General features: G+C 44.7%; 28 protein-coding genes and 1 tRNA gene. 14 read left to right on the forward strand and 15 right to left on the reverse strand.

Going from position 1 to position 46,737, the window contains the following annotated elements:
• Window positions 1-43: 43 nt before the first annotated feature.
• From ACJ751_RS21355 to ACJ751_RS21365, 3 genes are all read right to left on the reverse strand, one after another.
• On the reverse strand, window positions 44-5,530 hold the full coding sequence (locus ACJ751_RS21355) for an AAA domain-containing protein (protein WP_407747550.1): 5,487 nt from the start codon (window positions 5,528-5,530) through the stop codon (window positions 44-46).
• Between the two features lie 41 nt (window positions 5,531-5,571).
• On the reverse strand, window positions 5,572-6,801 hold the full coding sequence (locus ACJ751_RS21360) for a M48 family metalloprotease (protein ID WP_407747551.1): 1,230 nt from the start codon (window positions 6,799-6,801) through the stop codon (window positions 5,572-5,574).
• 351 nt (window positions 6,802-7,152) lie between these two features.
• A complete protein-coding gene (locus ACJ751_RS21365) occupies window positions 7,153-7,539 on the reverse strand; it encodes a response regulator transcription factor (protein WP_407747552.1) in 387 nt (128 codons plus the stop codon).
• Window positions 7,540-7,942: 403 nt separating this feature from the next.
• Between ACJ751_RS21365 and ACJ751_RS21370 the strand changes: the two genes are divergently transcribed.
• The 5 genes from ACJ751_RS21370 to ACJ751_RS21390 all read left to right on the forward strand — a co-directional run bounded on the left by ACJ751_RS21370 (window position 7,943) and on the right by ACJ751_RS21390 (window position 13,123).
• Window positions 7,943-8,965, forward strand: a complete 1,023-nt coding sequence (locus tag ACJ751_RS21370; RefSeq protein WP_407747553.1) for a histidine kinase — start codon at window positions 7,943-7,945, stop codon at window positions 8,963-8,965.
• A 12-nt stretch (window positions 8,966-8,977) separates the two neighbouring features.
• On the forward strand, window positions 8,978-9,604 hold the full coding sequence (locus ACJ751_RS21375; RefSeq protein ID WP_407747554.1) for a response regulator: 627 nt from the start codon (window positions 8,978-8,980) through the stop codon (window positions 9,602-9,604).
• A gap of 125 nt (window positions 9,605-9,729) precedes the next feature.
• Window positions 9,730-10,128, forward strand: coding sequence for a response regulator transcription factor (locus ACJ751_RS21380; protein WP_407747555.1), 399 nt, complete (start codon window positions 9,730-9,732; stop codon window positions 10,126-10,128).
• Window positions 10,129-10,170: 42 nt separating this feature from the next.
• Window positions 10,171-12,291: a PAS domain-containing protein gene (locus ACJ751_RS21385; protein ID WP_407747556.1), complete on the forward strand. Its 2,121-nt coding sequence runs from the start codon at window positions 10,171-10,173 to the stop codon at window positions 12,289-12,291.
• Window positions 12,292-12,373: 82 nt separating this feature from the next.
• Window positions 12,374-13,123, forward strand: a complete 750-nt coding sequence (locus ACJ751_RS21390; protein ID WP_407747557.1) for a GNAT family N-acetyltransferase — start codon at window positions 12,374-12,376, stop codon at window positions 13,121-13,123.
• Here ACJ751_RS21390 and ACJ751_RS21395 read toward each other — a convergent pair.
• Window positions 13,120-13,557: an SRPBCC domain-containing protein gene (locus tag ACJ751_RS21395; protein ID WP_407747558.1), complete on the reverse strand. Its 438-nt coding sequence runs from the start codon at window positions 13,555-13,557 to the stop codon at window positions 13,120-13,122. The two genes, ACJ751_RS21390 and ACJ751_RS21395, sit on opposite strands and share 4 nt — an antisense overlap.
• A 222-nt stretch (window positions 13,558-13,779) precedes the next feature.
• Between ACJ751_RS21395 and ACJ751_RS21400 the strand changes: the two genes are divergently transcribed.
• The 3 genes from ACJ751_RS21400 (at window position 13,780) to ACJ751_RS21410 (ending at window position 17,679) form a co-directional block, all read left to right on the forward strand.
• On the forward strand, window positions 13,780-14,547 hold the full coding sequence (locus tag ACJ751_RS21400) for a helix-turn-helix domain-containing protein (protein WP_407747559.1): 768 nt from the start codon (window positions 13,780-13,782) through the stop codon (window positions 14,545-14,547).
• A gap of 98 nt (window positions 14,548-14,645) precedes the next feature.
• Window positions 14,646-16,661, forward strand: coding sequence for a gliding motility-associated C-terminal domain-containing protein (locus tag ACJ751_RS21405; protein ID WP_407747560.1), 2,016 nt, complete (start codon window positions 14,646-14,648; stop codon window positions 16,659-16,661).
• A gap of 268 nt (window positions 16,662-16,929) precedes the next feature.
• Complete coding sequence (locus ACJ751_RS21410) at window positions 16,930-17,679, forward strand: lipocalin family protein (RefSeq protein ID WP_407747561.1); 750 nt, start codon at window positions 16,930-16,932, stop codon at window positions 17,677-17,679.
• 77 nt (window positions 17,680-17,756) lie between these two features.
• Here the strand turns inward: ACJ751_RS21410 and ACJ751_RS21415 are convergent, their stop codons facing one another.
• Both ACJ751_RS21415 and ACJ751_RS21420 read right to left on the reverse strand, forming a co-directional pair.
• On the reverse strand, window positions 17,757-18,788 hold the full coding sequence (locus tag ACJ751_RS21415; RefSeq protein WP_407747562.1) for a PorP/SprF family type IX secretion system membrane protein: 1,032 nt from the start codon (window positions 18,786-18,788) through the stop codon (window positions 17,757-17,759).
• A gap of 21 nt (window positions 18,789-18,809) precedes the next feature.
• Window positions 18,810-20,735, reverse strand: coding sequence for a gliding motility-associated C-terminal domain-containing protein (locus ACJ751_RS21420; protein ID WP_407747563.1), 1,926 nt, complete (start codon window positions 20,733-20,735; stop codon window positions 18,810-18,812).
• A gap of 347 nt (window positions 20,736-21,082) precedes the next feature.
• Between ACJ751_RS21420 and ACJ751_RS21425 the strand changes: the two genes are divergently transcribed.
• Both ACJ751_RS21425 and ACJ751_RS21430 read left to right on the forward strand, forming a co-directional pair.
• Complete coding sequence (locus ACJ751_RS21425) at window positions 21,083-23,617, forward strand: phosphocholine-specific phospholipase C (protein WP_407747564.1); 2,535 nt, start codon at window positions 21,083-21,085, stop codon at window positions 23,615-23,617.
• Window positions 23,618-23,724: 107 nt separating this feature from the next.
• Window positions 23,725-26,112 (forward strand): hypothetical protein, encoded by a 2,388-nt coding sequence (locus ACJ751_RS21430; RefSeq protein ID WP_407747565.1) that lies wholly within the window; start codon window positions 23,725-23,727, stop codon window positions 26,110-26,112.
• 4 nt (window positions 26,113-26,116) lie between these two features.
• On the opposite strand, the gene dusB is transcribed toward ACJ751_RS21430, so the two are convergent.
• Complete coding sequence (dusB, locus tag ACJ751_RS21435) at window positions 26,117-27,154, reverse strand: tRNA dihydrouridine synthase DusB (protein ID WP_407747566.1); 1,038 nt, start codon at window positions 27,152-27,154, stop codon at window positions 26,117-26,119.
• A gap of 277 nt (window positions 27,155-27,431) precedes the next feature.
• Here dusB and ACJ751_RS21440 point away from each other — a divergent pair, with 277 nt between their 5' ends.
• On the forward strand, window positions 27,432-27,980 hold the full coding sequence (locus ACJ751_RS21440) for a DNA-3-methyladenine glycosylase I (protein WP_407747567.1): 549 nt from the start codon (window positions 27,432-27,434) through the stop codon (window positions 27,978-27,980).
• Window positions 27,981-28,049: 69 nt separating this feature from the next.
• Here ACJ751_RS21440 and ACJ751_RS21445 read toward each other — a convergent pair whose 3' ends face one another.
• The 4 genes from ACJ751_RS21445 to ACJ751_RS21460 form a co-directional block, all read right to left on the reverse strand.
• Window positions 28,050-29,912 (reverse strand): RagB/SusD family nutrient uptake outer membrane protein, encoded by a 1,863-nt coding sequence (locus tag ACJ751_RS21445; RefSeq protein ID WP_407747568.1) that lies wholly within the window; start codon window positions 29,910-29,912, stop codon window positions 28,050-28,052.
• 21 nt (window positions 29,913-29,933) lie between these two features.
• Window positions 29,934-33,131: a SusC/RagA family TonB-linked outer membrane protein gene (locus tag ACJ751_RS21450; RefSeq protein ID WP_407747569.1), complete on the reverse strand. Its 3,198-nt coding sequence runs from the start codon at window positions 33,129-33,131 to the stop codon at window positions 29,934-29,936.
• A 159-nt stretch (window positions 33,132-33,290) separates the two neighbouring features.
• Window positions 33,291-37,400: a two-component regulator propeller domain-containing protein gene (locus ACJ751_RS21455; RefSeq protein WP_407747570.1), complete on the reverse strand. Its 4,110-nt coding sequence runs from the start codon at window positions 37,398-37,400 to the stop codon at window positions 33,291-33,293.
• Between the two features lie 150 nt (window positions 37,401-37,550).
• Window positions 37,551-38,963 (reverse strand): glycosyl hydrolase family 28 protein, encoded by a 1,413-nt coding sequence (locus tag ACJ751_RS21460; protein ID WP_407747571.1) that lies wholly within the window; start codon window positions 38,961-38,963, stop codon window positions 37,551-37,553.
• A 161-nt stretch (window positions 38,964-39,124) separates the two neighbouring features.
• Here ACJ751_RS21460 and ACJ751_RS21465 point away from each other — a divergent pair, with 161 nt between their 5' ends.
• Complete coding sequence (locus ACJ751_RS21465; protein WP_407747572.1) at window positions 39,125-40,225, forward strand: aldo/keto reductase; 1,101 nt, start codon at window positions 39,125-39,127, stop codon at window positions 40,223-40,225.
• A 272-nt stretch (window positions 40,226-40,497) separates the two neighbouring features.
• A complete protein-coding gene (locus tag ACJ751_RS21470) occupies window positions 40,498-41,844 on the forward strand; it encodes a vanadium-dependent haloperoxidase (RefSeq protein WP_407747573.1) in 1,347 nt (448 codons plus the stop codon).
• A gap of 48 nt (window positions 41,845-41,892) precedes the next feature.
• Here the strand turns inward: ACJ751_RS21470 and ACJ751_RS21475 are convergent, their stop codons facing one another.
• The gene (locus ACJ751_RS21475) at window positions 41,893-42,405 is read right to left on the reverse strand and encodes a hypothetical protein (protein ID WP_407747574.1); all 513 of its coding nucleotides are present in this window, start codon (window positions 42,403-42,405) and stop codon (window positions 41,893-41,895) included.
• Window positions 42,406-42,481: 76 nt separating this feature from the next.
• Between ACJ751_RS21475 and ACJ751_RS21480 the strand changes: the two genes are divergently transcribed.
• Window positions 42,482-42,568: transfer RNA gene (locus tag ACJ751_RS21480), tRNA-Ser, on the forward strand.
• 123 nt (window positions 42,569-42,691) lie between these two features.
• On the opposite strand, the gene ACJ751_RS21485 is transcribed toward ACJ751_RS21480, so the two are convergent.
• From ACJ751_RS21485 to ACJ751_RS21495, 3 genes are all read right to left on the reverse strand, one after another.
• Window positions 42,692-44,173 carry an FAD-binding oxidoreductase gene (locus ACJ751_RS21485; protein ID WP_407747575.1) on the reverse strand — a complete coding sequence of 494 codons (1,482 nt, stop codon included), beginning with the start codon at window positions 44,171-44,173 and terminating at the stop codon, window positions 42,692-42,694.
• Window positions 44,174-44,288: 115 nt separating this feature from the next.
• Window positions 44,289-44,876 (reverse strand): hypothetical protein, encoded by a 588-nt coding sequence (locus ACJ751_RS21490; protein ID WP_407747576.1) that lies wholly within the window; start codon window positions 44,874-44,876, stop codon window positions 44,289-44,291.
• A 115-nt stretch (window positions 44,877-44,991) separates the two neighbouring features.
• On the reverse strand, window positions 44,992-46,737 hold a 1,746-nt coding region (locus ACJ751_RS21495), incomplete at its 5' end, for an excinuclease ABC subunit A (RefSeq protein WP_407747577.1).

Consider the following 46,737-nt stretch of genomic DNA (forward strand, 5'->3'; position numbering starts at 1 on the left):
AGGATTGACGTAGCTATTCCATTAAAAAATATAGACTGAGGAATTAAAGCCAGGTTGCTTTATATCCTTTATTCGCTTTTTCTTTGATCTGCTTATCCTTTTCCAGTTGCGCGGTGGTTTCCTTGGCAAATGTTTTTACATGCACCTGCCCCTTAGTGCCCACTCTTCCATAACGAACGATCAGCTTACAACCATCCAGGGCAGCTTCCCAGAAACGACTGTTCTCACCCTCTGAATTTACAAGCCGGTGAAATGTTAAATGGTCGTACGGTGTTGCGGGCGCTGCCGGGTCAGTAATAACCGGCGCAATGGGCGTTGTCTCTTCGGCTGTTTCATTGGTTGTTTCTCCCTCAGCAACTCCAGTTACGTCGGCTGATTTTTCTTCCTCCTGCCCTGCTTCCTGGTGCAGACGTTTTATTATCAGCTCCAGTACTTTATCGGGCTGGTTTAACCAGTCTTTCGCAAACACGTTAATCGTTCGCCAGTTGAATGTTTGCAGAATGGCTGGCCGCTGATAGTATTGTTCCAGCAGGTTTTCATTCTTATAATGCCGGTCATCATCCAACAGAATACTAAGACTATAAGTGGTGTCTGTAGGTTTGGCTTTTACCGCCAGGGAACATTTGAAATCTGACTGACCAACCTGTTCTGCTACCTCATATCCTTTCTTCTCCAGCTGCTCCTTTATTTGTTGCAGAATGATATTATCAGCTTTTACTTTTGATCTTTCTTTTTTATGCAACACGAGGCTATCCAGAATGGTACGGGCCGAACGCATATCACCACAGCTCACCAATTCTGAATATTGCAAAAAGCGTTTAAAGTAATTGGCGCCTTCATTATATTCATTGGTGATATTATGGTGCCTGATACTGCTCACCACGGCCATATGTTTTTTGGCCCGGCTGAAGATCACATTCAACCGCTTTTCGCCACCCTTCTTATTAATAGGTCCGAAATTCATGATCATCTTTTTGCGGGAATCAAAACCATAACAAACGCTCATGATAATGATGTCGCGCTCATCGCCCTGCACATTCTCCAGGTTCTTTACAAACAACCCGATAAACTGGTCCTCTTCCGTACGCCCCCAGGCATCTTCCAGCGCCTGTTCAAAGGCTTTGTCTTTCGATGCCAGGTTCGTCAAAGCGTTTTCAATGGCTTCCTGTTGTTCCTGGCTGAAGGCTACTATGCCTATGCTTTCCTTCACTTTCTTAAGCAGCAGGGTTTTCACCATATAGGCTATATAATCTGCCTCATCGGTATTAATGCGTTTTTCATATACACTATTCGGCAGAAAATGGAAGCTGATACTGCGGTCAAATAAAGCATCTACATGTTGGGTCGCTTCCTGAGGCCTGGTTATTTCTATAGATTTCTTTTCGGTATGATGAATGGTCTTATCAGGAATTGTCAGCAGGTTCGCTTCATAAAAAGCGTGGTTGCTAAAACTGATCAATGTCTCAAACCGGCTTCTGTAGTGCCAGCCCAGCATTACATTGCCCAGCTTTCTGGCACCCTGTACCAACAGGCTGTCGGCATCATTGCTTAACAATTCATCATCCTCATTATCAGTAAACACTTCCAGGTCGTCAGGATCTTCGGTACGCACCGCAAAGAAGTTGGTAGGGGGCATTTGTTTGTCGTCGCCCACAATAATGGTTTGTTTGGCGCGATACAAAGCCGGGATCCCTTCTTCCAACGTGATCTGACTGGCTTCATCAAAGATCACCACATCAAAGAAATCAATATCTACCGGCAGGCTATCGCTTACACTCAACGGACTCATCAGCCATACCGATTTAAGGTCTTTTAACACCAGGCCGCTTTCTTTACCCGAAAGTTCCCTGATACTCTTGAACCGGATGCTTTTATTGAATTCGTTTTCCAGAATTTTACGGCCTTCGGTATAATTCTTTTTAAACTCCCGCTGCTCCGGTGTCAACTGGCTGCTGGCGATATTGCTTAATTCAACATTATGCAGAAAGCGTTGCCGTACAGTGGCCCTGATATAATCGGCATTTACCTTCAGCAATTGCTTGTAACAATGTTGTATTTGACGCACCGCCTTTTCAATGGCGTGCATATCGGTATTGGCAAATACTTTATTCTGGTGATAAATGTGCGACAGCGTTTTATTGGCCATACCTGCTTCTGCCTGTAATGGCGTAACCGATATGTTCCTGAGCACTTCTTTTACCGAATCGGGCAGCTCTGCATACTCGCGCAACGCTGGCAACAGATCACGCAGGCTTTCAGCATTCATACTAATGCTTTCCAGCTCGTCGTAAATGTCACTTACCGGTTTGGTATCATACTCATTTAAACATTGCTGTAACTGGGTTTGCAGTTTTTGCATGCTGTTATTGAGCTTGCTCAACTTTGTTACCAGTTGGTTGGCCTCTGCATGGTGCAGTAAATAATCTATTTCTTTATCGCCCTTTCTGGCCCTGATGCGTTCAATGCTTAAATGGGTGAGGTCAACATTGTCAACTTTATATTGCTGTTGCAGAAAATGCCGTTCCATGGCCACCATATTGGCGGCATCATATTCTTCTTTGAGTTGTTGCAATACGGTACCATAACCCGGGTGTACTGCATGCTGGCTGAAATCGTAACATTCATCGATCTTGTTCTTCAGCCGGTTCCATTTGCTGTTCAGGAATTTTAAAAACGATTCTTCGTATTTGGCTGCTAATGGTATCGCGGCCAGCATATCCTGCTCGCTCAGCCTTTCTTTCCAGTTCTTATTCCGCGCCTTGATCTGTTCATAATGCTGTTGCTGCTGTTTGTACAAATGAACGCCCTTATCAAATTTGCGGGCCTGCTCATTACCTTCATCAACCAGCGCCAGGCTATCTGTTTCTGCCAAGGGATTCAAAACAATAGCCACACTTACCAAGTTCTTTATCTGCTCCAGGCGGTTGGTATGTTCGGGGGGAATATTATTATCCTTTACAACAGCCGTAATATCTGTGAGCAGGTTGCGGGAATGCAACAACAGGTTTTCCAACACCGTTTGCGGGTTCTCATTGCTGAAGATGTTTTCATTTATCTTACTGAATGGATGTTCCGCAAATGTGGGCTCTGCACCTGTTTCTTCCAGGGCATTGCTCAATTGCTGAATAACGCTGCCAAATTCCAGCCATTCTTTATAATGCGGTAAGGCATCTGCTTCTTTTGCCGGCCGGGTAATCAGGTGTTCCTTTAACTCCACTACCCTTTCCAGTAATTTTCTGAATTCAATACCGGCCTGCTCAGGAATGGCAGTATGCGTAGCATGGAATTGTTTCAACAGTTCCAGCTGTTCATTGGTTTGTTTTAATAAGGCATCCCGGCTCAACTGGATCCTTTCAAGGTCCATTTTATTTTTGGTAAAATCTTCGTACGTTTCTTTCAGGTTGCGGATAAACTCTTTTTTATCACCCAGGCTGTCGTGAATATAACAGCACAATTCATCAAGCCCCTGTTGTTTCAGGCGATGGTATACGACATCCAATGCAGCGCGCTTTTCGCACACAAACAAAATGCTATGGCCACGGGCGGCAAAATCGGCGATCAGGTTGGTGATCGTTTGGCTTTTACCGGTTCCGGGCGGGCCCTGAATGATGTAGCTTTCTTTTTCCCTGCTTTTTAAGATGGCTCTCGTTTGCGTAGGGTCGGCAGTAATTACATGGTACCAGTCGTCTGTACTGTTCCAGTTTTGCGTGGTATCACTGGTAGGCTTGGGTTTGCTGCTGAACAGTTGTTCAAACACTTCATTGGGCACCTGGTTATCGATCACAAAATTGTAATCGCGCACCAGGCTCATTTTTTTATAGTTGAAATTACCCAGCACAATGTTACACATATCAAAATCCCAGCTGTAGGGATTGCCTTCACTTTCTGACAATTCAAATGACGGGCGACGCTTGTCGGCCATACTTTCAGTTAATTGTGAAGGCACAATGGGGGCATCTTCATGTCCCAGCGATTCCAGGAAACCTTGTTTAGGTTCCACTCGTTGCCGGAATATTTCCAGTCCCAGCGGTTTATATTGTTCCTGCTGATAGCTGTACCCAACATCTTTATAACTGTTCAACTGCTTGCCCGAACGTTGCAACCGCTTTTTAAAATTGGTGACCGTTTGCTTGGCTACATTATGCACCAGGCGAATGCGTGGCTTTTGGATATAATTCAGCACAATGCCCTGGTTGGCGGCATCTATCTGACCTTTTAATAATTGATAGAATTGTTCCGGCGTCATTTCATCCAGATCTACATAATCCGGCAATTCAATGCCGTATAGCTCTTTCAGGTAACTGGCCAGCACCGGGTTTACCTCCGCCACATTATCGGTGATCTTTAATACATAATGGTCTTCCTTTAATTTCTTGTTCTTCTTCACTTCGGCAGGTACCAATAACAAGGGGCTTTGTATTCTTTCTTCTGCATCTTCCTTTAGGTTGTGCCAGTTCAAATACACTATTACCAGCTTTAACTGACTGAACCCATATTCCTGGATGTCGCGCTGGGCTTCTATGCGGATCTTATCGAGTGAAGAAGGTAAATACAGGTGGTCTTCGAACCGGAGGTATTTGTTCAACACAATTTCTTTCATGCCGGTTATGCGGTCGGCAATGTCTTTGTTCCAGGTAAATAACAATTCCGGACGAATGCTTTGATAATGCAGCACCATGGGCACGCTGCTTACTGTAAGGTTTACAAACCGCATATTCGGTTTGTAATACAATAACCGGTTCCGCCTGCTGGTGTCGAATAAACGATTGCGAAGCTTGTTTAAGATAAGCTGGTTGCGGTTGGTCAATGATTTATTGATCCAGCCGGCAATATTACTTAAATCGGTTTCTTTTTCAGGATCATAATCCCGGTAATGTTGCAACCTGTTTACTATATCATACAGGTCCTGCACGCGTTTCTGGCGGCTAAGTTCCGTCATCTCAGCAATGAGCGCGCTGATGGTGGGGTGTATACGATGATTGTACAGGATGGGATTGCTGCGGTATTTTGCAAACAGCGCCAGGTCTTTTTCTTCATATAGGTTCAATCCCAGGGCCATGCTACCCAGTACACAACCCAAACAAAAAATATCGGTCAGTTCATCGTGATGGCCCAGGTTCATTTCAAAACAACGGTAACCGGGTATAAAGGCCGGGAACGACAGCGTTTCATTACCATTCAGGTGGATCTTTACATTTTCCACCGATACGGCACTGTCATCGATCTCTATTTCCGGTTTTGCAGCGCCGCCTGGTTCAAAATGGCGGGATTTATGTCTTTCAAATAAGGCTATTACTTTCCCTATTGCATTCATTGGCTTGTGCGCAGCCCGTTCATCGATATCCATGCGGTTATCGGTAATAAACAGGGCATTTTCATTTTCAAATGGCGCAACAAGGCCGGCTTCATGAAAGCCGATCACCTCTTTACAGAGCGGTAGTACGAATGCAATCACATCGTCTGTTGCATAGTCACCATTATCGAATGCTGTTTTCAGAAATTGTCTGAATGATTGAACCTGTATTGACATAATCAATAAATTGAGATCTAAATGGTATTAATGGGATTTGATTAAGCGGTAGCGTCGTCTTCAAGCACTACCTGCTCCTTCTCGCCTTCTTTTAATTTATACCAGGCGGCCATTGTTTTTTGTTTGTGCTGTTGCATTTTCTTATCGCTCAGTTGTAACTCCTTTTTAACAATAGCGTCAAAAATGGCTGCCAACTGAATGGTTTCTGCAAACTGAAAGGCCCAGCCAAAGGGTATTTGTTCCAGGGCGCCATCAACCAGGGCAAAATCAAGCATAATGTAACCCAGGTAATCTTTTATACTGGTATACGAGCCACTGATCGTTTCTACAAACTGTTCATCTAACGTTACATCCTCATCATAAGAGAAATCAGCAAAATATTGTTTGGCCAGGTTGGTAACAAGCGTACTGCGGAACCAGTTAGGTTTTAATAATAATTGCATGAACTTCCTGGTGAACTGTAACAATTCTTTTTGTTTAAATACATCCAGTTGGTCCAGGTCGGTACTGCCCTCTATCATTTTTATAATTTCTTCTTCGGCCGCTTCTTTTTTCTCATGCCAAAGCTGAATGGCCCGGGCCCTGATGAAATTTTCGGGGTGAGTAACGGTGGCTGCTTTCACCCCACTGGCAGTGGAGAATATTTCTTCCGCCTGCTTCGCGTAGCTTTCTGCACTTACCTTATCCAACCCCGTTGCTATTTTAACTAACGAAGTAATTACGGGCGCGGTATCACCTACAACCGTATAAGCACCACGGTCGCAATATATTTCAGTATATAGTCTGTATAAACGGGCCGTTTCATAATAGGCAGGCTCACTGTGATAGTTACCGGCAATGGCCATTATAATACGCTCGGCAGTTTCCAACTCACCCTGTAGCGTACTGTATAATTTTACATGGGTCAATTCATGCGCCAGTATAGCCAGTAGTTCGTTCTCATCCAGTAACTGGGTGATACGACCACTGAAAACAATATGCGCTTCATTGTTCAGGTAAACAATACTCGCATTCATTTCATCGGTGTATTGCGCCTGGTAAACTGTAACGGGTAATTGTTCAAGCCCTAATAATGTTTTAGCCTTTTCAACCTTTTCATAAATAGCCGCATCTGCCTTAACATCAAATTTGTAAGTATTCTTTAACAATTCAGTTTTATATTGGGCCAGTTGCTCTTCTTTTGTCTTAACTGCAGCAAAAAAATTCCAGGTCTTCGTTTGCAGAGCAAAATGATCCCGAACTTTCAAGTGATATGGAAGCGCTTGTAGCATATATTGATATATATAGTATAAAAGAATAAATATCTTGGGACGATGTACCTAACTGGCACAGGATATTAGAAAGGGAAGAGAGGCGAACCCGTAATGATTTCAAATACTATGCCCTTTTTACCGAAACGCATTGCCGGATGATTTATTTGCCTCCCAACTGACATTAAGAATATTTTGGGAAATCACTTTTCATTAAAAGAAAAAAACCGGCCGCTACTTGTAACAATAGCATGCGCGTGTTAAACCTTGTACAGGTTCAAACAGGGATAAACGTAATAGAAGGTTTGTTTTTGTGAAAGTTTAAAACAGACAACTCCCTCAGAAGAAGATATTTTCCCACATTTTATTTAATCAGATACCGGCTGGTTGCTGCATATCCTGCAAAACCTTTTGCAATTCGATAATGGAGTCTGTTTTTGATACAAAAGCATGGGCGCCTACCTGCAGGGCCCGTATTTCTTCGCAAGGATTGTTGGTCATAGAAAAAGCAATGATCTTAATGCCGGGCCATTTTTCCTTTAGGGCGGCAATGGTTTCAAAGCCGTTCATTACCGGCATATTCAGGTCGGTAATGCAAATGTCGGGTGCGTTGACTGTAGTTAATTGTCGCAGCAGGTCTTTGCCATTAATGGCAGTCAGCACGATTTTGTATCCCCACAATTCGAGTATTTCCTGTATCCCGTTCCTGATAACCGGGGAATCATCTACCAGTGCTACCTTAGTTCCTAAACTGTTCATAATTACATAAATTAGATTGGTTCTTAGGGGCATACCCATATTACATACAGGCGCCAGGTTTAACAGGGTTTATCAAGGCAATCGAAGGAAGGAGGTCCTAATTAGGATCAATGGTAGGATTGTTTGTATGGCAAATGTATATACATTTATAAACCGGCAAAAACATACAGCAGGCTTAAACCGGTAAACCAATACAATCACTCCGTCAAAATACATGTTTTCATTTACCCAGGGCCATTAATGTCATGATTACATTTGTATTTTATTCAGGAACGGGGGGCTGATTATCCACAATCGCATTACTAAATATTGCTATTTAAAAATTATGCGCTAATCTTGTATTGAATCGTTTTCTATGAAAAAGTAATTGTGTGAACTGAGTGTTTATGCACCCTATAAGCATATGGAAAACGATTTCCCGAACCAATCAACCAATCAGCTGCTGATTCAGCATATCAGTGAAGCTGCTTTATTTACTGATCCCTGCTTTACCATAACTGCCTGCAACCCGGCAGCATCGGTATTGTTCCTTTACAATCAACAGGATATACTGGGGCATTCCATCTCTTTCCTTGTTCCTGCTTCTTCAACAACAAACAGCCGGCCTTCTATTGTAAATACCACATTCAGGGAGGGTATTATTGAGTACATAGATAGCACTGGTAAAATCATACTCCTGCATACTACCCGGCAAGCCATTGCACCCGGTTTACCAACCGGTGGTTACTTATTCATTTACAAGCCACTTGATGCAGATCATACTTCAACTGGTTCATTTGCCCAGCTGCGCGAACTGAGCGAACATCTTTTAAACATCCGGGAAACCGAACGCACCAGGATTGCCCGCGAAATTCATGATGAGCTTGGGCAACAGCTCACTATTCTGAAAATGGATCTCTCCTGGCTCAATCAAAAACTTAAGAACAGCGGGGACGCCAGTGTTTTACAAAAAACAGGTGATGCATTGATAGTGCTGAATGAGACCATAAGAGCTGTGCGCCGCATTGCCACTGAGTTACGTCCCAGTATGTTAGATGATCTGGGTCTTATTGAAGCCATGGAGTGGCAAAGCAGGGAGTTTGAGAAAAGATCGGGTATCAAAATAATTTTTGAATCAGGTATCTCGCATTTGCCGGTTGATAATGATGTTGCCACATCCCTGTTCAGAATTTATCAGGAGGCCCTGACTAATATCGCCCGCCATGCCAATGCTAAAACTGTTCTTAGCAAATTGCAGGTAATGAATGATCAGGTGATACTGACCATAGCAGATGATGGTGTGGGCTTTGATATGCAAACGCTTGCAATAAAAAAAACATTGGGATTATTAGGTATGAAAGAACGCGCGCTTATGATGGGCGGACGTTTTAATATAAACAGCAAACCAGGTGAAGGCACTACGATCATAGTGACTACTTCCCTTTAAATAATCTGAACCATGAAAGTACTGGTTGCCGATGATCATGCTATAGTTCGCAAAGGACTAAAACAGATCTTATTGGATGAATACCCGTTTGGAGAAATTGAAGAATGTGCCAATGCTGAAGAATTAGTACAGAAAGCTAATGAAGGCCAATGGGATGTAATTATCAGCGATATTTCAATGCCCGGACGCAGCGGTTTGGAGGCATTGCATCAGATCCGGCTATCACACCCCCGTCTGCCGGTGCTTATTTTAAGCATGCATCCCGAAGAACAATATGCCATTCGCGCATTGAAAGCCGGCGCTTCTGGTTACTGCAGTAAAGACCTTGCTCATGAAGAACTGGTAAATGCAGTAAGAAGGGTATTGACCGGTAAAAAATATATTACGCCCTCACTGGCTGAAACCCTGGCTACACAATTGGAAGAAGAAAACCTGCCGGAACCTTATAAACGTCTTTCTGACAGAGAATTTGATGTATTTAAATTACTGGCTGCCGGTAAATCAATTTCTGATATTGCAGACTATTTTTCTTTAAGTACTACTACCATCAGTACATACAGGGCGCGTATTCTGGTGAAAATGAACTTTAAAACAAATGCGGATCTGATCCGGTATGCGCTGGAGAAGAAACTTATTTAATCAATCGTTTGTGTAATTGTAGTTATTATACTACAAATCAATTTAAGCAACGATTACAAAACAAAGACAAAACACACTATTAATTAAAAGTCATAATATGTTAATTTTGATACAAAGTTGTTGCTATGCCACATAGAAGATTCACGGTGTTGGTTGTTGACGATACTGCCTTATTCCGGCAACGGATCATTCGCCTGCTCAACGATCAACACATTCATCTGATCTTTCAGGCTCGCAATTTTGAGGAAGCGATCAGTTGCATACAAAATGCAACCGTTAACCTGGTATTATTGGATATCAGCATGCCGGGCAAAAGCGGCATTCAACTACTGAAATTGATCAAAAGCAGGTATGCAGCGATAAAAGTCTGGATCATCAGTAACCATGCTGATGAATATTATAAACAGGTTTGTATGTCGGCCGGCGCTGATCACTTTTTTGATAAATCACTCGACTTTGAAGAGATCGAGCACAAATTGAGAACCATTGGAAATGAAATGCAAACAACCGAAATAGCTAAATAAACGTATCATTATATCACGTGAGATCCAAAACCCGTAGCCCGTATGTCTGAAGAAGAAAAAGTAACGATTGCTGATACCTATGAAGGCTATTATTTCGCCATCATTAATGAACATGGCTTTATTCAATATGCCAATGACCAGCTGGCGCAATGCCTGCATATTGAAAAAACCCTTCCTTCAACAAACCTTTTTTATAATTTTCTTTCACCTGTAAGCGCCGAGCTTTTAAAAGACGCTTTGCAAAAAGCGGGGTTTACCACAAACCCTTCCTATTTAAAAATGAACCTGCTAAATAGCATGGTCCATAAAGCCAACTGGCGTATAGCCCGGTTAAAGTCTGCGGCAAACAACCCGGAACTTTTTATTTGCCTGGGATATAAAACAGATTTCGAAAAACCAACCCATACACCCACACCCGGCATCCTGGTACTCGACTGTCAGGGTCATGTAGTAGATGCCAATGAGAAAGCCGCCACCTTTTTAAACACCAATCCTGAAAGTCTGCTGAACAATCCACAGCTGGCCGACTTTTGTAATTCCTTCAAAATATTTACCGATCCAATATCCTTTGAAAGCTCTCCGCTTATGAAAACTTTGCTGGCGGGCAAGCCTTATGAGCAGGTAATTGAAATGCGTGCCGACAGTCCCAACAGTAAATGGTTACAATTTGCCTTCTATCCACTCTTTAATGACAATAGTACCGTACCTTTTTCTTTTGTAGCTCTTATTAATGAATTGCCCTGGCATAAAGAACCACATGCCAGCGACAAAGAATTGTTCCAGAAAGAATTTTTAAATCTTACTTCAGCCATGACCTGGCTGATCGACGATCAGGAGCGGCTTATTTTTGCCAACCCGGCCTTTCTTCGCTTTCTGGGTTTGAATGAAAATGTCCTGAACAAAAAAGCCGTTGAAGTAATCCCACCTTTCTTTACTGAGATCTTTGAAAAAGAACACCGCAATGTGCTGTCCACCGGGGTGGCGCATAAAAAGATCTATAAGCATCCCCTGGCAGATGGAACAACCTGTTATTTCCTGGTGAACATCTTTCCCGTTCACCATAAAACAAACAAACGACTGCTGGGTGGCGAAGCCATGGACATTACCTTCGGGTACAATGTGCATGAAGAAATTGCCCGGGCCAATGAACGGTTGATCCGTTTAACCCAGGTAACCACTGACGCTATTTGGGAATGGGACCTGAAATCAAACCAGGTATTCCGTAGCAAGCCATTGATTGAACTCCTCGGTTCTCCCGATAAAGAAACCATTACCAATAACTGGTGGTACAATCGCATTCACCCCGAGGACAAGGAACGGGTTGAATTAAATGTTGCCAACCTGTTGCGAAATAATGTTTCCAGCTGGCAGTGGGAATACCGGCTTAAATACCTCAATGGCACTTATAGAACCGTTCGCGACCGCGGCATTGTGGTGTTTGAAAACGAAAAGCCGGTCAAGCTTATCGGTTCCTTACTTGATCTTACCGAAATAAAAGAACTCGAGAACCTGTTGTTGCAGGAAAAGATCAAACACCAGAAAGAAATTGCCAAGAGCATCATCGATACGCAGGAAAAAGAGCGCACCCGTATTGGACAGGAACTGCACGACAACATCAACCAGTTGCTACTGGTGGCCAAATTGTATATGGGTCTTTTAAAACCAAGTGAAGCGGGTAATAAGGAAATAGCGAAGAAAGTAGTAGAATCGCTTGACATGGCCATTTCCGATATACAAACCATTTCAAGGGAAATGGTATTACCGAAATTGAAAGAAAAGACCCTGGCTGATGGTATCAGTGAACTTGTTAAAGATGTAAAAAAGACCTGCCCGTTCAAGATCAAATTCCAATGCCATAAACAATGGACCGATGATATTTCTGAAGGCAAAAAGATTGCCCTGTACCGTATAGTGCAGGAACAATTAAAGAATACCATTCAGTACAGCAAGGCTACCCATGTAGTTATTCAATTAATCAGTAACACCAACTCTGTTGAACTCATTTTTCAGGATGATGGCGTGGGATTTTGTCCACTGAAAAAAACAAAGGGCATCGGCCTGCGGAATATTTACGACAGAACCACTTTCTATAATGGAACGGTTGATCTGCATTCCTCGCCTGGTTGCGGTTGCCGGTTAAAAGTGACCATTCCGAAGAGTTAAGCTGATTGATTATATATTAAAAAAAACGAGCCTCATCCCGGAGCTCGTTTTTTTTATTGAGTAAAATGGCTAACTTTTGACCATGCAGTTACAGCTCGTTAAAACACAGTCGGCAGACATAAAAGATTTTCGTCAAATATTCCTGCAGGAAAACAATTTTCAATTCATATATGATAAATGCCATTACTATGGCTGGGCCGATGTGTATGTGTTTATCTCCAATGAAGCGCGTATTGGCTATGGGGCCGTGTGGGGTTCCGATAAAAGAGAAGACCGCGATACCATTTTTGAATTCTATGTGCTGCCTCCATACAAAAAATATGTGAGTTCAATTTTCCATGATCTTATTTCCACTTCCGGCACTACAAAGATCGAATGCCAGAGCAACGACCTGCTGTTGACAGGCATGCTGTACGAGTTTGCCAAGAATATTTATGCTGAAGCCATCTTGTTTGAAGACCATGTTCAAACCAGTTTTCAGATGACCGGCGTGCATTTTGGCAGAAATCAAAAAGAAGAAAATAAAGGGGCCGATGTGGGCGGATACTATCTTGTACAACACAGCGAAGTAGTGGCCAATGGCGGGTTTATGCTCAACTATAATTATCCGTATGCAGATCTTTATATGGATGTAAAAGAAAACTGCCGGCAGCGTGGGCTCGGCAGTTTACTCGTACAGGAACTTAAAAAAGAGATCTATCGCATGGGCCGGGTTCCCGCCGCCAGATGCAATATCAGTAACAATGCATCTAAAGCCACTTTAATAAAAGCCGGCATGAAACCCTGCGGATTCATTCTGAGAGGCGATATCAAAAATGGCGGCGCTATTTAAACGCTTACTTTTTCTACAAAATTTTTCAAATTTGTACCAATGATAGAGGTCCACCCCTGCATGAAATTCCCTCTTGCAAAATCAGGGTTGGTTGCCGCCAGTGTTTCCAATCCTTCATGGGTCAATTTCACCCTGGTTTTATCTCCTTCTTCAAACAATTCAAACGTTACAAAAGAATTGCCATCATAACCATCGTACCGCCAGCTATACTGTAATTTCTCACCCGGCACCACTTCCGTTACCCGGCATTTATGTAAATAGGTGGGGCCTCCCTTGGGACCACCTTCAAATTGAAATTCAAAACCGGGCTCCGCCTTAAAGGCTGCCAGTTTAAAATACCATTGGCGCATTTGGTCTAAATCGGTAATGGCCTTCCATACTCTGTTGGCCGGCGCATTGTATATGCGCTCAACGATCAATGGTTCGTTTTGCATACTGTAATTTTTTTTATTTGCGTTTACAATTCGTTGTAAAGGCGTACTATCTCCGTTTGGTAAACTTCAATTTATTTGCCAGTACGTACAGGCTGGTGGTTACACACCGGTTATGTAACCATCCGGTTGCAAATATAAGTAACCATCCGGTTACTAAAACTATTTTTGAACTTTTTTATTGGATGAAAGGTTGTAGCTTAACTGATGAATACCGGATAACATATGGCACAGTTCCTTCCTTCTCCTGCTTTGCAACCATATATTAAAAATTTTCTGATCATTGAATGTGAACAGGGGATGGTGAACCGGATCTTACCCGATACATCCATTGTAATTGCGTTCCGGCTTCGCGGACATGTATCCTATTCTGATAATGGCACAACGCATAATTTCGCTCAATCGGTCATTTCGGGCATCCGGGATTCGAGCCGGCTGGTAGATTACGCAAAAGATACCAGCAATCTGTTGGTGATCTTTAAAGAAGGCGGCGCTGCTGCATTTTTTAAAGAACCAATGCATGAACTGGGCAGCATCAGTGTGTCGCTCGATCACCTGGTTCAACGGGGTAAGGTGTGCGCTATTGAAGAAGAGCTGGCCGCTGCCGATAACAACAACCAGCGTATACTCATTGTAGAACGGTTCTTATTATCTGAACTGAAAAAAACGCAATCAGATGCGCTGGTGAGCGAAGCCATACAAAAGATCAAACGCTCAAAGGGAGATATTAAAGTAAAGGAACTGCTGGCCAGTTTACCCATTAGCCGCGATCCCTTTGAAAAACGATTCAGAAAGATCACCGGTACTTCACCCAAACATTTTGCAGCTATCATTCGCCTGAAAAACCTGATCGAAAATTATACGGATGCGATCAGTTTTACCGAAGCGGCCTATTCGGCAGGATATTACGATCAGGCACACTTTATAAAAGATTTCAGGGCGTTTACAGGGCAAACTCCACACGATTTTTTCAAGGCGCCGCCATTGTGGTAAATTACTGACGACAATCGCTATTTATTAACAGGATAGCGTTCAATATTTCATTATGTTGCAACGTTACCATATTTTTTTGGGTCAATCGCCATATGCTTATGAGACTTATAGGGTTGGTTGTGGTTTTGCTAATGTGTAACAGCCTGTGGGCGCAGAACTGCACTACCCTGGGCCAGTCTCCTTCTTCTGCTTTTCCGGTTTGCGGCGTTGACACCTTTTCACAACAAAATGTACCCATTTGCAGAACCCATAGTATTAAAGTTCCGGGGTGTGATGATGGTGCCGGTTATTCTGATAAAAATCCATTCTGGTATCGTTTCACCTGCTTTAAAACAGGCACGTTAGGTTTTTTGGTTACGCCAAACGATCTGGGCGACGATTATGACTGGATGTTATACGATATAACCGGTCATAATGCCGACGACGTTTTTACCGATCCGTCATTGATCGTTACCGGTAACTGGGCCGGCACCTTTGGGGTAACCGGTGCTTCCAGTTCTGGGGTGAATTTTATTCAATGCTCTTCCGACCCAGCCAATCATAAGAATTCATTCAGCACCATGCCTACCATACTGCAGGGACATACTTATCTGCTGCTGATTAGCCATTTTACCGATTCACAAAGCGGGTACAACTTATCTTTTGGGGGAGGAACCGGTGTCATCACCGATCCTTTGCAACCTAAAATAGAAAAGAGCTGGGCCGGTTGCGGTGGTGTTACTGTAACCCTTACAATGAACAAAAAATTAAAATGTAACAGTCTGGCCGCGGATGCCAGCGATTTTACGCTTTCGCCGGCCGCCGCCACCATTGTATCTGCTACCGCTGTTGGCTGCAGTAACAGTTTTGATATGGACACGGTGGTGCTGACCATGAGCAATGCATTGCTACCCGGCACGTATACCATTACTGTTCAAAGTGGCCAGGACGGTAACACCGTGCTGGATAACTGTAACAATTCGGTGCCGGTGGGTAATAACACTTCATTCATAGTTGATCCTGTTCAGCCCACCCCACTGGATAGTATTAAACCTGTTGGTTGTACCCCCGACAAACTGGAACTTGTTTTTCGCCGGCCCATCAATTGTAATTCCATTGACGCCAATGGCAGCGATTTTTCAATCACGGGCACCACACCCGTTACAATAACCGGCGCCAGCGGCTATTGCGTAAATGGCGTCACCACTTCCATCTTTATACAACTTTCAGCTCCCATCCAATCGGCAGGTAATTATCAGATCACCCTGCAACAGGGTACCGATGGCAATACCATCATCGATGAATGCGGTCAGCAAACACCTGCTGGTGCGTCCAGGGCTTTTTCAACCGCAGACACCGTAAATGCAGATTTCACTTACCAGCTCAAATTAGGTTGCAAGGCAGATACCGTTCATTTCTTTCACAATGGCGCCAACAATATAAACCAATGGAACTGGAATTTTAATAATGAAGGCAGCAGCACAGCCCAAAACCCATCTCACATCTTCAAGGTATTTGGCCCCAAACAAATCAACCTGAACGTATCGAATGGCGTGTGCACAGACAGTTCTTCTGCAACCGTTCTTCTTGATAACACCCTGGAAGCTGCATTTGGATTTCCTGAAGTGTTATGCCCCGAAGACAAAGCAACATTTACTGACAGCAGTGTTGGCAAGATCGTATCCTGGAACTGGGATTTCGGAAATGGCAACAGTAGCACCTTACAAAATCCCCTGCCTGAAACCTACCCCCAGGTTACCAGCGGCCGATCAAAGCTCTACCCCGTCAGGCTCATTATTGAGAACGACCTGCACTGCTTTGATACCACTGTAAACCAAATGAAGGTGGTATACAGTTGCTACATCACCGTTCCCAATGCTTTTACCCCAAATGGCGATGGCCATAACGACTATTTATATCCACTGAATGCCTGGAAGGCCATTAACCTGGAGTTTATTATCTATAACCGGTACGGACAAATTGTTTTCCGCACCAACAACTGGACGAATAAATGGGATGGCCGCATTAACGGACAAATGCAATCAAGCGGGGTGTTTGTATGGTTGCTCAGATATACTTTGCTGGATACGGGTGAAAAGGTATTTAAACGCGGAACCACCGTGTTGATCAAGTAATTACCTATAAATAAACAGCTTTCATTTTATTGTGTAAACCCCAGAAAAAAATTATTCACGCGGTTCCCTATTCCAGAAAATCAATACCAGGGCTGTTCTTCCACTGTAAATCGCGTTCGTTTTCTAATTCTCTTGCACTGATGGTATAAAGTTATTACCTTCCCCCGCAAAATTTTACCCTGCAAGGTGCAATTACCCGGCCCTAAATGCGTTATGCTATATGTCCAGAAATGGACACGAGCCAGGAACTACCGTACAAACCACAAACATGACTAGACTTAGATTCCTATTCCTATTTTCTATTGGTTTATCACTGTCCGTACAAGCCCAAAAAACTGACTCCCTGGTTGGTAAATGGAAATATGTTGATGTTTACAATAAACACAGATACGATACTGCGACTTTAAAAATAGCGAATGAGTATTTTGGAAATATGACCTTTTATTTCAAAGCCAACAATCACTACAAGGCTTTTGTGATGAATAACATTGATGAAGGTGTCTGGAGCCTGAACGAAGCCACCAACAAAGTAAGAATAACCTCCTACAAAGGAAATTCAAACGAATCACAGATCGTAGGCCTGGACTCGAACAAATTGATCCTTACCCTGGGTGAGGGTTCTTTCATTATGACCAGAACAAACATTACCCCATCTGACAATATTGAATCACCTCTTCCTGATATCAAAACTGTTTCAGTTACCAAGAGCCAGATCAGTAAAAAATGGTTCTTAACGCGTCGTGAAGTACCGGGCCGGTCAGAAGCCCAGTTAAAAATGGCGAGTAAATTAATAAAAGGCGCCTATGCTTATTTTAAAAGCAACGGCGTATATGAAGCACAATCTTTAAAAGTTACAGAAAGTGGCAAATGGGCATTTGGTCCCGATAATAAATCCATTATTGTAACCATCGAAAACCAACAACGCATCTGGAATATTAAATCCATCACCGCTACAGAGTTGGTGTTAATAAGCGGTTATACCGAAGAACTTTGGAAGTTCTCCACCAAGTTATTATAACCCTGAATAAACCGATCTATTTATTAATGGTCCCGCCCTGCAGGCGGGATTTTTTTGTGAGTGGTGCGTGAGCCATCTCACCATATTTTAATCGGACACTCCACTTTCTCCAGACTTTCCGCCAACCGCTGCCATAAACCAATGTAGGATAACGACAATTCAAAACCACCCCTGAACTGGGAAGCAGTGGTGAGTTTGCTGATGTTTACATCATAACTAAGCCCTATGCCTAACTGATGGGTGTATAATTTTATGATAGGAATAAAGGCGTCCTTCCAGCGAAGCGCTCCGCCTAAGGCAATCGACAGGGTCCCTTCTTCCCCGGTTTCATCAAAACTATGGGTAAACAACCCACCACCCTGTATCAACCGGTTCCCACCCTGCATAAAATAGTCGGCATAAAAAACGAGCTTATCCATTTTATTCATCCAGGCCGATAGCCCGGCATTCACGCCCCATTTTCTATTTAGCCGTACATCATAAGCTTCGGTAAAAGCGATCCTGGATTCAGTAAGATGAAACAGTCCACCGCCAAAATACATATTGATATCTTCTGAGAGACTTGTTTTAAAACTAACGCCTACAGATGCATCCCAATACGTAAAACCCGTATTGCTGAATTGTTGCCGTGTAGCGTTTGACATACTATAGGCGCCATTCACGTATTGATCATCAAACCGCAATTTGGTAACGTCAAAATGTTCACTCACGGGGCCACCCATAAAGGCAAGGGAAATAAAAGTGGTTTTATCTTCATTCAATAGTTTGTGATAATTAATGACCGGTAACACCTGGGTGCGTTGCAGTTTTGAATCACCCGCCACATCATTGGTAGCCTGAACACCCAATGTAATAAAATCGCCGGTAGAAAAACCCCGCAGCATTTTACATTCCCCGCTTACCGCCATAGTTCTGTAAGGAACCGTTACGCTTTGCCATTGATTGCGATAAGCACCGGTAAACCGGAAATTACCAGAAAAGATCCCGGCCAGGGCCGGATTGCGCAACAAAGGAAACTCATAGAACTGGGAGAAATGAATGTCCTGCCCCTGCACAAATGCAGATAAAAAAAGACAGCCAATAAAATAGAGGAGTACAATTCTACGCATACAAATTAGTTCTTGGTTCAGCTATTTCAAAAGCGTCACATTCCCTTTATAAGTATTAATAAGATCATTATCGCAAACCACATCAGCCATATACACATACACCTCAGCGGGGCCGGTAACACCTCTTATTTTTCCATCCCAACCAAAAGCAGGGTCATTAGGTTGGAAGTTTGTCTTTTCAAAAACCAATTCCCCCCAGCGCGAAAAAATGCGGAATGAACGCACCAAAGCAATGCCTTTGCCACGCACCATCAGCACATCATTCAGGCCATCGCCATCGGGCGTAAAGGCATTTGGGATAAACACCTGGGTACTTTCACAAAATGGTTTTATGTTCATAAAATCTGTTCCCACGCAACCAAATTCATTGGTGACCCTTGCCTGATAAGTTTTATTCTTTTTAATGGTAACCACCGGTGTATTGCAATCGGCACAACTAAGATCATCGGCAGGCGTCCATTGCCATAAGACAATAGGCCCATTCTGGGTAACAGGAGAAAAAGTGTACGTGCTGCCGGTAGCTTTTATTACATCGGGGCCCACATCAACTTTTGGATTGGGGTTTACCACCACTTTTATCAAGCCGGTATCGGTAAAACACTGATGCCCATCAAACCCAATCACCTGGTAGGTAGTTGTTTTTTTCGGTGCAGCCACGGGGTTAGAAATATTTGTTCGGTTCAAACCCAACCCCGGCGACCAGTTGTATTGCACGGCGCTCCCCTGCGCCTGCAGGTTTACCGACTGGCCTTCACAAATCGTTTGATCGGGCGACACGGTTACATCAATAGGCTGAAAAACGGTAATGTCCATGGTATCTTTGTCAATGCAGCCGCTTTCAACACTGGTAACGGTAACTACATAAGAAGTAGGCCCTGGTGGCGTGCCCACCGGTTGGGCCGTTAATGAATCAGACAAAAACAGGGAGGGTGACCAGGCATAAGTAAACCCTGAAACTGCCGGCGTACCAATTGTTATGGGGTGGTTGGGACAAATGATTGTATCGGGACCAGCATTGGCCAATGGCAGTATGGGATAGATAGATGCCTGCAGCGTATCGCTGCAACCAAACCCATTAAAGGGAATCACCACTACATTAATATTATTGATCTTGGGGGCAGGGTTCAACACCAGGTTCTCTCCCGTGCCCAACAGGGTGCTGAAATTATTATCATACCATTTATAATCCTGAAAACCGCCCGGTCCGGTAAAGCTGGCAATATTGGGATTGCATTCATAATGTGCCGAAGCTGTAACATTACACTCACCCACATCTACATAAGCATAGCCCCAATGAGCGCCCTTGGTGCAATCAGCAGTAGTAAATTCCACCTTCAGGCGTTTGCCGCCGTAAGCGCCCAGGTTAATAAACACCGACGACCAAGATTTAAATTTCACCGCGGCATCAACCGGAGAACTCTGGAATCCCGGCAGCGATGCGGTAGCAATATATTCGTTGGAAGCACAGGGAAGATAACTATTGGTTTGTACATCGAGAATACGGGCAATAAACCGGGGTTGTTCATTTGGATTATGACCAGGGTCCTGGAACACCACGGCATACCGGTAAGTAAAGGTGGCATCATTGGCATTGGTGGGAACTGTAAACTCGTAGGTGATGCGCTCCGCCTCGGAGCCATTGATATTATTGCCCAACCGCACTGCATACCCGCTGCCATCGGGCGGGTTCACGGGAAATAACCCATAGGGATCAACCACAGTAGCAGCTCCTTTTGCATAGAGGGTATGCCTGCCGGTGATCGGCGGCGAGGGCGTCACCGTTATCACATTATCATTATTTTGAACACTGGTGGAACCAATATAACAATTCCAGTTTTGCAGCGAGCCTGCTTCAAAATCAATATTGGCGGGACAGGTACCAGGCTGGCCATGTACGAGCTGATGCAAGAGTAGTACAGATAACAATAAAGTAAAGTTCCTCTTCATAGGTCATAGGTTAACGAATTAACGGATTACCAGGCAATCAGGCCGGCGGGTGGGGACTTGACTATATTATAGTTAACTACGTTTCGACTCTTCGACTTCGCTCAGAGCCGTTGGAGGAGGGTTGTGGAGTGTGAGCAGTGTTATAAAATGCGAATACATAGGCCTGGTAGTCCTATATAGCGTTTTCATAATATTTTATTCGACTGCCTTCTTATACTTTGCAAATACTGTGCAATTATTTTGAGTAGCCTTCATCCTTTATTAACATCTGTTTAATTTTTCATACTTTCAAAAGGCGGAATGACAATTCCCATTATTTTTATCAGGTATTAATAATCTCAGAAACTATGGATACCCGCAGAGAATTCCTTAAAAAAGCATCCGTACTAACAGGCGGCGCCGGTCTTATGCAAATATTACCGGCTTCTATTGCAAAAGCACTGGCTATTGATCCCGAAGCCGGCAGCACCTGGAAAGATGCCGAGCACATCGTTTTCCTGATGCAGGAGAACCGCTCGTTCGATCATGCCTATGGCTCCCTGCAGGGTGTACGGGGCTTTAACGATCCGCGGGCTATCCGTTTGCCCAATAAGAACCTTGTGTGGTTGCAATCGAATAAAGAAGGAGAAACCTACGCTCCTTTCCGTCTGGATATTCACAATACCAAAGCTACCTGGATGAGTTCCCTCCCCCACTCCTGGGACAACCAGGTTGATGCCCGCAACAACGGGCATTACGATAAATGGCTTGAGGCCAAACATTCAGGTAATAAAGATTACCGGGCCATGCCGTTGACCATGGGTTTTCATACCCGGGAAGACATTCCGTTTTATTATTCCCTCGCCGATGCCTTCACGGTTTGTGACCAGAACTTTTGTTCATCTCTCACCGGCACTACGCCCAACCGGTTGTTTTTCTGGAGCGGTACTATCAGGAGTTCCCAGGATGAAAAAGCCCAGGCCTGTGTATGGAACGAGGATGCTGATTATAATACGATGGTTAACTGGAATACCTTTCCCGAAAGATTAGAAGAAAATGGCATAGCCTGGAAAGTGTACCAGAATGAATTGAGTGTAGGAGTGGGTTTTACCGGCGAAGAAGACAGCTGGCTGGCCAACTTTGGCGACAACCCGCTGGAATACTTTTCGCAATACAATGTAAAGTTCCATCCTGCCTACATTGACAATTTGCCAAAAGCAGCAGCGGCCACTGCAGCCGAGATCAAAAAAACAGAAAGCAAGTTACAATCGTTGCCCGCCGGCGCCGCCGCTTCACAAATTGAGGAAATAAAGAAAAGACTGGAAGAACTCAAAAAACAACTGACCGGGATAAAAGCCGATCAAAAAAAATACACCAAAGAAAATTTCGAACTCCTGAGTGCCCGGGAAAAAGCCCTGCATACAAAGGCCTTCGATACCAATATAAAAGATCCCAACTACCACCAGCTTACCAATATCACGTATAAAGACGGCGATACAGAACGGCAAATGAAAGCGCCGAAAGGCGATGTGCTGCATCAGTTCAGGGAAGATGTGAAGAACGGCAGCCTGCCTACCGTATCGTGGCTGGTGGCGCCTGAGAACTTTTCCGATCATCCATCAGCTGCCTGGTTTGGCGTATGGTACATCAGTGAAGTGCTGGACATTCTGACACAAAACCCCGAGGTTTGGAAGAAAACCATTTTTATCCTCACCTATGATGAAAATGATGGCTATTATGACCACGTACCGCCCTTCGTAGCGCCACATCCGCATAAAGCGTCAACGGGGCTAACTTCTGCCGGTATAAACACCGGTGTTGATTATGTAGCCAATAACGACCAGCAATCCATCAAAGAGCAGGCCCGTGAAAGTTCCATCGGGCTGGGTTACCGTGTGCCAATGGTGATAGCATCGCCCTGGAGCCGCGGCGGCTGGGTAAATTCAGAAGTGTTCGATCATACTTCTTCTATCCAATTCCTCGAAGCATTCTTAACACACAAGACCGGTAAGAAGATAGAAGAGCCCAATATTTCCAAATGGCGGCGTACGGTGTGTGGCGACCTCACTTCTGTATTCAGACCTTATAATGGCGAAAAGATCACCTTACCAGCCTTTCTGGAAAGAGATGAATTTATCGAAGGCATTCACAAAGCACAGTTCCGCCAACTGCCTTCGAATTATAAAAAGTTAACGGAAGAAGAAATAGCCGCCATCAATAAAGCGCCCTGGAATTCGCCATCGATGCCGCAACAGGAAAAAGGCATTCGCGATGCCTGTGCCCTGCCCTATGAATTACATGCTGATTGTAAATTTTCAGAAGACAGGAAATCAATAGAGATCAAACTGGCAGCAGGCATTCGCCTCTTTGATAAACAATCAGCTGGTTCTCCCTTTCATATTTATGTACCAGGCCAATATCAACAACAAACCATGTTCAACCGGGCTTATGCGGTGGCGCCTGGCCAGCAGGTAGCGGACAAATGGCAACTGAGTGATTTTGAAAACAACACCTATCATTTACAGGTGTACGGCCCCAATGGCTTTTATAGAGAATTCAAAGGCACCACTAAAGATCCCAACATAGAAATCAGTGCAGAATATAGCGGTATGGTCAGATCCTCACCGGGTGATCTTGAGATACTTGCTATTAATGGCAATACCACACCTGTTGAATTAGAAATTATTGACAATGCGTATAAAGCGCCAGTTAAAACCATTACCGTTCCGGGCGGCCCTAAAATACTCAGGTTAATCACTATCATCAAAACAGATAAAAGCTTTGGCTGGTACGACTTTTCCATAAAAGTAAAAGGCAATCAGTTTTTTGAGCGTAGGTACGCCGGCAGGGTGGAAACTGGCAAACCCACCAAAACCGATCCATTCATGGGCAGAGTTGTATAGAGGTACATCAGAGCAAAACAGTGACGGCGGTCAGTATTTCAGCAGTGGTTAATTAGTAACTTTATAAATAGCCAATAATTTTACTCACTGCTAAAACACTTTCCATTATGCCGGAAACGATTGCTCCTGCCATAGGCTCTGTTAACAAAGTGAACATCCTTGCAGCGAATAGAGAACGTGATGATAACAGCCTGTCTATCGATAGCAAGATCTCCTTCCGCCCGTTTGTAAATTATTTAAAAGAAAAATTACAGGACGGTTCCAATACACGTTCGAGAATATACAATTACCTCATAGAAAGATTTGAAGAGAACCCTGCTTTGTTGCAGCCGATCACTGATTCACATATTTTGGATGAGAACCAGGACCTGCTCGACATGTTGGGCACTACGCTTTTTCCTGTGGTTAGCGAACAGGAAAAAAACATGTTCACCATGGGTGTGCCTTACGAGTTTTCCATCTTCAATTATTCAACCCCGTTCAGAAAATTGTTTGTCGATGAAACAGAAGAACATTTTCTATTGCCTGATGATGCCACGGAAGAATATCTGAAACAGGCACAGTGTGCGCTCATTTATGAACACATCCTGGAAAAGTTTTACCATATAAAACTGAACGAAGACCCGCACCTCATATATCCTGTAGAAGATAAGATCACCGGCATGAAACGATATTACAAACTGCGCTACGACCGGCGGTTTATCGATATCATTCCCAAAGGCCGGTTACCACAAATACAGGATTGCGCCGTGTGTTTAAATTCACTGCGCATATTGGACCTGGACAGGCAACTGGAAAAAATGCCGCTCGACCTGTTCGAAGTGGAAGGCTTCGGCGTGTGGATCGCAGAAGATTTCACCATACAGGAATCGCTGGATGCTATCAAGCGCGTGCTGTTGCGGCAGGAGGCCTGCGATACCGGCATCATCAATGATCTCAAGAAGAACATTCAGGCGTTGGTTGGTTTCAACGAAGTGGAAGTTGGGTTAACCCCTTTCCTGCAACTCAATAACCGTTTTGTGCTCGATGAAACCTGCACCCAACATGGCATATTGGGCAAGAACTGGAAATCTACAGATGCTGACAGCCTGGCCATTTACCAGATGTGTGTAGGATTTTTCAGCGAACATCCCGAACCGATGCCCCTTTCCATTCTTGATGAAAAAGTGGTGGAAGTGGCACCCTTCACCAGGATACTACTGGATGCAGGCATAAGAAGTTATATCATTTATCCCATTCAAAATAACGACGGCTTGCTGGGTATACTGGAACTGGCATCGCCTATCCCCAACCAGTTAACCCAGGAAGTAATGAACCGCGTAGAGAAGGCCATGCCCTTGTTATCACTGGCCTTGCTGAAGAACAGGGATACCTTTACCTATCGCATTGAAAAGATCATCAAGGAAAAGTTCACCGCTCTGCAACCTGCGGTGGAATGGAAATTTGCAGAAGTGGCCTGGGAGTATATGCACAAAGAACAATACAAAGAAGCGCCGGTATCGGGTAACGTGGTTTTCGACGACGTTTACCCGTTATATGGCGCCATCGATATTCGTAACTCCTCCGTTGAGCGCAGCCGGGCCATGCAAAAAGACCTGATGGAACATATCAGCCTGGTTGACGAAACATTTGACCTGTTGCAGGCCCGGTTCCCATTGCCTTTACTGGAAGGATTAAAGTTCAAGAATTTCAATTACCGGCAAGCCATCACGCGCGGGGTAACAGCAGAAGATGAAGTGCGCATTACCGAGTTCTTTAATAATGAAGTGCATACCGTGTTGAAACACCTGAAAAACAGCCATCCACCTACGCAGGAGATCATCAATAACTACTTCAACCAGGTGAATGATTTCAGTGGCTTTTTATATCGCAACCGGAACGATTATGAGTTCTCCCTCAGCACCATCAACAATGCGGTATTACAAACCTTTCAACAGCAGGAAGCCATCATGCAGCAGTCGTACCCGCATTATTTTGAAAGATACCGGACAGACGGCGTTGAATATACGATCTACATCGGGCAGTCCATCGCCCCGCACCATCCGTTCAATATGTTATTCCTGAAGAACATCCAGCTATTTCAATTAACAACCATGGCAGAAATTGCGCAGATGATCCATGCCATGCAACCAACCCTGCCTGTTCCACTGCAAACAACGCAATTGATATTGATACACAGCCAGCCCATGAGCATCAGCTTCCGCCGCGACGAACGGCGGTTTGATGTGGAAGGCTCTTATAACATTCGTTATGAGATCATGAAGAAACGGCTTGACAAAGTGCATATTCGCGGTACCCAGGAAAGACTAACACAACCGGGAAAGATAGCTATGGTATACAGTAACCCCAAAGAAGCCGAAGAATACCAGGAATACATCCTGTTCCTGCAAAATAAAAGATTGTTGCAGCCAGGTATAGAATTCCTGGAGCTGGAAGAATTACAGGGCGTAAGCGGGTTAAAGGCGTTACGGGTTAATATTAATATGGAAGGATAGTTTGTTATAGTGGACAATTCTCATGATAGTTCACCATTTCAATAGGTGTTCTTTCCATGGTATACCCCTCATAACGTAATAGAATGTCATCCAGCACGGCCATGATGGCTTCAGGTTCTGTAAGCGTCATTAACTGTGTACGGAATTCTTTAACGCCAGGCAAACCTTTGAGGTATCTCAGGTAATGACCGCGCATGGAATACACGCCGGCTATGGCCCCCTTCCATTGCAGCGATTTACGCAATTGATGTTTACAAACGTCAACGCGCTCAACTACTGTAGGGGCAGGTAATAATTCACCCGTTTGCAGGTAATGCCGGATCTCCCGGAACAGCCAGGGATAACCGATAACCGAACGACCGATCATAATACCATCAACCCCATAACGGTTCTTGTATTCAAGCGCTTTTTGCGGACTATTAATATCTCCATTCCCAAAAACGGGAATATGTATCCGTGGATTGTTCTTTACTTTGGCAATAAGGCTCCAGTCAGCCTCGCCTTTGTATAACTGGCAACGGGTACGGCCATGAATGGTGAGGGCTTTAATGCCCACATCCTGCAGGCGTTCCGCCACCTCTTCTATATTTTTGGACGCATCGTCCCAACCCAGACGGGTTTTCACCGTGACCGGCAGATTGGTTGATTTTACGCAGGCTTCAGTCAGTCGCACCATCAGGTCAACATCCCGCAAAACACCGGCGCCGGCGCCCTGGGCAACGATCCCTTTTACCGGGCAGCCAAAATTAATGTCCAGCAATTCGGGCTGCGTAACATCCACAATCTTTGCGGCCATGGCCAGCCGTTCCTCATCGCCCCCAAACAGTTGAATACCCGTAGGCCGTTCCTCATCAAAAATATCCAGCTTGCGGCGGCAACGGATGGCATCGCGGATCAAACCTTCGCTGGAAATAAATTCAGTAAACACCAGGTCGGCCCCGGTTGCTTTACAAACCACGCGGAACGGTGGGTCGCTCACATCTTCCATAGGGGCGAGTAACAACGGAAAATCAGGGAGTTGTATATTACCTATCTGCAACATTCGGGTGCAAAATTGCGATAAAAAGCCGGAGGGGCAAAATAAGAAAATCAAAGGTCCGCAGCACAGTTATTGGCAAAAATGCACGGTTTTAGCCCAAAATAACACACTTATCAAATTTACCAACAGCTAACCTTTCGATGTTATATTTTTACAGCATTGGAAGAAAGAACTAAATATAAATTTCACGGCGGTTTCTTTGTTTACATAGACTATTCCCACCCGGATAGTCTATTTTTTTGCCATTATTAATACCTTTAGGCATTAATAATCTACCTACATGTCATATTGCAGCGTAATCCCTTCCATGGAAGAACCCAGGCGCAGCCTTCATAAGAATTATCATGACAACCACTATGGATTTCCTATTCACGACGACAATGAATTGTTTGGTCGTTTGATCATGGAGATCAACCAGGCCGGTTTAAGCTGGGAAACCATCCTGAAAAAAGAAGCAACCTTCCGTAAAGCGTATAGCAATTTCAATATAAAAAAGGTGGCGGCATACAAGGAGTCTGACAGGGAACGACTGATGAACGATGCAGGTATTATTCGCAATAAACTAAAAATAAATGCCGCTATAGAAAATGCCAAAGCCATTCTGGCGCTCCAGAAAGAATTTGGTTCATTCGAGAATTGGCTCGAACAGCACCATCCAAAAACAAAAGAAGAATGGGTAAAGCTGTTTAAAAAAACATTCAAATTCACCGGCGGCGAAATAGTAAATGAATTTTTAATGAGTACTGGCTATCTGCCTGGCGCCCACGCCCCCGGTTGTCCCATTTATAACACAGTAATAAAAAAGAAACCGCTGTGGGCTAAGAAATAGCAGGGCAAAAAAATAAACCCGCCGAAACAACTTTCGGCGGGTTATTAAATTTACATCCTCTGATGATACCTAGTATCCAGGATTCTGCAAAAGCTGCTTGTTCAGGATGATCTGGTCCGTAGGTATTGACGTGAGGTAATTTTTCCTGGTCATTGGTACTACCGGTGGCAGTCCCAAAATAAGCGCGCCGGTAGCCTGGTCCACACCATATGGATACGACGCTGGTTTGTAAGCCGGTTTGTTCGTATAGGGATTGGTGAATGTAGCGATCTCCGTAGGCTGACCATTGTATTGAACGATCATGCCTTTGGGTACCTGGTTCAGTTCCTGCTCTGCAATGCCCCAACGCATCAGGTCAGTGAAGCGGGTATTTTCACCCAGCAGTTCCAATGTGCGCTCCCGGCGGATCTCACCCAGCATGGTCAAACTTGGATAAGGAGCTATCAATTCATTGGTAAGCGGCGCCGTACCAGCGCGCGCCCTGATCTTGTTGATCGAAATATTAAGATCGGCATAGGAAATAGTACCGTTGCCCAATTCACATTTGGCTTCCGCATAAATAAGATACACTTCAGCCAGGCGAATTTGCGGGTAATCATAAGACTCCTGGTAATCATTACGGTTAATTTGCTCACTGCTCCACTTTCTGCTGCCATAACCACTTCCGCCTGTTGTAAGGTCGGGATAGTTTACAGTAATATAGGAGGGCCAGTTGAAGGTGGTGAAATAATTTGCCAGTGTATAATTGGCGCCAAAGGCAGTACTGAATCCCCAGTACTTTTGTTTGGGTTTACCTGTAATACAAGTCATCCGCGATTCCCGGTTCTCAAATTCATCCGTCATGGAAGCATAGCCCTTATTCAGGGGAGAAACAGAAAAAGGTAATCCGTCCTTACAAAGGAACATATCCATTAGCTTCCGGGAAACACCACCACCTCCAGTATGCGTAAGATTCGCGTTCCCCTGCAACAGGGTATAATCATATTTGCTGGAAAGGATAAATTCCTTATTGGCGGCTTTAGTGAGCCCTTTGGGATTTGATTGCGCATCTTCAAGAATGAACAGATAGCGGTAGCTCAATGAATCCTCACCTGTAAACAGGGAATAATCGTTATAAGTCATTACCTGTGAAGCCAGGGTGGCTGCTTCGGTAAGATATTTATTGACATTACCAGGATCATAGCCATTGCTGCCGGCGCCCGATGAAGCTCCATCGCCATCGGTCGTTTTCCCTACATACTTTTCATAAGTACCTTCATACAATAATACCCTTGCTTTAAATGCCCTGGCAGCCTGCTGGCTTACCTGGCCTTTATCAGCGGCTGCTATACTGCCTTCCAGTGGCAATCCTGCTATGGCCACATCAAGGTCTGACAATACCTGTTGCATCACTTCATAACGGCTATTGCGGGGCGCTTGTAATATTGGACTGTTCACATCGGCCACCACGGTATCGATAGGTACGCCACCAAACCGCTTTAGTAAAAAGAAATGGTGCCAGGCGCGAAAGAAATACGCGGCAGCTACATACTGTTTAATGCCACTGTAATCGCCCTTATACCCATTTCCTTTGTTAATAAGAATGTTATTGGCCCGGATATAGGCATACTCATTGACCCAGTTCTTATCGCCGGGATTGAGGGTGGATGGCCAGCCATAACCTGCGCTCAGCAGATCACTGCCCCAGTCCATCCATTCATAAATATTACTGTTAAGGGAACTGTTTTTAGAGTCGCTTCCCACGGGTCTGAAGCCGATCATCTTATTATAGAAATCATTGGCAGCCGCTTTGAACTGATCAGGGTTGGCAAAATAAACGGCCTCGGTTGGCTGATCCAGTGGTTGAAGATCGAGAAATGTTTTTTCACAGGCAGCCAGGCACAGCACGCCGCCGATACCTAATGCTGCCAATATTTTTTTAACCTTTTGCATATAGTAATTCAGGTTATGTAATTAAAAAGTAAGGTTTAAACCAAAAGACCAGGTTCTGAAGAATGGATAACTGTTATCCGCGCTCTCGCCTCTTTCGGGATCGAAACCATCGCGCACAGATGTAAGCTCAAACAGGTCGTTGCCGGCAAAGAAAAAGCGAATGTTCTCTGCCCTGATGCGGTTGGCAATTGTCTTTGGCAGCGAATAACCTAACACCAGCGACTTCAACCTTGCATAGCGCAGGCTTTGCACATTTACATCGTTGGAAACCCAGTTCCAGTTGTTGATATTACTGTCAAAGCTCAGGCGGGGATACGCTGCAGCCGGATTGTCGGCCGTCCAGGTCTTTCCGATATAGGTAGTATTTACATTCAGGTAGTTGCGGAAGAAAGGCGCGCGGGCATTGCCGCCACGAAGTATATTCCACTTCATTACCCCCTGGATAAATGCACTGAGATCAAACCCTTTCCATTGTGCACCGAGGTTAACGCCAAAGCTGTAATGCGGATCGGCATCTCCATAGAAATACAGATCGCCGCTGCCTTTCAGGCCCGTACCGGTTGCAGTGATCGCGCCATCACCATCGCGGTCCACTACTTTCAGGTCGCCGGGACGTAAGGTATTGGTACCACCAGAGGAAGTGCCATTGTAGCCGGCCACCTTACCGGTTGATCCGTATTTTGTAAAGTAGTCATTGGCTTCCTGCTGTGTTTGAAAATAGCCATCAGTCTGATATACATAAATGCTGTTGAGCGGAAATCCTTCCCGCGGATTGGTCCATTTGCCTTCACCCCAGGTATTAGCGCCCGCATAGGAGATAACGGTATTTCTGGCGTTGGCAATGTTGAAGCCAACATTATACTGCACCTTACCCACCTTGTCTCTCCAATTCATCGTCAGCTCCCATCCCTGGGTACGCAGTGTTCCACTGTTGGTAGTAGGCGCCTTACCGCCCAACGTACTGGGGTAGATAAGGCCTACCAGCATGCCCACATTCTTTTTTTCAAACACTTCCATGGTACCCGTCAGTTTGTTTTCCAACACACCAAATTCAACAGCAATATTTTTGTTGACCATTCTTTCCCAGGTACGTAGGTTAGAGGTAATTGCCGACAGATAGCTGGAGGGCTGCATAGCAGCCGGAGTTCCCATTAAAGCAGTACCTGCTCCGATCAATGCAAGATAATCGTAGTTGCCAAGGCTGGCCTGTCCGCCTGTTTCGCCATAGCTGCCTTTTAATTTCAACTCATTTATCCAGTCAAATTTTTTCATAAAAGATTCCTGCGAAATACGCCAGCCACCCGATACGCCGTAGAAGTCAGACCACCTGTTACCAGCATCAAAGCGGGAAGAACCATCACGTCGGCCAAGGAACTCCAGAAGGTATTTGCTCTTATAAGCATAGTTTACCCGCGTAAAATAAGAGATCAACCCCCATTGGGAAGAACCGCCTGAATTCAGCGAGTTATAAGAGACAGAGGCTGGTGAGATAGCGGTATTGAGATCATACAATCCATCATACTGAAGCTGGTTACGCGTTGCGCTCACCCCCTTGGTTTTATACAGTTCAGCTGTATTGCCCACCATTACAGCAATGTCATGATCACCGGCAATGGTCTTTGTGTAATCCAGCTGGGTCCCATACGTTTGATAATTAGTATTGCCGATCGTTTCGGTAAGGGCCGGGTTGTTAGGCGGTGCAAATTGCACCGAGTTGATTTTTGTGCCCAACCAGTTATAGAGGTTATACGTTTGGTTGTATTCGGTCTTCCAGCCATCACGTTTAACTACAGCTGCTGTTCCCGTCAATTTCAACCCATTAATGATCTCTGCTGTCAGCTTGCCGTTCAAACGCACAATACCTTCCCGGTTTTTGGAGGTGCCGCCCGATTTGGTAGCGGCCACAGGGTTGCGGAAGCCATAATCATCATAATACTGCCCCTGCTTATTGTACGTGGCGAATATGGGTGCATCAAAGTAACCATTACCAATACCGTTACGGGGACTTTGCACCAGGCGGCTGTCGAACGACACGCCGGTTTCCAGTTTTACCCGGCTGGAGATATTGTAATCATAGTTAAAGCGGGTGGTATATTTTTTCTCTCCATCATAGGCCGTCTTCAACAATGACTTGTTATCAGAATAACCAACTGATAACATGTAGGCGGTTTTACCGCTGGATCCTCGCAATGCCACGTTCTGCTGGTTCGACCAGGAGGGGCCGTACAATTCATCGAGCCAGTTGTTGTTTTGAAAATGGCGCACTACGCCCGAAGGATCGGTGTAGTCGAAAGAGGAATCAGCCGCCATCTTTATCAGGTTGTCCTTTGTCCATTGGGGAAACCATTCAACCGGGTTGCCGTTCAGATCTCTTTTATCTGCAGTAGAGGTTTGAAGATATAAACTGGCCCACTGGGGCATCGTTGCCCAGGGCACTTTTATGCCGATGGTATTGCGGCTGAAGTTGGAAGATACACTTACCTGTGTTTTACTGCCACGGCCACGTTTGGTGGTCACCAGCAATACGCCTCCCTGTGCACGCGCGCCGTATATAGCAGCCGATGCATCTTTTAATGCAGTAATACTTTCAATATCGTTGGGGTTTATCTGGCTGAACTCCCATGTACCTATCAGCGGAACGCCATCTACAATGATTAATGGTTCTACATTACTAACAGAAGCAGCGCCGCGCATAGTGATCACCAGGTTCTCATTACCCGGCCGGGGTGAAGTTCGCGTGATCTGCAGACCGGGAATTTGTCCCTGTAAAGCATTCACTACATTGGGTACAGGCCGGTCTTTAAACACTTCCTCGCCTACCCGCACAATAGAGCCGGTAAGCGTGGCTTTCTTTTTAACACCATAGCCAACAACTATTACATCATCGAGCTGTACGTTTGCTTTCTCCAGTTTAATGGCCAGTATGGCATTGCCCTCAGGCTGAATGTTGGCCTCAATAAAACCAACACCTGAAATACGCAGGCGGCCTTTGGCCGGTAATTGAATACTGAACTTACCTTCAACATCCGTAGCGGTGGCTGCAGTGGAACCAATTACGCTCACCGTGGCGCCCGCAACGGGTTGTCCATGGGCGTCAACCACCGTGCCCGATACGGTACGGGTTTGCGCCAGAGCGGTGAACTGATGAAGGAAAAAGAAGATAAACAGCAGCCAGCATGACCGGTAGCGTTGTCGATGCAATCGTTTAAGGATTCTCATAAAGCAATTATTAATGAAGTGTTAGTTATTTTACAGGGGGTGTAACAATATTATCCCCCCATATGTGGCAGTCATCACAAAACTACCCTTCCAATTTATAGTGCAACAGGGGTGAATACGTAAATAAGGAGGTGTGTACCGTGAAAATGTTTTAGTTTTTTATTTCTTCTTTTCTATTTTATCCATGTTGTATTTATCCTCGAATGGTTTTCGATAGCGCCTTATATATTCAGAAGGATTCATTTTAAAAACCTTATTGAATTGCACCCGGAAATACTTTACATCATTGATCCCAACCTGGAACCCGATCTCACTTACATTCAGATTGGTGTTTATCATTAACTCTGCTGCTTTCCGAAGCCGGATAAAGCGAACAAAGCCGCGCAGCGATTCACCGGAAATCGTTTTTATTTTCTTATATACGGAGGAATGGCTCATGCCCATTTCCTTAGCCAGTGTTTGTATAGTAAAGTCATCATTTTCCAGGTTTTGCTCCACTACACCAATACACTTTTCCAGAAACTGTTTATATTGACCAGAAACCTTGAAGTCGTTTTGGCGATGTGTAATGGCATTGAGAAAATATTTGCGCAGGTTATCCCTGGTTTGCAACACGCCCTGTACTCTGGCAACCAGCAATTCTTTTTCAAACGGTTTTGTAATATAGTCATCTGCCCCCACTTCGGCACTCTCCAGCTTGCTTTCTTCTGATGACGTACCTGTTAATAGAATTACAGGAATGTGATTGAGGGTAGGATTTTCCTTAATACTTCTGCAAAGATCGATGCCCGATTGTCCCTGCATTTTGATATCACTGATAATAATATCCGGGATCGATACCTCCGCTTTTTCCAACGCTTCTTTTCCATCGCCGGCTTCTTCTACATGAAATGATGACTGGAACATGGCCGCGACATAGTTCCTGATCTGCGGGTCATCATCCACAACCAGCATACTCTGTCTTTCATCGATCATTGGCTGAACGGCCCCTTCTTCCTGGGCAGCCTTCGTTTCTTCCACCACATCGTCCGTCATCTCTTCCAGGAATCCGGTTTCCTGCGGCGCCAGTTGAATAGCAGGTTCACCCGAAATACGGTCTGTTCCCTTCGGCAACAACACTTTGAAAATAGCGCCCTTTCCTTCAGCGCTTTCATAGCTTACCTGTCCGCCATGTTGTGTGGTGAATTGTTTTACCAGGTAAAGCCCAATACCAAATCCTGGTTTCATGTTCGTTGCTGTGCCCTGAGGCCGGTAAAATTTTTCAAACAACTGTGCAGCCGTTCCGGCAGGGATCCCTACGCCGGTATCTTCAATAACAACTTCCAGCATTTTATCAAATTCCTGCAATCGAAATGTTACTTTACCATCCGGCGGTGTATACTTAAGTGCATTAGAGAGCAGATTGAAAAGAATGATCTCCAGTTTCTCCCGGTCACCATATATGCGCAGGTCTTCCTTATCGCAAAAAAACAGGTACTCGATGTTGGCCAGCCTGGCTTGTTGCATAAACGAGAGGAATACGTCCCGGCATAATTCGGAAAAATTCAACTCCGTGGGTTTTATCCGGTCAAGCTCACTGTCTGCTTTTCGAAACAGCAGCAATTGATCTAATAATCGCAGCAGTCTTTTAGCGTTCCTATATACCGTATTCAATTCAAAGCGATTGTCTTCATTGACCTCTTTTTTCGCCATCATATCTTTGATGGGATTGATGATCAATGTCAGCGGCGTACGGAACTCATGCGATACATTAGTGAAGAAGGATAACTTCTTTTCATTCAGTTCGCGCTCTTTTTCCGAGTTCATCTTTGCAAGCGCCACTTCATATTGCAGTGTACGCTGGCGTTGCTTATACTTTACATACATCACAATAATACCGCAAGCCACACTTAAATAAATACAATATGCCCACCACGAAGCATACCAAGGTGGCAGCACGATGATCTCCAGGCGGATCTCCCTGTCAAGCCAACGGCCTTCGGTATCCGTACTTTTAACCCTGAATTTGTAAGTGCCACTGCCCAGATGCGTATAGGTGGCGCCTCGTGTATTGCCCGCTTTGTTCCAACCCTTATCCCAACCATCCATATAATACGAATAGGAGATCTTATTGGGGGAAGAATAATCCAGTGCCGTAAACTCAAATGCAAATACCGCATCCCGGTAGGGCACTTCAATCACCTTTATCTCGTCGTTTTGCAAACGCTTAATATAATCCAGTCGCTGACCGATCGGCAAATTATTGATCGTAAGACCGGTAAAAAGAAGATTCAGCTTTTCGTCGGACGCCTTAATGGCTTCGGGATGAAAAATATCCAGTCCCTTGATACCGCCAAACATCATTTCACCAGATCGAAGGGTAAGCGCTGCGTTATAATTGAATTGATTACCCTGCAATCCATCTCCTATGTAATAATTGGTGAACGTGCGTGTTTGGGTATTGAACCTGGAAAGTCCGTTGAAAGTACTGATCCATAAATTGCCAGTGTTATCTTCCAGTATATTCAGCACCGCGTTATTACTCAAACCCTCGTTGGTAGTATATCGCTCAAGCACTTTACCTTTTTCGCGGTCAAACAGGATCAATCCTCCCCCTTCCGTGCCTATCCAGAATTTCCCGTTCCGGTCCTCATGGATGGCGCGAACAGGATTACCCAGCAGATAGGAATGGTGCTTTTTGGTTTGGCGGTCAATCCTGATCAACACTTTTAAACTGCCTGCCCACATTTCACCGGCCATATCTTCCTGCATGGTGAAAAGATCGGTAAGCGTGTTGTCGAACAATTCAAATGCATCCGTTTGTCTGTTATACTTAAAAAGTCCATTGCCGCTAATGGTGCCGGCCCAGATATTGTTCAGCTTATCTTTATACAGCAGATAAACCGTTTTATTTTCCTGGTTGGTACTAGTATTATAAAGCGCGTAATGCTTAAAGTTATTGCTCCTTTTGTTGAACCGGTTCAAACCGGCCCAATAAGTGGCGACCCAGATATTCTGATCATCGTCGCATTTTATATTGGTAACAAAATTGTCGCTTAATGAACCCGGCTGGCCCGGATGGTGAACGAAGTTGAGGAAGCGATTGGCCTTCCGGTCCCAGCGGCTGATACCACCGCCATCGGTCCCAATCCAGATCTCTCCATTTGTTTCTTCGCAGAGTGCAAACACAAAATTATTGACAAGGCTATTGGGGTTTAACGGGTCGTGCGTTATACCTTGGAAACGATTTTTTTTGGGGTCAATGATATTGATGCCACCACGCAAAGTACCTATCCATTTGCGCCCGCCGGCATCCTCATAAATAGCGTCTGCCGATTCACTGGTGAGCGAAGTATTGTTGCTACCTGACCGGATGTATTCGGTGACGGCTCCTGTTTCTGTATTCAGTATATTGATGCCGCCCCCATTGATAGCGATCCAAAGCTCGCCGTTGTTTTCCAGAAACAGGTTCGACACCTTATTGTAGGTTAATTTGCCATTTGCTTCAGTAAACGAATCCCGGTATTGGTTGCTGGGTATATGGTACTTAAAAAGACCATTGGATGTCCCGATCCATAAAAAATCATTGTTCCCTTTTATACAGGAGGCCGAGGAGAACTCCCTGTTCACCAATTTCGCCTGCCGGGAACGGCTATCAAATTTGCACAACCCTTTTCCCAGGGCGAAAAACCACCCGTCGCCATTAGCAGACAGATCGATCATGGAAGCATCATAGTTGTAAACCGGTTTACCATCTACCATTAAAGGGATCTGCCGGGCCACCTGCTGGCCATTGCCGATAAACAACAATCCAATTTCCGCAGTTGCAACCAACATATCTCCCTGGCTATTCCGTTTAATATCCCTGATTACTGAACGGATCGTTTTTAATACCCCGGAATTACCCACCTGGTAACGCAGCATGCTGAATTTCTCCGACACGGCGTTATAAATATTCAGGCCCTGCCGCGTGCCTACCCACAAGCGTTGTTGCTCATCTTCATTGATAGTCAACACCCAGTTATTGACCAGCGAGCTGGAATCTGAAAAATTATTCCGGTAAACCTTGAAGCTGTTGCCATCGTACCGGTTTAACCCATCGTACGTGCCAAACCACATAAATCCCTTATGATCCTGAAAAACGCAACGCACTGAATTGTTGGAAAGTCCCTGCTCTATTCCCAGATAGGTGATAGTACGGTTATGACCATCATTGGCCATACTGTTGTACAAAACAGTAAGCATACAAAAACAAAGCAACAGGCGGGAAAGAATAAGACGCGTTAGCATGGCAATCGTTTAAAGCTCGAACCAGGATCCGGATTTTACGAGTTTCACCCCCTAAAACCGGTGTCCTGCATCAGCAATCTACACATTATAAAGGTACACAACAGGGAGGGTATTCTCATAAAAGAGGGGGTATAGTCGTAAAATTAACGCTTATTCAAAAACAACGCCTTCAACATGCTCGCCCAGAAAGATGCCCGCCATATCTGCAGTCTTGAACCATTTTGGCTTGTTTTTCATATCGTCTGTGATCTTTACTCCGTTGATCACTAAATTCTCAAAGCGGATGTTTTTCACTTTCCGCTCTTCATCATAGCCCGCAATAATGGAAATTTCTGCTTTCGATCCCTGGTAGGAAACATTTTTGAACAATACATCTTCGATCGCCCGGCCCGGCGATGTGCAATACTTCCGGTTATAAAATACGCGGATATTCAATAATTGCCCCTGTCTGAAATCCTCCACCCGCACATTATCAAAACGAACCTGCCGCACCAGGTTGTTGTCACCGGCGTTGATGCTCATACAACCCTGGTAATCGAGTTGTTGCTCTTTTTGGTCCAGAATATCGATGTTTTGATAACTAATGTTCTCCAGCGTATCGGGATGAGGCGTATTGCCATGCGTACCGATCAGGATCGGGTGGCCTACATCGGCCCATAAAGTAGAATTCTCCATCAAAATATTGCTGCATCCACCGGTGAATCCGAGCCGGGTTCCATAAACAGTGGTACAATCGTCGGAATTACGGTTAAAAACGCGGTCTATTTTTACATTCCGGCTGCTGATCACATTCATACCATCGCCCCAGCCATAATAACTAAACACCTTTACGTTGCGGATGGTCACGCTGTCTGAACCGCCCGTGAAACATTGAGTGGCAAACAATCCTTCCACCTGCACATTTTTTGAATTGGCAATGCGAATGCCCATCTTAATTGATTGATCCACCATGCCGCTGCCAAGGATCCGCACATGGCTGGCATTTTCCACCAATAATTGCCCTTTTAACACGGCCCCGCCTGCAACAAACACCGTCTTTCCTGATGGTATAGCTACCACCTGGCCTGGAATTTCATGCACACCGGGACCAAAGTATATAAGGTTGGTGTCATTTTTATTCAGCGCCATTTTTTGTACCGGGTTGGCAAACAGATGCAGGTTGTGAAAAAGATCATTATTAACCTCTACTGAAAGATTCGCCGGTTTAGTCAATTTGAAGTGTATGGTCTCTCCCTCCATTCTATGCGCAATGTTATAGGAAAGGGGACGCACCCTTGCGGTTTTAACAGCGCCCTTGTGCCAGGTTACCGACACCTCCACTTCGCCATCGAAGTCAAAATAGGCCATGGAAGCATTTTCGGTATGGTGATCTCCATTTTTAACTTCATCAACTTTCACCAGATATACCGGTAGCGTTTGCCAGGCTTTTCCACTCAGCCGCACCTTTACTGTATAATCGGTATTCAATGCAACCCCGGCAGGCGCCGTATAGGCCTGTAATACATTTTTGGGTTCATCTTCAGCAAAGATGATGGTACACCCAAACAGCAATGATACTAACACACAAAACATTTTATTCATGAAAACTGGATTGTATAATTACTTAACTGGTTTTAAAATGGCCAATGAAAAGAGTTCTGTAAATGGCATAAAAATACCCCCTGCTTGTAGAGAACAGGGGGTGTATAGTGAGATTTCAGGCGGGATAATCTGGGATAAAACCGATGGATATACGTAAACGTACTTATTTTTGCCGCGTAACTGACGATAATTCACAAATAAAAATTATGCAATACACTACACTCGGTAATACCGGCCTTATCGTATCCAAACTTGCTTTTGGCGCCATGACCTTCGGTGACGATGCTTCCATTAAATCTATTTACAAAGTTGACCAGCAATTGGCGCAGGAAATGGTCAACAGATCACTGGAAGCAGGGATTAATTTTTTCGATACCGCCGATGGCTATGCAAATGGACAATCAGAGAGCATGTTAGGGAAATTGCTGGCCCCGCACCGGCAAAATGTTATCATTACTACCAAAGTAGGCTTTAGAACAGGAAACCCGGTAACCCAGGCCGGACTATCAAAAAAACATATCCTGTTTTCCTGTGAACAAAGTCTGAAACGACTGAACACGGATTATATAGACCTGTACCTTCTTCACAAAGAAGATCCGTTTACCCCGTTGGAAGAAACCCTGGGCGCACTCAACAGCCTGGTTGAAGCTGGCAAAGTACGCTATGTCGGTTACTCAAACTGGTCAGCATGGAAAGCCGCACTGGCTTATCAGCTGCAGAAAGATAACGGGTGGGCGACCTTCTGTAATGGTCAGATGAACTATACCCTGGTTGGACGCGATGTGGAATATGATGTGGTACCGTTTATGCAACACGCTGGTATTGGCATGACGATCTGGGGACCCTTGGCAGGCGGTTTTCTGAGTGGAAAATACACCCGCGAAAATTTAAAAGATCCGAATAACCGGTTGTCAGGTTTCGATCTGTTACCTTTTGATAAGGAGCAGGGTTTTAAAGTAGTGGATCTGTTAAAGGAAATTGCTGCAGAACACCAGGCCTCCGTGGCACAAATAGCATTAGCCTGGCTGCTCACCAAACAAGTGATTTCAAGCGTTATCATAGGCGCCAGCAAAATGCATCAGTTAGACGATAACCTGAATGCCATTAAGGTAAAATTGAGCGCGGCACAAATTCAGCAATTGGATTCAATAACAAAACCTGGCGTTTTATACCCGCATTGGTTCAACCAACAATTGATCGACTCCGTACATAAGGAGATATTCAATGGTGTAGCGCAAGGGTAAAATACCTGTCACTCACAACAAAAGCCTTCAGATCTTATCGGTTTGAAGGCTTTATTCTTACAAAAATACAATGCACTGGCGCCAGACAATGACAATCGTCAGCATTTGACAGATTTGGCCGTTTATATTACCCTTATAGAATTATATAAGTTACCTTTAAACCAGCCGCAGGTTAACCAGCATTTTTTTCAATCCTTTCCACTACGATACAATACTAACGATTTCGCATCCCCACTTCATCATTCATTTTATCATCCTTAAAATGAGTCGTTATGCAATTAACAATACCAAAAAGAAAGAGTAGTGTAAAACTATTACTGGCAGTATTATTTATAAGCCTGCTTTATAATTGCCGTAAAATAGACCTGCCTTCACATCCACCAGAAGAAAACGCGGATGTAGTGTATGGCTGGTATAAATTTATAGCAAAAGTTCAACGACCAGCCAATCCGCAACCTGTTGTAATTCTAAACATGAGGAATTTTGGTTTTATAGGGGTAGGCCTTTATGAAGCAGTACGCCCCGGAAGCAAAAGTGCCGAAAGTTTATCTTCCAGCCTGTATCAAATGCCAGCTATGCCGCAAGCGGATGCATGGCAAAGGTACTTGTGGAGTGAAAGCGCCAATGCAGCCCTGGCGAGTATGTTCAAATTGTTTTTAACCGGCCTTACCGATGCAGACAAGGCAAGTATCGACTCCCTCGAAAATGTCAATTACAACCGGTTCAAAGCAAACACATCTACTGATATACTTGACCGTTCACAAACTTTTGGACGTGCCATTGCAACCGCCATTTACAATTGGTCAACAACCGACAAGTTCAATCTTTCCAGTGTAGGATACATGCCACCGCCTGTTACCCCCGGTTCCTGGGTGCCTACTCCGCCGGCCTTTGCAACGCTAGGCCCTTTCCTGGCCGACTCAAGGCCTTTGCTGGAATATAGCCTAACGGCCATTGCACCCCCATTACCCGTTCCATTTTCAGAAGATACTTCATCCCGGTTTTATAAAGCAGTTAAAGAAGTATATGACATTGGAAAGAATTTAACTGTTGCGCAAAAAGCAACAGCCGATTGGTGGGCTGATGCCGGTGGCGCGGCAGTAGGTGTACCGTCGCCCCATCACGTTCTTTCCATCATTACCTGGGTACAGGAAAATCAAAAAGCAAAGTTGTGGCAGGCAACTGAAGTGTATGCCAAAACAGGCATTGCATTAAAGGATGGTGGCATAATTACATTCAGGTCGAAATATCATTACAACCTCATCAGACCTGTTACCTTTATCCGCAGGCTTATCGACACTGGCTGGCTGAGCTATTTACCTACCCCGCCTTACCCTGAATATACATCAGGCCTAGTGGGGTTTTACGCTCCCTATATACAAGTCTTAATAAAAGAGTACGGCGACATTCCTGTAACCGATAATGCATATGACTGGCGGGGGTTACCTGCCCGGCAATATAATTCGCTGTCAGCACTGTTGCAGGAAGCCGCCCTTTCAAGAATATATGCAGGTTTGCATTACAGGTTTACACAAGAAGTTTCTATAAAAATGGGTAAAGAACTGGGCAATGAAATAGCAGCTATCCGGTTAGTTTCTCCACAATATAAACATCCGTAAGGTTGCCAGATAAAAGGACCTGCAGAATCGATGGTTTTGCAGGTTTCTCTATTGCTGGTATAATTTCTGATTCAATTCCAAAACCATATTAGCCAGCTTTTGCAAATCGGCCCACTCCCCAGGCGAATAATGCCATTTGTAGGTAGTATGTGCGCTTGCAGTACCTATTGTCAATGCGTAAAAGGTGCCATCTATCACAATACCTGGCTGGTCAAAGTGAGGTTTAATAGTCATGGCGTTGATGAAAGCAATAATAGGTAGTAACACTTCCCTACTAACCTCACCCCTTCCCTGCTCAATGGTTGGGGTGATGGTTCGCCCAATGTACTTCAGATTTTCAATCGGGTCGGCAAACTTTGGCCTGTCATCGAGTTTGCGCCAAGTTTTCCGGTGCCACGATACGCTTTCCTCATTTACCTGCAGCTGAAGGAAAGTGTGGTTATCAAAAGAAGGTTCAACCACTAGCTGGATAGTCGGTTTGTATTCTAGGGAATTGCCTTGCAGCAGCGCCGCTCGCGCCCCTTCCATAAACCCGAACCATTTTTGTTGATGGTGTGACATAGTGGTTTTCAATTTATATGATTAAAAGCAATCTTTTGCCGATTTACCGAAATCCTTTAAATTACATCCCCTTTTCGGAAAGATGCCAGAGTGGTTGAATGGGACGGTCTCGAAAACCGTTTACCGACTTGTCGGTACGAGGGTTCGAATCCCTCTCTTTCCGCACCAAATTAGGAACGCCTTCAAGTCGTCGGATTTGAAGGCGTTTTTTGTTCCAGATGCTCAAACCATTTAAGCAGCAGATATTGTCTTTCATATCGTCAGGTTGAATTGCAGACTGGTAGTATCACAAACTGATTGACAAGGCGTGATGAAACACATTCCCCGGATCCCATTTTTGTTTCACCTGCTGCAATCGCGGGTAATTATCCCCGTAATATAAGGTTGACCATGGCACACCGGACTTATTCCACTGCGGATCGGCCATGTCTGTATCGGGATGATTGATCATGCATCCGCCGGTCTGCTCGTTGGGTACCGGAACGCCCCCGAAAGCGGCAAACAGGTCCTTATAAAAATTACGGACCCAGTTCAGGCTGGCAGCTTCGCCTTCCGGGTCTGTCCATCCTGTATTGCATGCAATATCAAGGATGCAATCCCGTTGGGCGGATGCTGTAGCTCCCGGCTTCACGGCGTTTACCTGGCCGCCATAGGTGGCCATACCTAATCCTCCGCCTACCGGGTCGTTACCTGTCAAATATTTGTATGTCGTTGCAATCTGATCAATTGTAAAAGGGAGACGAAGAAAAGCGTCTTTAATCTTAGCTTTAACCTTGTCATACCCAGGCTGAAAAAGTTCTGGAAAAGGATTGAGCGCAAATTGCAGCCAGGCAGTTTCTTCTATTTGTCGTGTATAAGTTAAGCCTAAAGGCCCCGCAATCGCAGCCAAGTGCTCGTCTATGAGCTGTATTGCCTTTGGACCTGCTGTACAAACCCCTTTCATTTCCAGTTTACCCATGTTACGGTGATTCAGAAAAAGCAAACTGAATAACTGCTTATAGGCAGTGTCCGGGCCGCTATTCATTTGCGCCCACACTCCAAAATTTTGAACTAACTGCGAAAACAATATTTCGTCAAAGTTATTCCAGTCCCACGATACCCTAAAGGTCGTGATGGTTTTAGGAGCTCTGGGAAGAGCGGTAGCAGGATCAGAACCATCAGTTTCCAATGATCGAAGCCAGTAACGGGTTACGATACCAAAATTACCGCCGCCACCTCCGGTATGCGCCCACCAAAGTTCACGGTTAGGATCATTTTCTTCCCGCGTGGCGATGACGCTGTGCGCCTTACCGGATGAATCTACTGCAACCAGTTCTATGCCATAAAGGTGATCTACCGCCAATCCGTACTCCCGGCAAAGGAAACCAAATGCACCGCCTAATATATGACCGCCAATACCTATAGCAGGGTGTTCTCCTGCCGGAAGAACTACGCCCCAGCCCAGAAACAGTCTCCGGTACATCTCACCAACTGTAGCGCCTGCTTCAACAGCGAAAGCTGACCTTTCTGGGTCATAGTAAATATTTGTCATGAGGGACATATCGATAAGTGCCTGGACGGCAGGATCTAAAACGAAACCTTCCAGGCAATGCCCGCCGCTACGCACAACCAGTCTCTGTTTATTGTTTACCGCTTCCTGAACTGCGTTGACCACGTCATCGGTGGACTGCGGCATGCAGATGTATTCGGGTTTTCCTGTAAAGCGTTTATTGAACCGTTTTTCCGCCAGGTCAGCATAACGGAAATCGCCTTCGATGATCTTTTCCATATTGTTAAGGTTTATTAAATAAAAATAAGTTTGGATACAAATTGACAAAGTTGCCCGGTGAATGTGTCCCGGTCGTAAAGTTGTGCATAACTTTCCGCCGACATAACACAAATGCTTATGTTGTTGGTAGTTTGGGTTTAAAGAATTCAATATAATTTGAAATTGTTTTCGCTATGCCCTCAAATGAATAAAAATTGGTCAAATCATATTTCCAATAAGTGTCGTCTTGCAATAAAATAATTAATTTATTTGTTCCCCCGCCTTTGCCGGGATAATTTAAAATGGCAGTCTCCTTTATTTGATTCCAGTTAAATAAAGTTTCGTCAATTTGAATCCCTTCATTGTCAATATAAATTGTAAAATTCAAGTTGTCGTCATAAAAAAACTGGCGAAGAAAATTTAGGATAAAGATGAAAATACATATTAACCCAACAGCAAGTCCGCCCTGATTTATTTCCTTTTGTTTAAGTAAAGAAAAAAATACCGCAAATAACATCATACCAATTAGAATAAGTACCAAAAAGATTATTAGTTTACTTTTTCTGAAAACCTTGAGCGTTTTGTCAGTCGTAAAATTCTTGCTCCCAGCGATACTTGATGTTGATTTAATTGCCGGTTTATTCAATGAATATTTTGAAACTTTATCTCGCAGGTCGTCTTCATTTAAAATTTCTTGTAATCTAATTTCCGTCTTTGTTACCATTTTATAAAGGGGGGGATTTGGGGTTACGCACAACACCCATCAGCTTGCCGAAGTATGGGCATTTGTTATCGCTAATATACGCTACTTTGGTTGTAGTTTTAGCTTGTGACCTGGTTCATATGTACAGCGATAAATAAGCAGCGGTTTTACTCTTTCTATTTTTCGCAACCGCCGCCGGTATTCCTTCAGCAACGATCCTTCCGCCATTTTCGCCGGCGCCCGGCCCAATGTCGATCACCCAATCGCTTTGCGCAATAACGTGCATGTCGTGCTCAACAACAATCACCGTGTTACCCGAATCTACCAGCGAATTTAATTGCACCATGAGTTTCTCTACATCTGAGGGGTGCAATCCTGTTGTGGGTTCATCCAGCACATAAAGCGTATGGCCACGCTGTGAACGCTGCAGTTCCGTTGCCAGTTTGATGCGTTGTGCCTCACCGCCTGATAGCTCTGTAGCAGGCTGGCCCAACCTTAAATAACCTAACCCTACCTGTCGCACAACATCAAGGCTACGCCGCAAGATCTCCTCTTCTTCAAAAAATTCCCACGCAGCATCTACCGGCATCGAAAGTACGTCAGCAATATTCTTATCCTTGTATTTTATTTCGAGCGTCTTATCGTTGTACCGCGTGCCGTGGCAAGTAGGACAGGGGGAATACACGCTTGGCAAGAACAACAATTCTACCATTACAAAGCCCTCACCTGTGCAATGTGGGCAACGGCCCTTGGCTACGTTAAACGAAAAACGACCTGCATCGTAATGACGCGCTTTCGCCATTTTCGTTCCTGCAAAAAGTTTACGCACATGGTCAAACAGGCCGGTGTACGTAGCGAGATTAGACCGGGGTGTACGACCGATCGGTTTTTGATCCACCCGCACCATGCGTTTAACCCGTTCCATCCCTTCCGTTATCCGCCCTGAAGAAAGGACTGTTTCATCCTGAAGCAAATCCTGTTGATCTTCTGATGGCGGATCTATTTCCTGGCCAAGCTGCGCCGCAACGAGTTCTATAAGTGCCTGGCTGACAAGGCTGCTTTTACCTGAGCCGGAAATACCCGTTACACTCGTTAAAAGACCTAACGGAAAAGAAACATCCAGGTTGCTAAGATTATTGCGGGAGATTCCTTCCAACCGCAGCCAGCTTGTTGTAGTACGTGCAGTTCGTTTGGGCGTAACCGCCTGTGCTATATATCTCCGGGTTACAGAGGCTTCCATTTCCTGCAACCCGCTTAAAGGCCCGCTGTATAGAATTTCACCGCCGTTAACACCGGCCGCAGGGCCAACATCTACCACCCAGTCAGCGTGGCGAATGATATCCACTTCATGCTCGACTACAAAAAGTGAATTGCCAGCATCTTTCAGCTTATCCAGCGCACGCAGCAATGCTTCTGTATCTGCCGGATGAAGGCCTGCAGAAGGTTCATCGAGTACATACACAACGCCGAATAAATTTGAGCGTACCTGCGTTGCGAGCCGTAGTCTTTGCAACTCACCCGGCGATAGCGTAGGCGTGCTGCGTTCCGGCGTAAGGTAGCCAAGACCGAGGTCAAGCATTATAGACAGCCTTGCCACGAGATCTTCAGCAATACGTTGCGCCACCATCGCTTTTTCAGGGTGCAGTTCATTTATTAAATCAAACGATGCATGTCTGGCATAAGGGCTAAAAATTTTATTAAGCTCAGATAATTGAAGGCGCGATATTTCTGCAATATCATAGCCGGCAAATTTTACAGACAGAGATTCTATTTTTAGCCTTTTGCCATTGCATACCGGGCAATCTGCGCTTAGCATAAACTGCATTACCCGCTTTTTCATTAGCTGGCTTTGCGTATTAGCGAAGGTCTGCATTATATACCG

This window comes from Niastella sp., assembly GCF_045805085.1.
Taxonomy (GTDB): Bacteria; Bacteroidota; Bacteroidia; order Chitinophagales; family Chitinophagaceae; genus Niastella.

Bases quoted from the DNA above. Each gene is read 5' to 3' on its own strand.
- ACJ751_RS21415 (WP_407747562.1), bottom strand. From the start codon at position 18,788: ATGCGTAGAATTGTACTCCTCTATTTTATTGGCTGTCTTTTTTTATCT.
- ACJ751_RS21430 (WP_407747565.1), top strand. From the start codon at position 23,725: ATGCCGGAAACGATTGCTCCTGCCATAGGCTCTGTTAACAAAGTGAAC.
- ACJ751_RS21375 (WP_407747554.1), top strand. From the start codon at position 8,978: ATGAAAGTACTGGTTGCCGATGATCATGCTATAGTTCGCAAAGGACTA.
- ACJ751_RS21455 (WP_407747570.1), bottom strand. From the start codon at position 37,400: ATGCTAACGCGTCTTATTCTTTCCCGCCTGTTGCTTTGTTTTTGTATG.
- ACJ751_RS21405 (WP_407747560.1), top strand. From the start codon at position 14,646: ATGAGACTTATAGGGTTGGTTGTGGTTTTGCTAATGTGTAACAGCCTG.
- ACJ751_RS21490 (WP_407747576.1), bottom strand. From the start codon at position 44,876: ATGGTAACAAAGACGGAAATTAGATTACAAGAAATTTTAAATGAAGAC.
- ACJ751_RS21470 (WP_407747573.1), top strand. From the start codon at position 40,498: ATGCAATTAACAATACCAAAAAGAAAGAGTAGTGTAAAACTATTACTG.
- ACJ751_RS21410 (WP_407747561.1), top strand. From the start codon at position 16,930: ATGACTAGACTTAGATTCCTATTCCTATTTTCTATTGGTTTATCACTG.
- ACJ751_RS21360 (WP_407747551.1), bottom strand. From the start codon at position 6,801: ATGCTACAAGCGCTTCCATATCACTTGAAAGTTCGGGATCATTTTGCT.
- ACJ751_RS21355 (WP_407747550.1), bottom strand. From the start codon at position 5,530: ATGTCAATACAGGTTCAATCATTCAGACAATTTCTGAAAACAGCATTC.
- ACJ751_RS21445 (WP_407747568.1), bottom strand. From the start codon at position 29,912: ATGCAAAAGGTTAAAAAAATATTGGCAGCATTAGGTATCGGCGGCGTG.
- ACJ751_RS21370 (WP_407747553.1), top strand. From the start codon at position 7,943: ATGGAAAACGATTTCCCGAACCAATCAACCAATCAGCTGCTGATTCAG.
- ACJ751_RS21440 (WP_407747567.1), top strand. From the start codon at position 27,432: ATGTCATATTGCAGCGTAATCCCTTCCATGGAAGAACCCAGGCGCAGC.
- ACJ751_RS21465 (WP_407747572.1), top strand. From the start codon at position 39,125: ATGGATATACGTAAACGTACTTATTTTTGCCGCGTAACTGACGATAAT.
- ACJ751_RS21385 (WP_407747556.1), top strand. From the start codon at position 10,171: ATGTCTGAAGAAGAAAAAGTAACGATTGCTGATACCTATGAAGGCTAT.
- ACJ751_RS21380 (WP_407747555.1), top strand. From the start codon at position 9,730: ATGCCACATAGAAGATTCACGGTGTTGGTTGTTGACGATACTGCCTTA.
- ACJ751_RS21425 (WP_407747564.1), top strand. From the start codon at position 21,083: ATGGATACCCGCAGAGAATTCCTTAAAAAAGCATCCGTACTAACAGGC.
- ACJ751_RS21420 (WP_407747563.1), bottom strand. From the start codon at position 20,735: ATGAAGAGGAACTTTACTTTATTGTTATCTGTACTACTCTTGCATCAG.
- ACJ751_RS21365 (WP_407747552.1), bottom strand. From the start codon at position 7,539: ATGAACAGTTTAGGAACTAAGGTAGCACTGGTAGATGATTCCCCGGTT.
- ACJ751_RS21450 (WP_407747569.1), bottom strand. From the start codon at position 33,131: ATGAGAATCCTTAAACGATTGCATCGACAACGCTACCGGTCATGCTGG.
- ACJ751_RS21400 (WP_407747559.1), top strand. From the start codon at position 13,780: ATGGCACAGTTCCTTCCTTCTCCTGCTTTGCAACCATATATTAAAAAT.
- ACJ751_RS21485 (WP_407747575.1), bottom strand. From the start codon at position 44,173: ATGGAAAAGATCATCGAAGGCGATTTCCGTTATGCTGACCTGGCGGAA.
- ACJ751_RS21390 (WP_407747557.1), top strand. From the start codon at position 12,374: ATGCAGTTACAGCTCGTTAAAACACAGTCGGCAGACATAAAAGATTTT.
- ACJ751_RS21395 (WP_407747558.1), bottom strand. From the start codon at position 13,557: ATGCAAAACGAACCATTGATCGTTGAGCGCATATACAATGCGCCGGCC.
- dusB (WP_407747566.1), bottom strand. From the start codon at position 27,154: ATGTTGCAGATAGGTAATATACAACTCCCTGATTTTCCGTTGTTACTC.
- ACJ751_RS21475 (WP_407747574.1), bottom strand. From the start codon at position 42,405: ATGTCACACCATCAACAAAAATGGTTCGGGTTTATGGAAGGGGCGCGA.